This window comes from Stenotrophomonas sp. PD6, assembly GCF_049199305.1.
Lineage (GTDB): Bacteria > Pseudomonadota > Gammaproteobacteria > Xanthomonadales > Xanthomonadaceae > Stenotrophomonas.
The window spans coordinates 9,630-67,300 of record NZ_JBLZQD010000007.1; the positions used below are offsets into that span (position 1 = coordinate 9,630).

Consider the following 57,671-nt stretch of genomic DNA (forward strand, 5'->3'; position numbering starts at 1 on the left):
AGTGAAATCATCACTTCGTGCACGGGCACATCGCGGCCGGGGGGGGGGGGGGGGCCCCCCCCCCCCCCCCCCGGCGGGGGGGGGGGGGGGCGGCGCCCCCCCCCCCCCCCCCCCCCCCCCCCCCCCCCCCCCGCCCCGCCATCGACAGTTCCCTGGTGACGGACGTAAAGCTGGGCTCTGCCCAGCCGTAGAGCTGGGCTCTGCCCAGCTGTAGCGCCGGGCTCTGCCCGGCTGCTTCTAGGCTCCCGCCATCCACTTGAGGATCAAGCCGGTTACATACGCCAAGCCGGTACCGGTGGCGTATCCGACTGTTCCGAGCAACACGCCCACCGGCGCAAGGCTGGGATGAAACGCCGCTGCCACCACCGGCGCCGATGCCGCCGCGCCAATATTTCCCATCGAGCCGATGCCGAAGAAGAACAACGGCGCCTTGACCAGTTTGGCGACGATCCAGAGGACGAGGATGTGGGTGAGCATCCAGATCACGCCGAGCAGGAACAGCCACGGGCGGTCGAGCAGGGACAGCAGGTCCATCTGCATGCCGATACAGGCGATGAGGAAGTACAGGAACAGGGTGCCCAAGCGCGAAGCGCCGGCGGCCTCGAGCCTGCGTGCGCGGGTGAAGCTCAGGCCCAGGCCGAGTGCGGTGGACAACAGGACGACCCAGACGAAGGGGCTGTCGAGGCTGAACTGGCTGGCCCAGGCGATGTGGGTCTTGAACCAGGCGCTGAGGGGCGCGGCGATGGCATGGGCCAGGCCGACGCCGCCGAGGGCGACGCCGACGATGACCATGAGGTCGGTGAGGCTGGGAATGCGGGCGTTCTGGGCCTCGTAGGCACTGATGCGTTCCTTCATTTCATCGATGGCGCGGGTGTCGGCGCCGTTGCGGGTGTCGATCTGCTGGGCGCGGTTGGCCAGGAACAGCAGGACGGCCATCCACAGGCTGGCGCAGGCGACGTCGACGACGGCGAACTGGCCGAAGGTGGTGGCGTCGGTGCCGAATACTTCGCGCATGGCCACCATGTTGGCGCCGCCACCGATCCAGCTGCCGGCCAGTGCGGCCATGCCGGCCCAGGTGTCGCCGGCCACGGTTTCAGGGTGGATCCACGACATCAGCTGGAAGGCGACCACGGCGCCGAGCATGATGCCGAAGGTGCCCGCGCAGAACACGATGAGCAGTTTGGGGCCGAGCTTGAGTACGCCCTTGAGGTCGATCGACAAGGTGAGCAGCACCAGGGCGGCGGGCAACAGGACGTCTCGGGCGATGGGGTTGTAGAGGCGGGTGTTGTGGCCGTCGATGAGGCCGGCGGTGTTGTAGATGGCCGGGATGAAGTAGCACAGCAGCAGCGCGGGGACCCACGCGAATATCTTCTTGAGTAGCGGAGTAGGCCCGCTGGCGGCCCAGAAGATCAGGGCCAGGGTGGCCGCGATGAGGCCAAGGCCAACGATGTCGTTGGTGATGAGGGCAGTACTGGGTTCGGTCGGCATGCGCCATCCTCTGTCGATCGAAAGGGCAAAAAAAAGCGCCGCATAAGGCGGCGCTGGTCTTACCTTAACACTCTCGTCACGCGTGACGACCGCTACATCACCTGCCGCGTGTCGCGGGGAGTGGGCAGCGACGCACTCAGATCGAGGATCACGCGGGTACCGCGCAGTTCGCTCTGTTCGATGGTCAGTGCCCAGCCCAGGTGCTCGCACAGCCGTGCAATGAGTTCCAGGCCGATGCCGCTCTGTTCGTTGCGGTCGCCACGCGCCATGCGCGCGTAGACGGCCGCGATCTCTTCGGGGCTCATGCCTTCGCCGGGATCCTGCAGGGTTACGACCGCGCGGTCGGACACGCTGATGGTGATGGTGCCGCGCCCGCTGTTCTCGATCGCGTTGCGCAGCAGGTTGCCGATGGCGGCCTGGACCACGCCCAAGGGCGCGATGATGTCCACGTTGGCCAGGCCTTGCACGGCGATCTGCAGGTCCTTGTCGCCCATCAGGTGGCGGTGGTCCTCGATGATGTCGGGCACCAGCTGGTCGAGCGCGATGCGCTCTTTGAGCGCCGCCAGCCGCGCCGGCTCGCGGGCCAGCACCAGCAACAACTGAATCAGCTGCTCCACGCCCTGCGCGGTGCGGTGCACGCGCTGCATCTGCTGGCGGGCGCGGTCGGGCAGCGCCGGCTGGTCGAGGGCGAGTTCGGCCGCACCGGTGATCACCGCGATCGGCGTGCGCAGTTCATGGCTGGCCGTGCTGATGAAGACACGCTCGCGCTCGACGAACTGTTCGTTGCGGGCCAGGTAGTCGTTGAGCGCGGCGGCAATGACGTACAGCTCGGAACTGCCGCGCGGGTCGACCTCGACCCGCTGCCCCGGCATGCCAGGCTTGAGGCCGTCGATCCGCTGGGCCAGCGAACGCAGCGGCTGTACCAGCCGGCTGACGCCGAGCGAGGCCATCAGCACGGTGACCAGGATCATGACCACGCCGGCCAGCATCACCCAGCGCGTGGCGAATTCCTCCAGCTCATGGAAGTCGTTGATGTCCAATGCCAGGGCGAGCCGCCCCTGGTTCTCGGTATCGCGCACCATCACCGCGCTGGAACGCCCGTTCACCACCACGCCGTCGTGCAGGCCCGGATGCAGCGTACGCAGCGAGGCCGGCACATTGGGGCTGTCGTCGACGGTGAACAGCCGCAGCGTGTCCGAATCCTGCCAGCGGTAGTGCGGTTCGTGTTCGATATGGCCGACGATGCTGTCCAGTTCGGAGTTCAGCAGCGCGCGCCACGCGGAGTGTTCGGCGTGTTCGTGCACGTAGTTGCCCACGCTGAACACCGCCAGCGAAATCAGCGCCAGGTAAGCCAGCAGCCACCACCCGAGCCGACGATGCAGCGGCGATGCCTTACGCAGTTTCATGGCTGCCATCTACGGTGGTCGGCCCCAGCCGGTAGCCCACCCGTGGCAGGGTATGGATCAGTTTGCGCTGGAACGGGCCGTCCACGCTGCGGCGCAGCTCGTATACGTGCGAGCGCAGCAGGTCGCCATCGGGCGGTTCGTCGCCCCACAGCGCGAACTCCAGCTGCGGGCGGGTGACGGCGCCGGGGCTGGCACGCATCAGCACCTCCAGCAGCTTGCGGCACGCCGGGTACAGGTGCAGCACCTGGCCATCGCGCTGGGCTTCCAGGGTCGCCAGATCGAGCGTGAGGTCGGCCACCTGCAGCACCTTGCGCGGGTTGCGGCCGTGGGCACGCACCATCAACGCCTCCAGCCGCACTTCCAGCTCGGGCAGCGCGAAGGGCTTGGTCAGGTAGTCGTCCGCACCGGCACGGAAACCGGCGATCTTGTCCGGCAGTTCGTCGCGCGCGGTGAGCATGATGACCGGCACCTCGGACCCGTGTTCGGCCCGCAGCCGGCGCAGCACCTCCGGGCCTTCCATGCGCGGCAACATCCAGTCCAGGATCAGCGCGTCATAGCCGTGGGTCACGGCCAGGTGCAGGCCGGTCACGCCATCGGGCGCGACGTCGAGCACATGCCCGCGGGCTTCGAAGTACTCGAACAGGTTGGCGACCAGTTGGCGGTTGTCTTCAATGACGAGCAGCCGCATGCGCAGGATCCCGGGGACAGTTCCGGGAATGGTAACGGTTGCGGCGTCGGAATCCGGTCGCAATCAACCTCTTTCGACCTAATTCCAACGTTTGGTGATACAAACTTGGCGTTTTGGCCATGAGCCCTCACGTGCCCCGGACTCTGCTGCGCCCTTGGTGGCCCCTGCTGACCTGCCTCGCCGTTCTTCTGGCGCTCGCCGCCGGGATCGGGCTGCGCTCCCCTTCACCGCCTGACGAGCCCCGCTTCGTGCTGGCGGCGCGGACCATGGTGGATACCGGCCAATGGCTGCTGCCGCACCGTGGCAGCGAGCTGTATGCCGAAAAGCCCCCGGTGTTCATGTGGATGCAGGCGGCCACCCACCAACTGGTGGGCGACTGGAACCTGGCCTTCCTGCTGCCGTCGCTGCTTGCCGCGTTGGCCACGCTGTGGTTGAGCTGGGACCTCGCGCGGCGCCTGTGGAACCGGCGCATCGCCTGGTGGGCGGTATGGGCGCTGGCCAGTTGCCTGCAGTTCGGCCTGATGGCCAAGCGCGCGCAGATCGACATGGTGCTGGTGGCGCTGACCACCCTGTCGCTGTGGGGCCTGCTGCGCCACCTGCTGGAACGCCCGAATACGCGCGCGCTCTGGATCGCCGGCTTCGCGGCCGGCCTGGGCACGGTGACCAAGGGCGTCGGCTTCCTGCCGCTGCTGGTGCTGCTGCCGTGGGCGCTGTGGCGCTGGCAGACGCGCGCACACCCACGCCCTGCCCTGCCCCGCGCCCGCGCGCTGCTGTGGCTGCTGCCGGCCTTCCTGCTCGGCACCGCCGTGTGGCTGGGCCCGCTGGGCATCGCCCTGCTCAACGACCCCACGCCCGAACTGCAGGGCTACGCGCGCGAGCTGCTGTTCAAGCAGACCGGCACGCGCTACGCCAATGCCTGGCACCACGTGCAGCCGGCCTGGTACTACCTGCAGGTGATCGTCACGCTGTGGCTGCCCGGCAGCCTGCTGCTGCCCGCGCTGTTCCCCGCGTGGTGGCGCCGCCTGCGGCGCCTGGACGGCCGCTGGTGGCTGCTGCTGGGCTGGTCGCTGCTGGTGCTGGTGTTCTTCAGCGCCAGTCCCGGCAAGCGAGAGGTCTACATCTTCCCGATGCTGCCGGCGCTCTGCGTGGCCGCCGCCCCCCTGCTGCCCGGGCTGCTGCGCCGCCCCGGCCCGCGCTGGCTGCTGCTGGCCTACGTGGCCGTGCTGGCGGTCGCCGCACTGGCCATCGGCGGTCAGTTGCTGACCGGCAGCGCCTGGGCGCACACGCAGTTGGCCCGCCGCGAGATGCCCGACAGCCTGCTGCCGGTGCTGGGCTACTGGCTGCTGGGCTTCGGCGTGCTGCTGCTTGCCCTGGTGGCGTGGCTGCGGGTGCGCCGCGCCGGGCTGCTGGTGCTGCTGACGTCCTTCCTGCTCTGGAACCTGTACGGCCTGGGCCTCATGCCCGCGCTGGACCCGTACAGCTCGGCCTCCGCGCTGATGCAGCGGGTCGGCCAGCGCATTGGACCGGAGGCGGAACTGGGCATGCTGGCCTGGCGTGAGCAGAACCTGCTGCAGGCCGACCGCCCCGTGACCGATTTCGGCTTCAAGCGGCCGTGGGATGAACAGTGGCAGGACGCCGGGCCGTGGCTGGCGCAGTCGCCCGAGCACCGCTGGCTGCTGGTACTGGACCAGGCCGTAAGCCCCTGCATCGACCGCCAGCAGGGCATCGACATCGGCAGCAGCAACCGCAACACGTGGCTGCTGGTGCCGGGTACGGCGTGGCGCCGCGACTGCAGCGCCCACCTGCCCGCAGGGGCCAGCGAGGACGACCAGGACTGAACGAATGTCGTATGTGGCCCGTATTTAACCGGCCACGAACGCCACTCCGACCGGACTCCGACAACACCCTGACGACCATGGCGGCGGTTCCAATCACCGACCCGCCTGCCCATGTCCTCAACGCCTGCCGTTCCCCTGGTGCTGACCGCAGCACTGCCGTCTTCCGCGCCGCGCTTCCTGCGCGGCCATCTGTGGCTGCCGCTGCTGGCTGCACTGGCCGCCAGCGGCGTGCTGATGGGATGGGGCGGCGACCAGTGGCTGGCCGACCAGTTCTACCGGCTCGAAGGTCATCACTGGGCGCTGCAGAACGCCTGGCTCACCAGCCACCTGATCCACAAGGGCGGCAAGTGGGCCAGCACGTTCGGCGCGCTGCTGGCCATCGTGCTGTGCTTCCATGCCTGGCGCAGCGAGCGCGCGGCCGCCTGGCGCTGGCCGCTGCTGTACCTGGTGCTGGCGGTGGCGCTGGGCACCGGCCTGGTGTCGCTGCTCAAGTCGGTCACCCACATGGACTGCCCGTGGGACCTGACCCGCTACGGCGGCACGCGCGAATTCGTCGGCCTGCTCGCGGCGCGGCCGCACGGCATGCCCGCCGGCGTGTGCTTCCCGGCCGGGCATTCCAGCGCCGGGTTCGCGTGGGTCAGCCTGTACTTCTTCGCGCTGATGGTGCGCCCGGCCTGGCGTTGGAGCGGGCTGGCGGTCGGCCTGCTGGCCGGCGGCGTGTTCGGGCTTTCGCAGCAGCTGCGCGGCGCCCACTTCCTGTCGCATGACCTGTGGACCCTGGCGACCTGCTGGACGGTGTCGTTGCTGCTCTTCCTGGCCGTGCAGCGCGTCCGCGCCCACCGCCAACGCGGCGCTGCCCTGCTGCAGGGAGCCCGCGCATGAATGCCGTTGCCTCACGCGCGCCGCGCCTCGCCTCGCTGGCCGCACTGCGCCAGTGGCGCCCGAACTGGTCCACCGAGACCCTGATTGCCGTCACCAGCGTGTTCTTCGCGCTGGCCTGCAACGGGCTGTTCTGGCACAGCGCGATGGCCACCCACCCGGGCAGCCTGCGCTTCGCGCTGTCGCTGCTGCTGTTGCTGGTCGGCGCACACAGCCTGTTGATGGGCCTGCTGGTGTGGCGCTGGAATGCCAAGGTGATGATCGGCGTGCTGCTGCTGGGCACGGCGATGGCCGCCCACTACATGAGCAGCTACCACATCTACCTGGATGCGGACATGCTGCGCAACGTGCTGGCGACCGACCACAAGGAAAGCCGCGAACTGATCACCCCGGGCCTGATCGCACCACTGGTGCTGCTGGCCCTGCTGCCGATGGTGGTGCTGTGGCGCGTGCAGCTGGTGCGCCGCAGCTGGGGCAAGGCCCTGCTGTGGCGTGCGGGCTTCCTGCTGCTGTCGGCCGGCGTCGCGCTGGGCGGCTCGATGCTGTCGTTCCAGGAAATGTCGGCGTTGATGCGCAACCAGCGCGAAGTGCGTTACCTCGCCACCCCGGGTAACTACCTGCTTGGCCTGCCCAAGGCCCTGCGCGGCGACAACCCCATCCAGCGCGCGCCCAAGCTGCCGATCGGCCTGGATGCCAAGGCCACCCCGCGCGCCGCCGACAGCAAGCCACGCCTGCTGGTGATCGTGATGGGCGAAACCGCGCGCGCGCAGAACTGGGGCTTGAACGGCTACGCGCGGCAGACCACGCCGCAGCTGGCGCAGACCAACGCGATCAACTTCCCCGACATGCATTCCTGCGGCACCAGCACCGAAGTGTCGCTGCCCTGCCTGTTCTCGCCCTATGGCCGCCACGACTACGACGAAAAGAAGATCCGCGCGCACCAGTCGCTGCTGCACGTGCTGGACCACGCCGGCATCGGCACGCTGTGGCGCGACAACCAGTCCGGCTGCAAGGGCGTCTGCGAAGGGCTGCCGATGCAGGCGCTGGACGATGCGAAGCATCCCGAGCTGTGCGCCAACGGCCGCTGCATGGACGAGATCCTGATCGATGACCTCGCCGCACAGGTGCGCGCGCGCCCCGGCGACCGCGTGGTGGTGCTGCACCAGCTCGGCAACCATGGGCCCAGCTATTTCCAGCGCTACCCCGACCGCTTCCGCCACTTCACCCCGACCTGCGACACGCCGGACCTGGGCAACTGCAGCCGCGAACAGATCACCAACGCCTACGACAACGCGCTGCTGTACACCGACCAGCTGCTGGCCCGCACCATCGGCACGCTGCAGGGCATGCAGGACTACGACACCGCCATGATCTACCTCTCCGACCACGGCGAATCGCTGGGCGAGAAGGGCCTGTACCTGCACGGCGTTCCCTACGCGATCGCACCGGCGGAACAGACCCGGGTGCCGATGACCATGTGGTTCTCGCCGGGCTTCGCCGCCAGCCGCGGCCTGGACCTGGCCTGCGTGCGCCGCCGCGCCACGCAGTACACCGACCATGACAACCTGTTCCCGTCGGTATTGGGGCTGATGCAGGTGAAGACGGCGTTGTACGAGCGCGACCGCGACCTGTTCGCCGGCTGCGGTACGCGAGGAGGAACAGGCGCGCAGGGCTGACGCCCTTGTGCACACGCCTCTAACGCGTCGAGCCGCACCCTTTTCCTGCGGGGGTTACATCCGAGGATGCAACCATGAATCTGTTGAAGAACGGGAGTTTCGAATCCGGCGATCTACATCCGTGGCGACTGGTGGAGGGAGGCGATGTCAGCGAGCTTGTCTTCGTGCGCTACAAGGAAGGGTATGCCGTGCGACTCAAGCCCGCGATGCATATCTCGCAGGAGATCGAGGTCGTGGATGGGTTCCGGGACGCCATGGACTTCACGCTGAGGCTGACGGCAAAGGCGGCAATCGAGCCGCTCCGGGAGAGTGACAGTGTGACCGCCGCTCCCCCCGGACGCACGCTGCACGTCACAGGGAACGGCGATCCAGATGAGTGGATCGCTGCACATGGGGCAGACCTGCAGACGACCGATCCCCGGCACACGTTGACCCTTTTCAACACCATGACAACCCTGCAGGGGGCAACGGAAACGTACAGAAGCGTCGTCACGTCTGCCGCTGAGGGTGGAATGATGCGGTTCGAAAGTTCCTTCACACGTGCCTTCCCGGGCCCCTTGCTCTACGCATATTTCACCTTTGGAAGCCCCAGGAATCCCCCGGAGCAGTTCGACCGACGGGACCTGTGGGTGACCGGATTCGAACTGATCGCGACCGGCTGATACGCCCTCTGTTGCACAGCCACGCGCTTCGCTCCCAAGCGAGGGGCGTGGCTGCATTTGCCCCTCCCCCTTGCGGTGTCGCGAGCGCCCCTCTAGCCTTCGCCGGGTCTGTCACCACCCAAGGATGTCCCCGTGAACCACCGCCCGCTCCTGCTGGCCCTGGCTGTCGGTGCTGCCGCACTGACGCTGGCGGCCTGCCAGAAGGAACCGTCCCCGGCCGCTGCACCGGCCGCAGGCACCGCCGCACCGACCGAAACCGCGGACCAGTTCATCGCCCGCGTCAATGCCGAGTACAAGGCCCTGTACCCGGAAATGACCTCGGCCCAGTGGCTGTCCTCGACCTACATCAATGACGATTCCGAGCGGGTGGCGGCCAAGGCCAACGAACGCTGGCTGACCATCCTCAATGGCTGGATCGCCCAGGCCGGCAAGTACGACGGCCAGCCGATGACCGAAGACACCAAGCGCCAGATCCACCTGCTCAAGCTGATGACGGCCATGCCGGCACCGCGCGACCCGGCCAAGCTCAGCGAGCTGACCCGCATCGCCAGCCGCATGGAGGGCGCCTACGGCTCGGGCAAGTACTGCACCGACGACGCCAACCCGGCCAGCTGCCGCCAGCTGGGCGACCTGGAACAGGTGCTCGCGCGCAGCCGCGACTACGACAAGCAGCTCGACGCCTGGCAGGGCTGGCACGGCACCACCAAGCCGATGCGCGCCGATTACCAGCGCTTCGTGGGCCTGGTCAACGAAGGCGCCAAGGAAATGGGCTTCGCCGACGCCGGCCAGATGTGGCGCAGCGGCTACGACATGCCGGCCGAGCAGATCGGCCCGGAAACCGACCGCCTGTGGGAACAGGTCAAGCCGATGTACGAGCAGCTGCACTGCTACGCCCGTACCAAGCTGGATGCCACCTATGGCAAGGACAAGGCCGAGACCGAAGGCGGCCTGATCGCCGCGCACCTGCTGGGCAACATGTGGCAGCAGGACTGGTCCAACCTGTGGGACCAGCTGGAACCCTACCCCGGCGCCGGCAGCCTGGACATCACCGCCGCGCTGGAAAAGCAGTACCAGACCAACCTGAGCGGCGCGCTGGCCAAGGCCGGCGGCAACAACGCCAACGTGGAAGCGCAGTTCAAGGCGCAGCGTGAGGCCGAGCTGCGTACCGCCAAGCAGATGACCGAACGTGCGCAGGACTTCTACGTCTCGCTGGGCATGCCGGCGCTGCCGAAGTCGTACTGGGACAAGACCCAGTTCATCAAGCCGCTCGACCGCGACGTGGTCTGCCACGCCAGCGCGTGGGACATGAACATGGAAGGCGATGTGCGCACCAAGATGTGCATCAAGCCGACCGAAGAGAACTTCACCACCATCTACCACGAGCTCGGCCACATCTATTACGACCTGGCCTACAACCCGCTGCCGCCGTTGTTCCAGGGTGGTGCCAACGATGGTTTCCACGAGGCGATCGGCGACACCATCGTGCTGGCGATGACCCCGCAGTACCTCAACTCGATCGGCCTGGTGGACAAGCCGCAGGAGAGCCGCGAGGCCACCATCAACGCGCAGATGCGCATGGCGCTGAGCGGCGTGTCGTTCCTGCCGTTCGGGCTGATGATCGACCGCTGGCGCTGGGGCGTGTTCGATGGCTCGATCACCCCGGACCAGTACAACAAGGCGTGGTGGGACCTGAAGGCGAAGTACCAGGGCGTGGCACCGGCCTCGGCGCGCGGCGAGGAGTTCTTCGATCCGGGCGCGAAGTACCACGTGCCGGGCAACACCCCGTACACGCGTTACTTCCTGGCGCGCATCCTGCAGTTCCAGTTCTACAAGGGCCTGTGCGATGCGGCCGGCTACAAGGGCCCGCTGCACCAGTGCAGCTTCTACGGCAACAAGGAAGCCGGCCAGAAGTTCTGGGCGATGCTGAGCAAGGGTGCCAGCCAGCCGTGGCAGGCCACGCTGAAGGAAATCACCGGCGGCGACAAGCTCGATGCCGGCCCGATGATCGAGTACTTCACCCCGGTCAACGAATGGCTCAAGCAGCAGAACCAGGGCCAGATGTGCGGCTGGCAGGCGCCGGCGGCAACGGCGGCGGCGCCGAAGGCGCCGTAAACGAAAAAACCGGCCTTCGGGCCGGTTTTTTTTTGGGATTGCGCAGCCACGCATGGCGTGGCTCTACGATGCGCGCGTCGTGCCCGTTACGATTTCGGCTTCAGGGACGCCGCCAGCTCCGCCTTGAACTGCTCGAAATCCTTGCCCTCGGCCTTCGCTTCGGCGTGCGCGGCGTCTTTCAGCGCGTCCGAATACACCAGGCGCACCGGCGTGCCCTGCCGTTCCTGCAACTCGGCGGCCTGCATGATCAGCGCCAGCACGCGCGCGGCGCTGGTGGTCTGGCCTGCGATGCGGCCGTCCATTCCCAGCACCCATTCGCCATCGCGGCGGACCACGCCGGCCAGCAGCGTGCGCTGCTGATCGCGCAGTTCGGCATGCGGCTCCACCGGCGAGGCATGGGCTTTTTCGCGGTTGGCCGCCTCGGCTTCGCGGCGCTTGCGCAGGTCACGGCGCAGTTTGGAGGTGGTCGACATCAGGGGGACTTCCGGACTGCATCAAAGGTCAAAGGATAACGCACCGGGCCCGGCCAGCCATGGCCGGCCCCCGGGTGCACAGGGTTCAGGCCGCGGTTGCCAGCGCCTCGCGGCGGCGCTCGCAGCGCCGCTCCCAGAACCAGAAACTGGCGCCGATGGCGAAGAAACCGGCGTAGCCCAGCGCCAGGTGCAGCGGCTGGGCGCTGAGCAGGGGCGACACCACGCCGGCCACGACGGTGTTGATCATCAACTGGATGAACATCTGCATGGACGACGCCAGCCCGCGCTGGTGCGGATACATGTCCAGCACCGCCAGCGCCAGGATCGGGAAGATCAGCGCCATGCCCACGCCGCCGATGAAGATCGGCAGCACCGCCCACGGCAGCGCGATCTGCCCCACCGCCAGCACGTAGCCAAGATTGACCAGCGCCGATGCCGCACACAACGCGAAGCCGATGCCCACCTGCCGCTGCGCCGTGATCCGCCCGGCCATGCGCCCGGACAGGAACGAGCCCATGGTCATGCCGCCGATGGTGGGAATGAACAGCCAGGCGAAACCGCCCTCGCCCAGCCGCAGGTGCTGCATCACGAACACCGGCGCCGAGGCGATGTACAGGAAAATGCCGGAAAAATTGAATGCACCCGCCGCCGCCAGCCGCAGCAGGCGCGGGTTGGTGCCCATCTGCACGTAGCTGCGCAGCAGCGCGCCGGCCGACAGCGGCGTCCGCGCCTCCACCGGATGGGTCTCGGGCAGCCACTTGCCGGTGGCCAGCAAAAGCACCACCGCGAACACGACCAGGAACCAGAAGATCAGCGGCCAATCGCCGCCGCCGAGCAGGATCCAGCCGCCGATGATCGGCGCGATGGCCGGGGCGATGCCGAAGATCATCGAGACCTGGCTCATCAGCCGCTGCGCATCTGCACCGTGGTACAGGTCGCGGATCACCGCGCGGCCCACGATCACGCCCACGCCGGCGGTCACGCCCTGCAGCGCGCGGAACACCAGCAACGTGGTCAGATCGCGCGACAGCGCGCAGCCGATGGAGGCGGCGATGAACAGCACCAGCCCGCCGAGGATCACCCGGCGGCGCCCGAATGCATCCGACAGCGGGCCATGCGCCAGGCTCATCAAGCCATAGAACAACAGGTAGACGCTGACGGTCTGCTGCACCGCCACCTGGTCCACCTGCATGCGTTCGCCCAGCAGCAGGAAGGCCGGGAAAATGGTGTCGATCGAGAACGGACCGAACATGGCCAGCCCGGCAAGCAGCAGGGCCAGGCGGCGGGTCGAGGGTGAGGCGGGCGTCATCGGGTCTTCCGTCAACAGCCATGCGCGAACGCATGGAAGGCGCCGGCCCGGAACGGGTGGCGCCTGATGAATACGAGGATCCGGCCATGATAGGCCGTCCGCCTGCCTGGCACCATGCCCGAAGGCCCGTGAGCGACCGGTGCTGCCCGCCTGTTCATGTGGCGGACGGCCGCTGGCGGGCGGGCCGCTGGGCTATAATCGCCGGGCTACATGGTGGGAGAAGCGGAGAGTTGTTTTGACCCCCGCTGCCGAAGGCGCAACGCCCGTAATCGCTCAGGCCCGATACCACCCGCATCAAAACTCTGGAGAGACCGGCCACTGCCGGCGCCGAAGGGGCACGAAGCACGCAGATGCGCGCTTTTAAACTCTCAGGCAAAAGGACAGAGGGGCACCCAGGAAGGCCGCAAGGTCTTCTGACCGTGCGTGCCCACTCTCCGAGATGCCAGCCATGTCCCAGAACACCCCTTCCCTGCGCGAGCTTGAACACAGCCACGCGTTCGTCGAACGCCACATCGGCCCCAACGACGCCGAAATCGCGCAGATGCTCGACGTGGTGGGCCACACCTCGCTCGACGCACTGACCGACGCGATCGTGCCGGCCGGGATCAAGTCGCCCGCACCGCTGGCGCTGCCCGAGTCGCTGACCGAAGTGGAAGCGCTGGCAAAGATCCGCGCGATCGCCGACAAGAACCAGGTGTTCCGCACCTTCATCGGCCAGGGCTACTACGGCACCCTGACCCCGAACGTCATCCTGCGCAACGTGCTGGAAAACCCGGCGTGGTACACCGCGTACACGCCCTACCAGGCCGAGATCTCGCAGGGCCGCATGGAAGCGCTGATCAACTTCCAGACCCTGTGCGCCGACCTCACCGGCATGGAGATCGCCAACGCCTCGCTGCTGGACGAAGCCACCGCCGCCGCTGAAGCGATGACCCTGGCCAAGCGTTCGGCCAAGAGCAAGTCCGACACCTTCTTCGTGCACGACGCGGTGCACCCGCAGACGCTGGAACTGCTGCGCACCCGCGCCGAGCCGATGGGCATCGTGCTGCGCGTGGGCACCCCGGCCGAGGCGATGGAAGCCGAGGCCTACGGCGTGCTGCTGCAGTACCCGGACACCTTCGGCCATGTGGGCGACTACAAGGCGCTGGCCGACTCGGTGCATGCGCGCGGCGGCCTGGTGGCCGTGGCCACCGACCTGCTGGCGCTGACCCTGATCGCCGCCCCCGGCGAATGGGGCGCGGACATCGTGGTCGGCAACTCGCAGCGCTTCGGCGTGCCGTTCGGTTTCGGCGGCCCGCACGCCGCGTTCATGGCCTGCCGTGACGCCTACAAGCGTTCCATGCCGGGCCGCCTGATCGGCGTGTCGGTCGACGCACAGGGCAATGCCGCCTACCGCCTGACCCTGCAGACCCGCGAGCAGCATATCCGCCGCGAGAAGGCGACCTCCAACATCTGCACCGCGCAGGTGCTGCTGGCGGTGATGGCCTCGATGTACGCGGTGTACCACGGCCCGGACGGCCTGACCCGCATCGCGCGCCGCACCCATCGCCTGGCCGCCATCCTGGCCGCCGCGCTGCGTGGCGCCGGCGTCAACGTTGGCGAGCACTTCTTCGACACGCTGCACGTCAAGGACATCGACGCCAAGGCGATCCACGCCAAGGCCGCCGCCGCCCGCATCAACCTGCGCGCGATCGACAGCGAAGCGGTGGGCATCAGCCTGGACGAAACCGCCACCCGCGCCGACATCGTCGCGCTGGGCCAGCTGTTCGGCGTGAGCGTTGACGTGGAGGCGCTCGACGCGGCCACCGCCGACGCCCTGCCGGCCGGCCTGGTGCGCACCAGCGCGTTCCTGACCCACCCGGTGTTCAACACCCACCACAGCGAACACGAGCTGCTGCGTTACCTGCGCTCGCTGGCCGACAAGGACCTGGCGATGGATCGCACCATGATCCCGCTGGGCAGCTGCACCATGAAGCTCAACGCCACCGCCGAGATGATCCCGGTGACCTGGCCGGAGTTCGCCAACATCCACCCGCTGGCCCCGGCCGACCAGGCCACCGGCTACAAGGAACTGATCGACGGGCTGGAAGCGATGCTGGTCGAGTGCACCGGCTATGACGCGGTGAGCCTGCAGCCGAATTCCGGCGCGCAGGGCGAGTACGCCGGCCTGCTGGCGATCCGCGCCTACCACCGTTCGCGCGGCGAAGGCCATCGCGACGTCTGCCTGATTCCGGATTCGGCGCACGGCACCAACCCGGCCTCGGCACAGATGTGCGGCATGAAGGTGGTGGTGACCAAGACCGACGCCAACGGCAACGTCGACGTCGAAGACATCCGCGTCAACGCCGAGAAGTACGGCGACCGCCTGGCCGCGCTGATGATCACCTACCCCTCCACGCATGGCGTGTTCGAGGAAGAAGTGGTCGAGATCTGCGAGATCATCCACAAGCACGGCGGCCAGGTGTACACCGACGGTGCCAACATGAACGCCCTGGTCGGCGTGGCCAAGCCCGGCAAGTGGGGCTCGGACGTGTCGCACCTGAACCTGCACAAGACCTTCTGCATTCCGCACGGCGGCGGCGGCCCGGGCGTGGGCCCGTGTGCGGTCAAGTCGCACCTGGCTCCGTTCCTCCCGAAGGTGCTGGGCGGCGAAGGTGACGTGGGCATGGTCAGCGCTGCCAGCTTCGGCAGCGCCTCCATCCTGCCGATCAGCTGGATGTACATCACGCTGATGGGCACCGCCGGCCTGCGCAAGGCCACCCAGGTGGCCCTGCTCAACGCCAACTACATCGCCAAGCGCCTGGCCCCGCACTTCAAGACGCTCTACACCGGCCGCAACGGGCTGGTGGCGCACGAGTGCATCCTGGACGTGCGCCCGCTGGAGAAGACCTCCGGCATCGGCGCGGAAGACGTGGCCAAGCGCCTGATCGACTTCGGCTTCCATGCCCCGACCCTGAGCTTCCCGGTCGCCGGCACGCTGATGGTGGAGCCGACCGAGAGCGAATCCCTGCACGAGCTGGACCGCTTCATCAACGCAATGATCCAGATCCGCGAGGAAATCGCCGCGATCGAAGACGGCCGCCTGGACCGCGAGGACAACCCGCTCAAGCACGCCCCGCACACCGCCACGGCGGTGTCGGCCAGCGAATGGGCGCATGCCTACCCGCGCGAACTGGCGGCCTTCCCGCTGGCCAGCCTGCGCCAGCAGAAGTACTGGCCGCCGGTGGCACGCGTGGACAACGTTTACGGCGACAAGAACGTGATGTGCGCCTGCATCCCGGTGGATGCATACAAGGAAGACGAGGGCGTGGAGGTCTGATCCTCCTGCCCTGCTGAAACAGAAACGGCCCGCGCAAGCGGGCCGTTTTTGTTGGTGCGGCGTGTTGCCGTGACTATTCGGCGACGCGGTTGCGGCGCACGCGGCGGGTGATTTCGCTGGTGATCGCGATGATGGCGGTCAGGGCGGCCATCGACAGGAACTGGATGCGCGTTTCCGCCTCGGACAGCAGCAGGCCGAAGATCAGCGCCAGCACGCCCAGGCCCAGCACCGTCAGGTACGGGTAGCCGGCCATGCGGAACGGCAGGCGGGTGCGGTCGCGGTTGGCGCGGTGGCGCAGGATCAACTGCGACAGCAGCGAGATCGTCCAGACCAGGAGGCAGGTCGAGCCGACGATGTTGAGCAGCACCGGCAGCACCTTGTTGGGGAACATCAGCTCCATGATCGTGGCGGCGAAACCGAACAGCACGCTGGCCAGCACCGCAATGATCGGCACGTGGCGCGGGTCGGTCCAGCCCAGCACCGCCGGCGCTTCGCGGCGGCGCGCCAGCGAATACATCATGCGCGAGGCGCCATACAGGTTGGCGTTGAGCGCCGACAGCAGCGCGATCACCGCGATCAGGGTGATCGCCGTCGCCGCACCCGGAATGTTGGCCACCTGCAGCACCGCCGCGAACGGCGAGCTCAGCGAGGCGCTGGTCCACGGCACCACCGCGATGATCACGCTCAGCGAGCCGATGTAGAACACCAGGATGCGCCACGCCACCGTGCGGATGGCGCGGGCGATGCTGCGCTCCGGGTCTTCGGTCTCGGCCGCCGCAACCGCGACGATCTCGGTGCCACCGAAGGCGAAAATCACCACCAGCAGCGCCGCGCCGATCCCGGCCAGGCCCTTGGGCGCGAAGCCGCCGTGCGCGGTGAAGTTGCTCAGCCCCGGCGAGGCCACGTTCGGCAGCCAACCCAGCAGCAGCGCCGCACCGATCAGGATGAAGCCGATGATGGCGGCGACCTTGAGGATGGCGAACCAGAACTCGAATTCGCCGAAATTCTTCACCCCGAGCAGGTTGATCGCGGTGAAGAACAGCATGAAGGCCAGCGCCGCCATCGGCACCGGGATGACCGGCCATACCGTGGCCAGCAGGCCGGCCGCACCGACCGCTTCGGCGGCGATCACGATCACCAGCTGCACCCACCACAGCCACCCGACCGTGGCGCCGGCGGTGGCGCCCATGGCGTCGGCGGCGTACACCGAAAACGCACCACTGCTTGGCTTGGCGGCGGCCATCTCGCCGAGCGCATTCATGACGATGATCACCAGCGCGCCGGCGACCAGATAGGACAGCAGCACGGCGGGGCCGGCGGCCTGCACGCCCACGCCGGAGCCGAGGAACAGGCCGGCGCCAATGGCGCTGCCAAGGCCCATCATGATCAGCTGGCGGGGTTTGAGCGCGTGCCCGAGGCGGGTATTTGCGGGGGCCGCAGCGGCGGCCGGAGTCTGGGATGCGGGCATCGGAATCGATTGGCGGGCAACAGGTGCGACACCATACCTTGTCCGGCCGGCGGACGGGATAGGGGTTCCCCTGCCCCGCCGCAATCAGGCCTCTGCGCGCTCGCCGATCTGCGCCCGGTAGGCCCGGGGCGACATCCCGACCTCGGCCTTGAACTTGCGGGTGAACGCACTCTGGTCGGTGAAGCCACAGGCCTGGCCGATGCTGGCGATGGTGTCGCTGCCGTGCAGCAGATGCACCGCCATCTGGATGCGCAGGCGGGTCAGCACCTGCTGCGGGGTCATCTGGAATACCTTGCGGAAGGTGCGCTCCAGCTTGGAGAGCGAGAACCCGGTGATATCCAGCAACGTCTGCATGCGCACGTTCTCGGCGTAATGCGCGTTCAGGTGGGCCAGCGCCAGCCGCAGCTGTTCGTACTGGGTGCCCAGGCTGTCCTTCTGCCCCAGGTCGCGGGAGATGCCGATCAGGCCCCGGATCTGCCCGTCCACCAGCAGCGGGCGTTTGCAGGTCAGGCACCAGCCCGGCTCGCGGTTGGCGAACAGGTGCAGTTCCATCAGGTTCTCGATGACCTTTCCGGCCAGCACCTGCGCGTCCTGCGTGGCGTAGTCGGCGCCCAACCCGGTGGGGTAGATCTCCGCCGCGGTGCGCCCGATGACCTCTTTGCGCGACTTCAGGCCCAGCCGGCGCAGCATGGTCTGGTTGATATGCGTGTAGCGCCCGTCGCGGTCCTTCATGAAGAACAGCACGTCGGGAATCGCATCGAACAGGGCTTCGATGTCGGCGGGTTCAACGCGCATGCGGGCGTGGGCGGATGGGGAACACGACAACAAGGATACCTGTCCGGCACGCCCAGCACCCCACACGGCCACCCTGCATGTGAAGCGCAGGTGCAAGCGCGGCCGCGTTCTCCGACCGTCGATTAACGCCCCGACCGCCAGTGTGAGGCGTTGAGTCCCCCCTGCCAGCCCGGAGTCGCCTGATGGCCACCAGCAAGCCCCGCACCAAATCCGCCCCGCCCGCCGACCTCCGTGGCGAGGGCGACGAGCTGCACCAGCGCGCTGGCGGCGGCCATCCCGCGCTCACCACCAACCAGGGCATTCCGGTGGCGGACAACCAGAACTCGCTGCGCGACACCCCGCGCGGGCCGACGTTGCTGGAAGACTTCATCCTGCGCGAGAAGATCACCCACTTCGACCACGAGCGCATTCCCGAGCGGATCGTGCACGCGCGCGGCAGTGCGGCCCATGGCTATTTCGAACTGACCCGTTCCCTGCACGAGTACACCCGCGCGCGCGTACTCACCGAGGTGGGCGTGCGCACGCCGGTGTTCACCCGCTTCTCCACCGTGGCCGGCGGCGCAGGCTCGGTGGACACGCCGCGCGACGTGCGCGGCTTCGCGGTGAAGTTCTATACCCGCGAAGGCAACTGGGACCTGGTGGGCAACAACATCCCGGTGTTCTTCATCCAGGACGCCATCAAGTTCCCCGACCTCATCCACGCAGTGAAGATGGAGCCGGACCGTGCCTTCCCGCAGGCCGCCAGCGCGCATGACACCTTCTGGGACTTCGTGTCGCTGATGCCCGAATCGATGCACATGATCATGTGGGCCATGAGCGACCGCACCATTCCGCGCTCGCTGCGGATGATCGAAGGCTTCGGCATCCACAGCTTCCGGCTGCTCAACGATGCCGGTGAGTCCACCTTCGTCAAGTTCCATTGGCGGCCGAAGCTGGGCCTGCAGTCCACCGTGTGGGATGAGGCGGTGAAACTGCAGGGCGCGGACAACGACTTCCATCGTCGCGACCTGTTCGAGTCGATCACCGCCGGCGACTTCCCCGAGTGGGAGCTGGCCGTGCAGCTGTTCACCGAGGAAGAGGCCGATGCTTTCCCGTTCGACCACCTGGACCCGACCAAGATCGTGCCCGAATCGCTGGTGCCGCTGACCGTGATCGGGCGAATGGTGCTGGACCGCTGGCCGGACAACTTCTTCGCCGAAACCGAGCAGGTCGCCTACTGTCCGGCCAACGTGCCGCCGGGCATCGACTTCAGCAACGACCCGCTGCTGCAGGGCCGGCTGTTTTCTTACCTGGATACCCAGCTCAGCCGCCTGGGCGGGCCCAACTTCCACCAGATCCCGGTCAATGCGCCGAAATGTCCCTTCGCCAACCACCAGCGCGACGGGCACATGCAGATGGCCATTCCCAAGGGCCGCGTGGCCTACGACCCCAGCTCGCTGCAGGGCGACAGCCCGCGCGAAACCGGCGATGGCTTCGCCAGCCATGCCACCCAGGCCGACGATGGCCGCAAGGGCCGCGTGCGCGCGGCGAGCTTCGCCGACCACTACAGCCAGGCGCGCATGTTCTTCCGCAGCCTGGAGGCGCCGGAGCAGGCGCATGTGGCCTCGGCGCTGGTGTTCGAGTTGTCCAAGGTCGAGACCGCCGCCGTGCGCGAGCGCACCGTAAGCCATCTGCGCAACATCGACGAGTCGCTGGCCAAGCGCGTGGCCGATGGCCTGGCACTGCCTGCCCTGCCCGACCCCGCCCCCACCGCCACGCCAGCCAAGGACATGCCGAAGGCAGCCGAAGTGCGCGTGATCGGCCGTACCAAGGACCTGCTGAAGGGCCGGTGCGTGGGCATCCTGTTCGACGAAGGGTCCGACGCGGGCGTGATCGCCAACCTGCGCAAGGCCGCCGAGAAGGCGGGTGCCACGGTGAAGCTGGTGGCACCGAAGATCGGCGGCGGCAAACTCAGCGACGGCAAGCTGCAGGCGGCCGACGGCCAGCTGGCCGGCACCCCGTCGGTGGTGTTCGATGCGGTGGCTATCGTGCTCAGCGGGGATGCCGCCAAGCGCCTGTCCAAGGAATCGGCGGCGATCGATTTCGCGGCCGATGCGTGGGCACACCTGAAGGCCATCGCCGCCGATGAGGGCGCGCAACTGCTGCTCAAGACCGCACGCGTGGGCAAGGACAACGGCGTGGTCGAAGCCGAAGATGCGAAGGCCTTCGTCTCGGCGGCGGCGACTCGCCAGTGGGCCCGTGAACCCAAGGTGCGCACGCTCGCATAAAGGAGAACCCACCATGCCCCGCGGCGACAAATCTACCTACACCGACAAACAGAAGCGCCAGGCCGCGCACATCGAACAAAGCGAAAAGGCCGAAGGCCGCAGTGACGCCGCGGCCGAGCGCATCGCCTGGGCCACGGTCAACAAACAGGACGGCGGCGGCAAGAAACACCCGGCAAAGAAGGCGGTCGGACGGTAGGATCGGTTCCCGAACGATCGCCGATAGCGTCTCACCGCCCGGTAACGCATGACGCACGATCGGAGCACGCGTGCACTTCCCCGGTAGGGGTGTCGGGGAAAACCGGCACCCCTCATCGAGCAGGCCTCGCCCTAGGCCGCGTCGAAGGCCTCACCCGCGCGTCGCCTGATCCCCAATGACTGCAACACCATCCTCCGCGAGAAAAACCGCGACGCAGCCCCGTCAGCCGGTACCGCCAGCGTCAAAACCAGCTTCCCCGGCTCGATCGATACGACCACCCGGCTTCCCACCTCGATGCCCACCATGTTCATCCACATGCCGCGGAGCATCAGGCAAGGAACAGCGAGCCCATTCCCGTTTGCCGGAGAACGCGAATTGTGCAGCGGGCGAATCTTCAGGCTGATGGGCCTGGTCCAATAACAGCGCTGCGCGGACGAAACCTCACCACTCGGCGCCAACCCGGAAACATGCATATGCCACCTCTAACAGAAGATCTCCCTGGCCAAGATGGCGAGGGGTAGGGTCATCCTCTAGCGAGAGATTTCAGTCTCCAGGCAACACCATGCGCGAACACGCAGACAATGAGAAATCGCTTGTTTCTGCCGATATACGGGATTTAGTTGATACGCCCTACTGCTTGACGCATCTGACATGTTAGAAGGCATGCGCCTTATCGCCCCCAAGCAGCCGTCCACCGACATCGCCAGCAACCCCTGCGCACAACTTGCTCATTCGCGACGCGCCGTGCTAGGCTTTTTTCATACCAGCGACCAGGAGTAGCTCCGGTCTAACGTCTGGTCCCTAAGGCGTTTTATCTATTTACGCATGCCCGGTCGCTGGCTTCCGCCCGACCGGGCATTTCGTATGCGCCATTTGCTGGGCACCTTGAGCTACGCTCTTGGCAACCGCAGATCACATCCGAGGCAAGTGAGCCATGACCCCGCAGCCGCTGAGACAGCTGTTCGACGCCATGTATCACGGGAAGTACAGATTCGATGACTTCCTGGCTCTGGATGCTCGCCAGCACTACAGTCCGGTTCGGTGGAACAGCCGAACGATCTACAAGCCGTCGAAGACGCTCAAGGACTTCCACCTTTTCCTCAACGGGTTCCTCCTCGAGCACCTGACTGTCGATCAGTCCGTGTCTTTTGCATACCGCAAGGGCGCGACGCTGTTGCAGGCAGTAGAGCCGCACTCTCGAAGTCGAGCATTCTTCCAGGCAGATCTTGTCAGGTTCTTTGATAGCATCACATCGCCTTTGATCCAGGCAGTACTTCTGCGCGACAAGACGCCTGTCCAGGACCTTCCTGATCACCTGGAACACGTCCTTTCCCTTCTCACCATCAACGCGCAACTCCCTATCGGGTATTCAACGTCGCCGACCATCAGCAATGCCTGCATGTTGGGATTTGACAAGCGCTTGGCGGCCATCAGCCAGTCACGCGGGTGGGCCTTTACCCGTTACGCAGATGACCTGATCATTTCCGCAGACCACCGCGATGCGATTGCAGATGCAGGCGACGTCATTGAGCAGTGCCTGCTGTCCGAGCTCGGGGCTGGATTCCGCCTGAATCCAAGCAAGAGCAAGATGACCACCATCGGAAGAAAAATAAAGCTGCTGGGCATGGTGATCCTTCCCACCGGAGCTATCGCCATAGACAAGGACGTCAGGAATCGCATCGAATCCTGGATTCACTTCTACATTCAGGACCGCGCACGGCTCGCCAAGATCTTCCAGGAAGAGCGCAACGAGGGGATGGAGGAGGGATTGGCGCGGCTCAGCGGGCTCATCAGCTACGCGCATTCGGCAGATTCAGCTTATGTCGCAAAACTGAGGTCGAAGTTTGGGACCACCGTTGTTGACAGCTTCCTGCACAGGTCTGCCCAATGAGCCTGCTCAGCGTACGGCTGGAGCATGTCCAACACGTGGCAAGCCTGCGCCTGGATCTGGACCTTACATCGCATGGCTTGATGTGCCTGGTCGGCCGCAATGGGGCCGGAAAGACAACCTTGGTCAGGGCCCTCAGAAATCTCGCCAATGCCGATACGTTCATCAAGACCGCTACTCCCTATGCGTTCTCAACCCACAGTCGCATTTCCTACGGACTTGATGGCGTCGAAATAGCCTTTACCTACGACAACAGGATCCGGTCAATCAATTGCCGGGATTCCATCCCCCTCGACCTACGCGCACTCATCGCCGCGGAACTCCCCATGCCGCATGGCACTCGATTCAACTACTTCAAGAGCGCCAGCGAAGCAGATCTGGATATACGAAAATCCATTGCACTCGGCGACTACCAGCATCCGGCCGAGCTGGTTGCGTTCCTCAACTCGGTGTATGACTGCAGCCGGTACTCCGCATTGGCAGAAGTCATCGTCAAGGGAAAGAGCTACTACGCGTTGGTGAGAGAGGACGGAACCTACATTCGCGAGGACTACCTGAGCTCGGGCGAGTACTTCCTCATCAACCTTTATCGAACGATCAAGGGCCCTGCAAAGCTTCTTGTGATTGACGAGATAGACCTTTCATTGGATGCCGCAGCCCAGGCCAATCTGCCGTCATGGCTGCGAGGATTCTGCGACATCTACGGCTGCAAACTTTTGTTTACTACGCACTCTTTGGCACTCATGCGCCAACTCGATGTAGATGAGCTGTTCTACATGGATGCCGTGGACGGGGAGGTTTCTGTCAGGCCAACCTCGTACAGCTTCGCCATGGCAAAACTTTTCGGCTTCGAAGGTCGAGACAGGTACATCCTGACAGAGGACAAGATGCTCGTCGCATTCATCCAGCATCTTGTCGGCAGGTACTGTCCAGATACGCTGCTTCAGTACAAGACGATCTTCATTGGCGGGGCGACACAGGTTGCCGCACTTATGAAGGGAAATGAGACCGAGCACTTCCTGGCGCCACCTGACAGGGTGATCGCAATCCTGGACGCCGACCAGCGAAACGTTGACTACGTCGCACACCCTCGAATTCACACGATTCCGCTTGAGAGTGTTGAAGAGGCGATCCTTACTGCGAGCAGAGAGGACCCTGACTTTCCGTTCCGAGCACCAAGAGCCGACTTTACGAAAGGAAAGGATTTCAACCATTACCTGAAGCAAAAGGGCATAGCCACCCAAGAGCAGATATTTGACTATCTCATTGACAAGAACGAAGTCGCATTCAATGGCATTGCGGGCATCCTTGGTGAATTCCTGCCCGCCCCTCATGCCGGTCCAATCTGAGCCAAGCTAACAGGCCAGCCGCGACCTCTCTGGCACACCCCTTGCATCTCCCAGAGTTGAAATCAGCGCCGCCGAAATAAGGTGACGCAGCTCTCAAAACCGCTAGAATCGCGCCAGCCGAGGCTGCCGTAATTGGCCTTCAGGCGGGGAACGCGTGCCCAGCACGCCATTGCAGCACCGTAGTGCCGTAATACTGGTCGGGTCTGCCGGCCGAACGTCAAGCTTTTGTCACCAGGAAGTCCGCGGCCGCACGCATGCCAGCGCATGCACGTCCGTGGACGTTGTTCACGGTCCGATCCAGGGGGAACACATGTCCGCACTACGCCTCTTCCGCCCGCTCCTGCGGGTGGTGCTTACGTTGTCGCTGCTTGCAGGCATTGCAGCGCCGTTGTCGGCGCTCGCCGCCGTGGTCAGCTTCAGCCAGTCCGGGCTGCCAGCGACGCCGATCCTGCAGGATGGCCAGGCCGGTTCGGCCGATATTCCCGGCATCACCTTGCAGTTGATGAACGTGGCCAGCGACAGCGGCGGTGCGGTTGGCACCTTGGCACTGCACGATGACGCGACGTTCTTTGCCACCGGTGACCCATCGCTGAAGGCGGTGACTCACGAAGATGGCAATGGCTACTACGGCATGGCGATAAAGTCGTCCAATGCCCGCGTGTTCGCCCTGAAATCCCTGCTGTATTACAACTGGGGCGAAACCAGCGACGCGAACATCCGCATCCGGGGCTATCGCGCAGGCAGCGCCGTGTCCGGCGCGAGCTACACGTTCGTGTGGCCAGCCAACTCCTTGGTTCCGATGCAGATTTCATTGCCTGCCGCATTCGATCAGGTAGACGATGTGCGCGTGGTGATCAGCGGCGGCGGTGCCAATGGCGCAACATCCTGGCACGCGATCAACAACCTGGACGTGACGTTCACCAACAGCCCGCCCACCGCCATCAATCTGAGCAACACCAGCGTGATGCACAGCGGCGGCGCGAATGCAGCGGTCGGCACGCTCTCCAGCACCGACGCGGACCCGGCCAGCACCTTCACCTATTCCCTTGCTGCGGGCACGGGCTCCACCAACAACGCCTCCTTCAACATCGCCGGCAATGTGCTGCGCGCCAACAACGCCGCATCGCTGCCGGCCGGCAACTACAGCGTGCGCGTGCGCACTACCGATGATGACGGCGGCACCTTCGAGCAGAGCTTCGTGCTCAACGTGGTGGACAACGTCGCCGCCACGGTGGTCAGCATTGCTCCGGCCAACAGTCCGGCCGCTGCGGCGACCGACGTGGATTTCACGGTGACGTTCAGCGAAGCCGTCACCAACGTGACCGTCGACGACTTCCTGCTGATCACTACGAGCGGCAATGCAACGGGCGTCCTGTCCTCCGTCAGCGGCTCCGGCACCACATACACCGTAAACGTGGCCAGCATCACCGGCTCGGGCACGCTCAGGGTGGACCTCAAGTCGTTCAATGACATCGTGGACGCGGGCAGCAATTCCACCCCGGGTTTCACCGCGGGCACGACGCACACCGTGTTGATTCCCGTTGCACCGGGTGCGCCGACCATCACCGGTGTCGCGCCCAGTGCCGGCCAGGTGGAGGTGACCTTCTCGGCGCCGGCCAGTGACGGCGGCTCGCCGATCACCGGCTACACGCTCACCGCGTCGCCGGGCGGTGCCACCTTGAACGGCGCCGGCAGCCCGATGACCTTCACGGGGCTGACCAACGGCACCACGTACACGTTCACGGCGACCGCAACCAACACAGTCGGCACCAGCCCGCCCTCCGCATCATCTGCGCCGGCGACGCCGCGCGCGTCCCAGTCCATCACGTTCGATAATCCGGGCGCGCAGGATTTCGACACCCCGCCCATCCTGTCGGCCACGGCCAGCTCGGGCCTGGCGGTCACCTTCAGCAGCAACGCGACGGCGGTGTGCACCATCACCAGCGGCGGCGCCCTGACCTTCGTGCGCGCAGGCTCCTGCGTGATCGTGGCGAACCAGGCGGGCAACGCCTCGGTCGAACCGGCCGGGTCGGTCAGCCAGACGTTTACGGTGAACGCCGTGGCGCCAGGCGCGCCGACGATCGGCAGCGCCACCGCTGGCGATACCCACGCCGTGGTGGGCTTCACTGCGCCCGCAAGCAACGGCGGCGCGACGATCACCACCTACACCGCTACCGCCAGTCCGGGCGGCCAGACTGCCAGCGGCAACAGCAGCTCGCTGCAGGTAAACGGGCTGACCAATGGCGTGCAGTACACGTTCACGGTGACCGCGACCAACAGCGCCGGTACCGGCGATGCATCGTCGGCCAGCAATGCGGTCACCCCCGCCAGCCCGCAGACGATTACCTTCAACAACCCGGGCACGCAGACCTTCGGCACCAGCCCGACGCTGTCGGCCAGCAGCAGCTCTGGGCTTGCCCCCACGTTCTCGACGGACACACCGGCGGTGTGCCGCGTCAGCAGCGTGGGGGTACTCACCTTCACCAGCGCGGGCAGCTGCATCATCCAGGCCGACCAGGCCGGCGACAGCCGTTTCCTGCCCGCCGCACAGGTCGGCCAGCAGTTCACCGTCGATGCGGTGGCTGCGGGCGCGCCGACCCGGGTCACCGCTACCCCCTCGGGCACGGGTGAGATCCGCGTGGAGTTCAGTGTGCCGGCCAGCAACGGCGGCTCGGCGATCACCCAGTACCAGGTCACCTCGTCCCCGGGCAACATTGTCGCCAGCGGCAACGGCAGTCCGGTGGCGGTCACCGGGCTGACCACGGGTCAGTCGTACACCTTTACCGTGGTGGCCATCAACGCGGCCGGCAGCAGCGCGCCTTCGGCCCCCTCCAACGCGGCCGTCGCCGCCGATGCGCTGGAGACGCGCCCGTCCAGCACCACGCTGGCCTACGGCACGGCGACCGTGATCCCTCTGGACTACAGCGGCCTGCCGACCCAGGTCATTGTGGTCACTGCGCCGAGCCACGGCACGCTCACGTTCAATGGCCTGCAGGCCCGCTATGCGCCCCTGGCGGGCTATGGCGGCCCGGACCAGTTCGTCTACCAGGTCACCGATGGCAACCTGACGTCCGCGCCCGCCACGGTGAGCCTGACCGTGTCACCGCCGAACCTGTCGCTGGATGCGGGCACCCCGCCGCCGGCCACTGCCGGTGCGGCCTATACGCAGCCGTTGTCCGTCAGCGGCGGCGCCGCCCCTTACACCTACGCGGTGGTGGGCACGCTGCCGGCCGGCATGGCACTGAGCACCAGCGGCGAACTGAGTGGCGCGCCGACCACGGCCGGCACCTACACCTTCACCATCAGCATCACCGACAGCAGCACCGGCGACGGCCCATACACCGTGCTGCGCCCGTACACGCTGCAGGTGGCCGCGCCGCAGATCGCATTCGCGCTGGCGGCCCTGCCGCAGACGATCAACGCCGCGCAGTACAACCAGCCGCTGCAGGTGACCGGTGGCGCGGCGCCCTATGCGTTCCGCCTGGCGTCGGGTGCGCTGCCGGCGGGCGTGACGCTGGACACGACCGGCACCCTGAGCGGCACGCCGACGGCGACGGGCACGTACGGTTTTGTCGTCGAAGTAAAGGACGCCAACGGCTACACCGCCACCGCCACCTATGAACTGGTGGTCGCCGCCGGCGAGCAGCAGATCACCGGCTTTGCCGCCAACCCGGCCGCGCCGGTATACAGCGTGGGCGGCCAGTTCGCGGTCAGCGCAAGCGGCGGCGCGTCGGGCAACCCGGTGGTGTTCAGCACCACCACGCCCACCGTGTGCAGCGTGCAGGGCGGCACCGTGAGCATGCTCGCCTCCGGGCGTTGCACGCTCAGCGCCACCCAGCAGGGCAACGCGCAGTACCTGGCTGCGACCGCGCAGAGCTACGACGTGGATATCAGCGCGGCCGTGCCGACGCTGGAATGGGTGCAGGCGCTGAACAAGATGCTGGGTGAGGCCTCCTTCGAGCTGGTCGATCCGCGCAGCCCGAGCCAAGGCGCCTTCAGCTACAGCAGCAGCAACACCGCCGTGGCCAGCGTGCAGGGCCGCACCGTGACGCTGGTGGGCGAAGGCAGCACGGTCATCACCGTGACCCAGGCCGCGGCCGGCAGCTTCACCACCGCCAGCGCGCAGCTGCAGCTGAGCGTCACCGCACGCCCCGACCCGACCCGCGACCCGGGCGTGGTGGCCGGCCTGCAGGCACAGGTGGACGCCAGCGTGCGTTTCCCCAGTGCCCAGCAGGGCAACATCCGCGACCGCCTGCGCCAGGTGCGCAGTGGTGGCAACGCCTCCAGCAACCAGCTGGCGTTGAACTACGCCGGTGACGAGCGCCGCCAGGGCATGACGGTACCGCTCTCGGCCACCGGCACGCCTGCTCTGCCGGCCGGCTGGGGCATGTGGGCCGCCGGTACCGCCAGCTTCGGCAAGGGAGACCGCCGCAGCAGCTATGACTTCGATTCCGACGGCCTCACGGTCGGTGTGGACCATGCACTGGGCGAACAGCTGCTGCTCGGCGTGGCCGGCAGCGTGGCACGCAACGACAGCGACATGGACGCCGGCGATTCCCGCGTGCAGGCGCGCCAGCGTTCGTTGGCCGCCTACGGCCTGTGGCGCGCCGGCGAGCATGTGTTCGTGGACGGTGTGATCGCCACCGGCGCGCTGGACTTCACCACGCGCCGCTGGAGCCAGGACGTTGCCGCCTTCGGGCGTGGCAGCCGCGATGGCGACCAGTGGTTCGGCTCGGTGTCGTTCGGGTACGAACACCGCGGTGAGGGCATCGTGCTGACCGGCTACGGCCGCATTGAAGCCAGCCGCACCACGCTGGACGCGTACCAGGAAACCGGACTGGACAGCTACGACCTGGTGTACCGCCGCCAGCAGGTGGAAAACAGCGCCGTTGCGCTGGGCCTGGAAGGCAGCTTCCTGCCGGCCGATGCCAACAGCCGCGTGCGCCCGTTCTGGAACCTGGAATACCGCGAGGCGATCGACGACAAGGGCCAGGCCTACCTGAACTACGTGACCGCACCGCGCGCCGATGACTACCGCCTGGACATGCGCAGCTACAACGATCACGCGCTGTCGATCGGCGCAGGCATGGACGTGCGCCTGCAACGCGGCTGGTTGCTGTCGGTGCTGTTCGGCCATGAGCAGACCCGTGGTTCCAGCAGCGCCAGCAGCGTCGGGCTGCGCCTGACCTACGGCGGCGCAGGAAAGTCCGCTGCCGGCATGGGCGGCGCGACGGCTGACCGTGCGGAAAGCCCGCGCTGCACCGGCAACCGCCGCACCTGCGTCCAGCAGGGAGCGGCAGCGGCGGCCCGATAGGCCGCTGCCAAGGGGCGGTGCCGGAATCCCCGGCGCCGCCACGCGGGTATCGTCTTGACGGCCTGTGCGGTGAATCGGCGATACTCGGCCATCACCGCAGGATGCGGTCAGGGGAGCCATATCGAATGAAATCCGTACGCGCGCTGGCCTTGCTGGCCATGTTGATGCCATTGACCGCCCTGGCCCAGCCGGGTGCTCGTGATGCGCAGGGCAACCTCCTGCCGGACACGTTGTCCACGCAGACCGTGGGCGATTTTTCCGCGTCGATCCTGATTACCGCCGATCCGAACTGGCAGCAGAAGTGGGAAACGCCGCCGGATGTGGCGCCGCAGTTTGAACCTGCCACCGAGGTCAAGGAGGGGGGCGACCTGTACATCCTCTCCTTCGTCGTCAATCCCAAGCTCGACGACAAAGGCATGACCAATGTGCGCTGCGACGTGCGGCTTACCCGGCCGGACGGCAGCCTGAGCGGCGACGAGCACGACCTGCCCTGCTTCGTCACGCCACTGGAAATGGATCCGCGGCTGGTGTACCTGACCTCGATCGGCGTGAAGTTCACGGCCGAAGCCGGCGATCCCAAGGGAACCTGGAAGGTCGCCATCACGGTGCGGGACAACAACCGCAACGTCACCCTGCCCTTGCAGTCATCCTTCGAAATGCGCTGACCGGAGCGTCCATGTCTGCTCGTTGCCTGCTGCTCGCGACCCTGTTGCTGGCCTGCTCCACCGCGCACGCGGATGACACCGCCCCGGCTCCACCGCCGCCATTGAGCGCGGCCGACACCGCCGCCGCGCTATCGCGCGCCGAGCGGCTGGGCCAGGCGATCTTCCTGCACGACCTGGCCGCCGAACGCGCAACCGATGCCATCGCCGCGCAGCATCGTGCGTTCCGCAAAGACAAGCGGGTGCGCGGCTGGATCACCGAAGAACATGACGGGCGCTTCCGGGTGAGCTACATCGATGCGACGCCGGCAGTGTTGTACCGCGCCGAGATGACGCCCGACGGCACGCTCATCGGAAAGGTGGAGGTGCTGGCCGAACCGGCGCCACTGAGCGCCTACGAAGCAGGTGCCGCCGCCGCCCGAGCGCTGGCGATGACCACGCAGGTCATGCAATGCGCCAAGAACTACAACAGCGTGGTGCTGCCCGAAGGCGACGACCGCTGGGCCGTGTACCTGCTGCCGGGCACCACCCTGCCCAACGTGGTGCCACTGGGCGGCAGCCATCGCGTGGACATCGCCGACGGAAAGATCACCGCCAGCCGTGGTTTCACCCGCAGTTGTATCCAGCTGGACCGCGCGCCGCCTGCACAACGCACCGAACTGGTGGGCATGATGGTCACGCATCTGCTGGATCCCACGCCCACCGAGGTGCATGTGTACTGGAGCCTGTGGGCACGCACGCCGATGTTCGTGGGCACCGGCGAAGACGCGATCTGGAAGATCGAGAACGGCCGCATTCGCCGCGTCGAGGATGAGGATGATGTCGCCGGTGCGCTTTCCGGACTTTGAGCGACACCGCATGAAGCGCGTAGTGTCGCAGGTGCTGTGCGTTTTCACCTGCGGCGACACCGGCCAGCTGCTGCAGGCATTTCCTGGGCCGCAGCTGTCGCGCTACCGACCACGGATTCGGGTACTACCTAGCGTTGCCGAGGGCCTGGTTTTCGCTACGCGACCGGCCAACCCGCCTTGAGCGGTAGCGTGCCGATTTAGCCAGATTCAGTTCCTCCATGGAGCCGTGGAAGCTAATCTTGAGCGCCGCTTGCCCATGGCTTGCCGGGCAATACTCTGGAAAACGTTCCGTCACAAGGACGATCATGAAAAAGCAATTGACACTCCCGCTTCTGCTCCTCGCTGGACTCGTTGCCCCCCACGCCGCTGTGGCCGAGGACGGCTACAGCGGTACCAATATGAAGTTTCTATACACCGCCGAAGTGATCGGCAAGACCGATCCTTTGGTGCGGGAGCAGTTGGCCCTGCTGCGCAAGTCGGGAATCAACGTCATTCCCGTGTCGGGCACAGATTCTGACCTTGCCGCGGTCCGCCAAGATCCGCTGCTGTCGCAGTTCAAGGTGGTGCTGATGTACAACGGCCCCATCTATGACGCTTGGAGTGGCGGCGAAGCCGCCGCGTGCACCCCAGGGAGCGAACGCCTGCCCAGCACGCTTGAATCGAAGCTCGACGAGCTCGCGAGTGTCGCGCTCCAGAACGCGGACATTGTGGTTGGCTACTACACCTTCGACGAGCCTGCGCTACCCAAGCTCTCAGTGAATCGAGGAATATGCAAGCGGTATCAGGAGCTGGTCTACCAGCGAATCCGCCAAGCCGATCCGGATAAGGTGGCGCGACCGGTCATCATCGCGAACACGATGTGGAACCTGGACGATGCGCAAATCCAGTACGGCATGAGCCCGGGTGCGCAGGATGTCGTGTTCGTGGATCAGTATGCCTACGATCTGCAGAGCCAGATCAATTACTACCGGAAGTGGCAGCAGCATGGACTGCTGCACACCGGCATGGTGCCGGTGCTCCCCGCCTTTGCTGACACCTGCCGCGACCCTGCCCTTCGCTCCAGCTTCAGGCCCACCATGGAGTCCGCGCTCCAGAGCGTCTATGGTTCCGATCGGCCTCAGAACATGGGAAGCGCCTACTTCGCCTACTGGCCAGGAAACCGGCCGGACTTCGCATTTGATGGACACAACTGCCCCGACATTCTTAATTCGGTCGTAGATGACCTGACTCACCAGCCGGACCTACAGGTCATGCGCGTAGAGACGGTACCCGCCCAATTCCTGCCGGGCCAATCCGTGCGCTTCCGCGCGGTGATCAAGAACACCGGCAATGCGACTTCGCCGATGGGCTATCACAGCGTTCTCGTTCATGAGAATGGACGCTGTTTTACTGGCGGCTGCCAGTGGGCGATCGTTTCAACGAGCTTGTCGCCAGGACAAGAAGCCACGATTGATCTGGGTCAGGGACCGAGCTGGGTGCCTACTGCCGGCCTTCACACCATTACGGCATTCGTGGACGATGCGGACCGGATCAAGGAATCCAATGAAGGAAACAACGAGCGAACGCGCGAAATTCTGGTCGGCAACAAGCCCGACCTGAAGCCTTACGTGATTGAAAGCGTACCGCAGAGCTTCAAGCCTGGAGATAGCGTCGGCTTCCGCGTTGCAGTGACCAATCGGGGGTCAATGACCGCGCCAGTGGGTTGGCTTGGCGCGGTGTATACGATCAATGGCACCTGCCCACAAACGGGCTGCCCTTGGAGCGGACTGACCACTGCGTTGGCGCCAGGAGAGTCGATCTGGCTTCCGGCAGCAGGTCCAACATGGCCTGCCGTAGCCGGGCCTCAGAGCATCAACGCGATCGTGGATGACTCCAATCAGGTTGCCGAGTCAGATGAAGGCAACAACCAGCTGCTGCGGGTGATCGACGTTTCGGACAAGCCAGACCTGCATATCGTCGAGGCATATACACAGCCTGCGCGGCCCCGTGCAGGCGACGCGACGTCGTTCGTGGCTACCGTTGAGAACAGAAGTTCCGTAACAGCCGGTGCTTCATGGGTGGGCTTGCTGGCAACCGAGGGCGGCCAATGCTTCAGTCAGGGATGCGTATGGGGAGGGCTACAGAACATGAACTTGGCTCCAGGCACGCGCGCCGTGCTCACCACCTACAGTAATGCTTGGCGCGCCACTCCAGGATTGCATGTTCTGGAGCTTACGGTGGACGACCAGAACACACTTGCTGAGTCGCGCGAAGACAACAACACGCATGAGCTGAAGATCCAAGTCGACTGATGTTCCACGACAACAGCCCGCGAACGCGGGCTGTTGTCGTCCATCATTGCGGGCAGCGTTGGCGACAGTGAGAGAACCATAGCCGACCGGCCAGGCGGTTCGACGCTGAGTGATTTACCTGGAGCGAACAGGTTGTGCAGCGTTGAGTTCATGTTCGCCTCCGATCACCCAGATCTTCGGCTGCGCCAGCACACGCATCAAGAAGGAACTTTCATCGTGAATGCGCGCATTGAATTCATCGCGTGTATAGAGCGTGGGGTTGATGGGCCGTCCCAGCACTTGCTGCGGTGCGTCCAGACGCTGCATCACATCGGCGTAGCCCAACGTGTCGGACACGATCATCAGGTCGATGTCGCTGCTCGCGGTGTCGGTGCGCTTGGCCACTGAGCCGTAGACGAAGGCGAATGCGATCTGCTCGGCAACAGGCTGCAGCGCGTCTTGAAGTGGGCCGGCCAGTCCGATGGTTTTACGGAAGATGGACACGAGTTCGTCGTGGACCGGTGCATCGGGGTTGGCTTGATAGCGCCGCTGGTTGGCCGATGGGCGGACCGTGAGCAGCCCCGCACCGATGAGCTTGGCGAGCTCGCGCTGGATGGCGCCGGAACCGCCACCGCTGGCCGCAATCAGCTCTGATACGGCGAAGTCGCGGGTGGGTTGCCCAAACAACAGGCCCAATACCCGTTGCTGGGTTTGGGTGAAGAGCGCGTCGGCCAGGCGGCTGCCTGACGGAGCGGTAGTGCTGGCGGTGGCGGCAGATGACATACCCATATTGGGCATGATAATGCCCAATATGGGTAGGTTCAATAGATGGGCCGAAACGCAGAAGCCCCGCTTTCGCGGGGCTTCTGGTTTGCCGGGCAGAGCCCGGCGCTACCGTTGGTTTAGGCGAACGGGTCCTGCAGGACCATGGTGTGATCGCGGTCCGGGCCGGTGGAGACGATGCTGACCGGGCAGCCGGCCAGCTCTTCCAGGGCGCGCAGGTAAGCACGGGCGGCGGCCGGCAGCTTGTCCCATTCAGTGATGCCGTGGGTGTTTTCGTTCCAGCCCGGGAACTCCAGGTACACCGGGGTGCACTCTTCCCAGCCCTGCGCGTCCAGCGGCGCGTATTCGGTGCGCTTGCCACGGTATTCGTAGGCGATGCAGACCTTCAGCTTTTCCATGCCGTCCAGCACGTCCAGCTTGGTGATGCACAGGCCGCTGATGCCGTTGATGGCCACGGCGCGCTTGAGCGCGACGATGTCCATCCAGCCGCAGCGACGCGGACGGCCGGTCGACGCGCCGTACTCGGCGCCACGGTCGCGGATGCCCTGGCCGATCTCGTCGTCCAGTTCGGTCGGGAACGGGCCGCCGCCAACGCGGGTGGCGTAGGCCTTGGCGATGCCCAGCACGTAGTCGATCGCGTCCGCGCCCACGCCCGCACCGGCCAGCGCGCCGCCGACGGTGGTGTTGGAGCTGGTCACGTACGGGTAGGTGCCGTGGTCGATGTCCAGCAGCGCGCCCTGCGCGCCTTCGAACAGCACGCGCTTACCCTGCTTGCGCAGGTCGTGCAGGATGCCGGCCACGTCGGACTTCATCGGCTCGACGTATTCGCCGAAGGCCAGCGCTTCGTCGTAGGTCTTCTGGAAGTCGATCGCGTCGGTGTTGAGGTACTTGGTCAGCACGAAGTTGTGGTAATCCAGCGCGGTGCGCAGGAGTTCTTCCAACTGCTTCGGGTAGTGCAGGTCGGCGATGCGGATGCCGCGACGCGCCACCTTGTCTTCATACGCCGGGCCGATGCCACGGCCGGTGGTGCCGATCGCCTTGCCGCCGGCAGCGCGTTCGCGCGCCTGGTCCAGGGCGATGTGGTACGGCATGATCAGCGGCGCGGCCGGGGAGATTTTCAGGCGCGAACGCACTTCCACGCCGGAGGTTTCCAGCTCGGCGATTTCCTTCTGCAGGGCCGCCGGGGAGATCACCACGCCGTTGCCGATCAGGCACAGCGCGTCTTCACGCAGGATGCCGGACGGAATGAGGTGCAGCACGGTCTTCTTGCCATTGATGACAAGCGTGTGGCCGGCATTGTGGCCGCCCTGGAAACGCACTACGGCACCGATTTCCTCGGTAAGCAGATCGACGATCTTGCCCTTGCCTTCATCGCCCCACTGGGCACCAAGCACTACGACAGACTGACCCATGACGGGCTCCTCGAATTGTTGCGGCCATCGGGGCCGCGGACGGGTAAACCGTAGCAGGACCGGCCTTCGCGGGGGTGACGGCTCCAATCGGGGAGCGGTCGGCGAAGGCAGGCCCAGACACGGAAAAAGCCGAACGGGGAGGCCCGTCCGGCTTTTGTGCATTATCCGGGTTTCCGGGGTCGCCCGCCACCCCGTAGGGTGGCGGATTCAACCGCCGGTCAGCGGTCGTTCTTGAGGTACTGCAGGAACGGGTCGTTCTTGTCCAGCACGATCACGCCGTTGCCGTCGGTCATGGAGCTGCGGTAGGCCTCCAAGCTGCGGTAGAACGAGTAGAACGACGGGTCGGCCGAACCGGCCTCACCGTAGATCCGGGCGGCTTCGGCGTCGCCGGCACCACGCAGGCGCTGGGCGTCGCGCTCGGCCTCGGCCACGATCACGGTGCTCTCGCGATCGGCCTGGGCACGGATGGTGAGCGACTGCTCCTCACCCTCGGCGCGCAGCTTGGCGGCTTCCTGCTTGCGCTGGGCGCGCATGCGCTCGTACACGTCGTTGATCACCTGGCTGTCGGTCGGCAGGTCGATCTGCTTGATGCGCAGGTCGATGATCTGCATGCCCAGGCCCTTGACCGCCTCGTTGATGCCGGTCAGCTGGCCGGCAATCAGCTCGCTGCGGTCGCCGGAGACCAGCTGCTGCAGGGAACGCGAGTTGATCTGGTTGCGCAGCGAGTCGGTGATGATCGGTGCCAGGCGCGCATCGGCCACGCTGGAATCGCCGCCGGTGGCGCGGTAGTACGCGCGCACGTCGGAGATGTAGCCAATGGCGAAGAAGTCGACGCTGACGTCCTTCTGCTCGGCGGTGAAGTAACGGGCCGGCGCGGTGGACAGCACCTGGAAGCGACGGTCGAACACGCGTACCGACTCCACCAGCGGCACCTTGAAGTGCAGGCCCGGCTTGATGTCGGCACGGACCACCTTGCCCAGGTTCAGCACCATGGCGGTCTGGTCCTCACGGACCACGTACACCGACCCCAGCAGGGCCAGCAGGGCGGCAACGGCCAGGCCGATCCACAGGGAACTCTTCATCGGATGGCTCCTTCACGACCGGTCGGTCGCGTGGTCGGGCGCTCGGGGTTGCGCACGCCGTCCACCGGCGTACTGGCCGGCAGCGACGGCATCATCACTTCCGGAGTCACCAGCGGGGTGGCACTGCCGGTCGCCGGGGCGGCGCGGTTGTCGGGCATCGGCACGTAGATCAGCTGACGACCATCGCCGCCGATGACCTTGCGGTTCTCCTTCAGCACGCTCTCCACGGTTTCCAGCCACAGGCGCTTGCGGGTCACTTCCGGTGCGTTCTTGTACTGGGCCTGCAGCAGGCTGAAACGCTCGGCGTCACCCTGGGCGCGGGCCACGGCCGCCTGCTTGAAGCCTTCGGCGGTGGTGCGGGCACGCGAGGCCTGGCCACGCGCTTCGGGCACGACCTTGGCCGCGTAGGCCTGGGCTTCGTTGATCAGGCGCTCCTTGACCTGCTGGGCACCGTTGACCTCGTCGAAGGCCGGCTTGACCTCTTCGGGCGGACGGGCATCGGGCAGGGTCAGGCCGGTCACGACCAGGCCGGTGCGATAGGCCTTGAGCGCAGCCTGCAGGCGTTCCTGCGCGACCACGGCCAGCGGGCCGCGGTTGTTGAGCACGGCGTTGAGGTCGGCACGGCCGACCTGTTCACGCACGGCGCTCTGCGCGGACTGCTCCAGCACCTGGTTGGCATCGACCGAGCCGAACAGGTACAGACGCGGGTCGTCGATGCGGTACTGCACGTTGAGCGACACACGCACGATGTTCTCGTCGCGGGTCAGCACCGGCACTTCGCTGTTGAAGGTCTTGATCTGGGTCGCGTTGACCTTGGTCACCGACTCGATCGGCCAGGGCAGCTTGAAATTCGGGCCCGGCTGCAGGATCCGCGAGAACTGGCCGAAGCGCAGCACTACGCCGCGTTGCTGTTCGCCGATCAGCTGGAAGCTGGAGAACAGCAGCAGCAGAACGACTGCCACCGCCACCCAACGCAGGATGCCGCCATCGAACAGGTCCTTCAGCGGTCCGGGCAATCCGCCCCAACCGCCGCCGCCGCTACCACCGCGAGGACCAAACGGCCCCCGTCGATTATCGTCGGGGCCTTGTCCGCCCTTGTTGCCGCCGGGTGTGTTCCAGGCCATGCACGCTCCATCAGTAAAGGTTGCCTGCGGGCCAGTCCCGCACCGTCAACCGTTGAATTCCGCCCGATTCTACTAGATGGGGCGGATCGGCAGGATTGGAAGGGGCAACAGGTCACAGGGCGCGATTCATACCCGCGCGGTAAGGTGGACGCCCCCATCCCAAAGGCAGCCCCATGGCCCTTCCCGACCGGTTTACCGCGTTCCGCATCCACCAGGACGACCAGGGCCACCGCAGCGGCCTGGAGCAGATCGGGCTGGACCAGCTCAACCCGGGCCAGGTGCTGATCCGTGCGGAATGGTCATCGGTGAACTACAAGGACGCCCTTGCCGGCACCGGCAAGGGGCGGATCCTGCGCCGCTTCCCGCTGGTGGGCGGGATTGACGTGGCCGGCACGGTGGTGGCCTCGACCGACCCGGCCTGGCGCGAAGGCGACGCGGTGCTGGCCACCGGGTGCGGGCTGAGCGAGACACGCGATGGCGGTTACAGCCAGTTCGTGCGGCTGGAATCGAGCGCGGTGATCGCGCGGCCGGCCGGGCTGGGTGCCCGCGAGGCGATGATCGTGGGCACGGCGGGCTTCACCGCCGCCCTGGCGCTGCTGCGCATGGTGGACAACCGCCTGACCCCGGAACACGGCCCGCTGGCCGTCACCGGTGCGACCGGCGGGGTGGGCTCACTCGCCGTGGATATCTTCAGCCGCGCCGGGTTCGAGGTGCATGCGATCAGCGGCAAGGCCGAGCAGGCCACCTACCTGCGCGAACTGGGCGCCCACGAGGTGTTGCCGCGCGACGCGCTGGCCACCGCCCGCCCGATGGAATCGGCGCGCTTCGGCGGCGGGCTGGACAACGCCGGCGGTCCGATGCTGGCCAGCCTGCTGGCCCAGACGGTGCCCTACGGCAGCGTGGTCAGTGCCGGCCTGGCCGCCAGCCCGGCGCTGGACATGACGGTGATGCCCTTCATCATCCGTGGCGTGTCACTGCTGGGCGTGTCGTCGTCGTCCGCGCCGCGCGCCCTGCGCGAGCAGGTCTGGGAGAAGCTGGGCGGTGACTGGATGCCGCGCCACCTGGACGCCATCTGCACCCGCGAGATCGGCCTTGACGGGCTGCCCACGGTGTTCGAGGGCATGCTCGCGGGAGATTCGCTGGGCCGCACGGTGGTCCGAATCGACTGAGCGTTGCAGCTGGGCGACGGACGGCGCGGGGGATGCTTCACGCTGACACGGGCGCGGCACTACACTGCGGGCATCACTTGGGGAACAACATGGCACGCATTCTGATCGTCGACGATTCACCGTCGCAGCAGCTGGGCATCAAGCGCATCGTCGAGAAGCTGGGACATGAGACGTTGACCGCCGAAAACGGCGCCGCCGGCGTCGAAGTGGCCAAGGCCGAGCTGCCCGATCTGGTGCTGATGGATGTGGTGATGCCCGAGCTCAACGGCTTCCAGGCAACCCGCACGCTGGCCCGCGAGGCCACCACGAAGCACATTCCGGTGATCCTGGTGACCACCAAGGACCAGGACACCGACCGCATGTGGGGCATGCGACAGGGCGCCAAGGCCTACATCACCAAGCCGTTCTCGGAAGACGAACTGTCCGAGGTGCTGGAGCGGGTGTTCAGCAGCAAGGAACTGCCGGGCGCGTAGTAGTGCCGGGCTCTGCCCGGCAAAACACGGGCTCTGCCCGGCAAAACATGCCTTCCGCCGGGCAGAGCCCGGCGCTACGTCAAATTTTTTCGCCGAACGCCTTGGCCAACGCCTTGTAAGCCTTCTTCTGCGCCTCGTCGGTCGGCACCGGCGCAATGATCTCGATCTCCACGATCTGGTCGCCGTCCGGGTTGCCCGGCAGGCCGCGACCGCGCAGGCGCAGCTTGCGCCCCGCATCGGAGCCGGCCGGCACCTTCAGTTCCACCGCGCCGCCCAGGGTCGGCACGCTGATCGATGTTCCCAGCGCGGCCTGCCACGGGGTGACATCCAGCGTGTACAGAATGTTGCGGCCATCCACCTCGAACTGGGGGTGGGCCGCATATTCCACTTCCAGCAGCAGGTTGCCGCCGTTGGTGCCCTGCCCGGTCAGGCGGATCACCTGGCCGGGGCGGATGCCCTTGGGCACGCGCACGTCCAGCTGCTTGCCATTGACGGTGATGCGCAGGCTGTCGCCCGCATAGGCCGCTTCCAGCGGTACCGACAGCTTGGCGCGGGTGTCGCGGATCGGCTGGGGGCCGGCACCGGCACCGCCGAAACCACTGGCGCGCCCTGCCCCGGCGCCGCCGCGCTGCCGCGCGAACAGGCTTTCGAAGAAATCGCTGAAGCCGCCACCGCCGGCGCCGCCGCCGAACACCTCCTCGAAATCGAAGCCCTGCGCCCCGCCGTAGTTCGGCGGCGCATGGAACTCTTCGCCCGGCCGGTAGCCCTGGGCCTTGAGCTGGTCGTAAGCGGCCCGCTTCTGCGGGTCACGCAGGGCCTCGTAGGCCTCATTGACCGCCTTGAACTTCTCCTCCGCGCCGGCCTCCTTGCTGACGTCGGGGTGGTACTTGCGCGCCAGCCGGCGGTAGGCGGTCTTGATTTCAGCATCGCCCGCGCTGGGTTCCACGCCCAGCGTGGCGTAGTAGTCCTTGAATTCCATCCGTACACCTCGAATAAGTTCGGCCCCCCGCGCCGGCGGAGGCCATCCCCGCAATTCTAGCGGCTGGGAGCTCTTTCGCCGTGATCGGGCGGTTGATCCTGCGCAACGCGGCGGCCACTTCGCTGCGCTACGGTGGCCCCAGTACGGACCAACGGTCCGTCCCCATCCTGCGGTTAGATGGGAATCCCCGCCGGGATTTCAACGTTTTGACGCCGCCGTTCCACCCCGCTCACTACCCTGCCGGTGAACCAGGAGCTCCCATGACCATCCAGATTGGCGACCGCATTCCCGAAGTCACGCTCAAGCGCATCCGCGAAGGCATGGAGACCCTGGACACCCATGCCCTGTTCGACGGCCGCAAGGCGGTGCTGTTCGCCGTGCCCGGCGCCTTCACCCCCACCTGCTCGGCGCGCCACCTGCCCGGCTATGTGGAGCACTTCGCCGACTTCCGCCGCCGCGGTATCGACGTGTTCTGCATGGCCGTGAACGACCCCTTCGTGATGAAAGCCTGGGGCGAGAGCCAGCAGGTGCCGGACGGGTTGCAGCTGCTGTCGGACGGCAACGGCGACTTCGCCCGCGCCCTTGGCCTGGAAATGGACGCCAGCAGCTCGGGCATGGGCATGCGTTCGCGTCGCTTCGCGCTGTACGTCGACGACGGCGTGGTGCGTGCCACCTTCATCGAAGAGCCCGGCAAGTTCGAGGTCTCTTCGGCGCAGTACGTGCTGGAGCACCTGCCCAGCTGATCCCACCGCAACAAAGGAACCCGGCCAGCCATGTCAAAGCCAGCCAAGCAACCCAAGCAAGCCAAGCAAGCCAAGCCCACGGCACCCTCCGCGGCACCCACCGCGCCGACAGCCCCCGGCATCAGCGACACCGCCACCCTGCGTGCACGCGCGCGCAAGAACATCGATGACGGCGCGATCACCGACACCTACACCGCCGACCGCAAGGCGGTGATCAAGCTGCTCAACGACGCGCTGGCCACCGAGTACGTGTGCGTGTTGCGTTACTACCGCCACTACTTCATGGCCAAGGGCATGCTGGCCGACGCAGTCAAGGGCGAGTTCCTCGAACATGCCCAGCAGGAACAGGCGCACGCCGGCAAGCTGGCCGAGCGCATCGTGCAGCTGGGCGGCGAACCCGACCTCAACCCCGCCACGCTGACCCAGCGTTCGCATGCCGAGTACAAGGAAGGCAAGGACCTGCGCGACATGGTCCGCGAGAACCTCATTGCCGAGCGCATCGCGATCGACAGTTACCGCGAGATGATCAACTTCGTCGGCGACAAGGACACCACCACCAAGCGCATCCTGGAAGAGATCCTGGCACAGGAAGAAGAGCACGCCGACGAGTTCGCCGATTTGCTGGAGGGCTGGATAGGCGAGTAGTCGCCGCCGGCAATGCACCTGCCATGGCGGGGTGGTAAGGTCGGCCACGTCCCCCTTGCAAGGAATGCATCGTGACCATTACCCGCTGGCCTGCCCCGCTCCTGCTTGCCCTGCTCGTTTCTGCCGGCACCTTCGCGCAGCCCGCCCCCGCGGCGGGCGAGCGTTCGCCGCCGTCCCCGCACTGCCTGGATGCACGCGGGGTACGCCAGCTCGAGCAGGCCAGCCCCGCGGCCATCGCTGTGCTCGGTGCCAATGGCCAGGCGTACCGCCTGGAGTTCACCGATGCCTGCCCCGGCGTCAACGAGGCCGAACAGGTGCGGCTGGACGCACCCGATGGCTGGGCCTGTGGCAGTCCCGGTGAGCGCCTGGTGGTCGACGGACGCACCTGCGCGGTGGCGGCGGTCGGGCTGATGGACAACCGCAGCTTCGCCGAAACCGCCCGCGAGAGCAGCCGCCAGTACGCGGCCACCCTGCCGACGGTCAACGTCACTGGAAAGTCGGGGCGCAGCAACCGGAGCCAGGCCTTCCAGGGCTCACCCCAGTTCTGCTTCGCCACGCGGAACGTGCGCGGCTGGAACGAAGACCCCAAGGGGGTGGTGGTGGAAACCAACCCGAAGAAGAACGGCGGTCATCGCTACTACCACCTTGAGCTGGGCAGCAGCTGCAGCATCCTGGACGGCGCCACCGCCGTGGACTTCCAGTCCGGTTTCCAGAACGGGCTGATCTGCGGCAACCCGGGCGACCGCATCGTCATGGCCGACAACGGTCTGGTCAACGACGGCGAGGGCGGCGATCAGCGCAGCCACACACCCCGCTTCGCCCGCCCCGGCTGTTCGGTACTGGCCGTCTACCCCCGGGAATGACGGCTACCGAAGGATCCGGAACCGCACCTGGGTCCACGCACCGTCGGCGGCCAGCGCGGTGAGCGTGTGCTCACCCACTTCGTCGAAGTCGCGGCGGAAGGTGCGTGCACCCTCGGTGCGTGCGATCCAGCGGTCATCCAGCAGCCAGTCCACCGACTGCTCGCTGCCCAATGCACGCAGCTGAAGCCGCACGCCGTGCTCCGCGTTGGGCGCACGCGCCAGCGTGGCGCGGTCGTTGAGCCCTTCGATATGCAGGCTGCCGGCGCTGCTGCGGCCATCGTCGCGGCAATCGGGCGACAACGCCGGCAGCTGCGCGGCCTGCCGCTGCGCCTGCGGCAGCCAGGGCGATACCAGCGCGGGCCAACGTGCGATTTCGCGGGATTGCGCCTCGTGCGGTTGCGTGCACTCCGGCGACAGCCGCAGGCCGCTGCGCGCATCCACCTCGAAACGCTGGCGTCCCGCCTGCCACAGGCGTGCATCGCGTTCGGCGAAGGTCGGCGGCACCACGTCGTCCAGCACGAAGGCCTGCAGGCGGCGCTGGCACAGGGCCGCCGGAATGTCGTCGGCACGCTCGCCGGTGGGCCAGCACACCTCGGCCTGCGACACGCTGGCCGGCATCGGCGCGGCGCTGGCATCGCCACTCTGCCGGGGCAGGCTGTCCACCACTTCGAACATCAGCGGCAGCGCGGTCACGGCCCCGTATTGGCCCGGCAGCGGCGTACCATCCGGGCGGCCCACCCACACCCCTACGGTGTAGTGGCGGGTGGTCCCGATCGCCCACGCGTCGCGGTAGCCATAGCTGGTGCCGGTCTTCCAGGCCACGCGCGGCCGCCCGGTGACGTCGAACGTGCCTGCGCCGTAGCCCGGCCGCGGATTGGATTCGAGCACCTCGCGGGTGATCCATGCGGCACCCGGTGACATCAGCCGCCGTTCGATCACCGGGTCCTGCGCGGTGTAGCGCACGCGCCCGGCGATGCCATTGCGGTTGAACGCCGCGAAGGCGCCCACCAGATCCTCGAGCCGGGCGCCCGTGCCGCCCAGGATCAGCGACAGGTTGGGCGCGCTGCCCTGCGGGAAACGCAGGTTGATGCCGGCGTGCGACAGCCGCGCGGCGAAGCGTGCCGAGCCGACCCGGTCCAGCAGATCCACCGCCGGCACATTGAGCGACAGCCGCAACGCGGTGGCCGCGCTGACCGGGCCATTGAAGGCGGCATCGAAGTTGCCGGGGCGGTAACCCGAGAAGCTCTGCGGCGCGTCGACCATCAGGCTTTCGGAATGGATCAGCCCGTCATCGACGGCCATGCCGTACAGGAACGGCTTGAGGGTCGAACCCGGCGAGCGCCAGGCCTGCACCATGTCCACATGGCCGAGCCGCTGCTTGTCGCCGAACGCCACGGAACCCACATAGGCGCGCGCCTCCAGGGTGCGGTTGTCCACCACCAGCAATGCCGCCGAGGTGCGTTCGGGCAACTGCGAGAAGTACGACGACACCCGTTCCTCGAGCGTGCGCTGCAGGCCGATGTCCAGCGTGCTCTCGATGCGTGCGGCGCGTGGCTGCGCCGAATGCAGCCGCTGCGCCAGCAGTGCGGCGTGCAGCGGCGGCTGCAGCGCGCGGGTGACCACCGCTTCGATGCGCGCGTCGTCCACTTCGTCGCGCGACCACACGCCGAGCGCCACCATGCGCTCGAGCACCTTGTCGCGCGCCGCCTGCGCGGCCTCCGGATGCCGGTCCGGGCGCAGCCGGCTGGGCGACTGCGGCAGCACCGCCAGCAGCGCCGCCTCGGCATGCGAGAGCTGCGCCGCCGGCTTGCCCAGGTACGCCCAGCTCGCCGCTTCCACGCCCTCGATGGTGCCGCCGTACGGCGCGCGTTCCAGGTACAGCGCCAGGATCTGCGGCTTGCTCAGGTGCAGCTCCAGCTGCACGGCACGCAGCAGCTGCTTGGCCTTGCCCCAGGGCGTACGCGTATGCGGGTCGAGGATGCGCGCGACCTGCATGGTGAGGGTGGAGCCGCCGGAGACGATGCGCCGCTCCAGCACCCATTGCTTGCCCGCACGCAGCATCGCCCACGGGTTGACGCCCGGGTGCCGCCAGAACCAGCGGTCTTCGTAGTTGAGCAGCGCCTGCAGGTACAGCGGCGAGACGCTGCCGGCGCTGGCCGGGTAGCGCCACACCCCGTCGGCGTCGGCGAAGGCACGCAGCGGCGTGCCATCGCGTGCCACCACCAGCGTGCTGGTATCGCGCTGCTTCGGCAACGGCGGCGGAAATGCCAGGTCCAGCACCACCAGCAACGCCAGCAGCGCGGCCGTGCCCCAGCGCAGCGCGGGCCACAGCCACGGGCGCCACCGGGTCCAGCGCAGTCGGGAACGGAGGGAGATCATTGTTTCAACGGCCGCAACGCGGACCCCGGCGTCAGCCGGGGCCCGCATGTCATCACGGCTGGACCACCGTCAGGGTGGTCGGGTTGCTGCGCCCCACCCCGCGCAGGTCCGGACGGTACATGTCCTCCACCAGCGGCGGCGGCACGGTGTAGATACCCGGCGTGACGGCACGCACCAGATAGAACACCTTGGCCGTGCTGCCACGCGAGAGCTTGAGCGCGGCCACGTAGCGGTCGTCGCGGAACTCCTCATGGCGCACCGTGGCCGCTTCGCCACGGTCGTTCACGGCCAGGCCGTCCACCACCACGTCGGCCCACTGCTTGGCATCGCCCAGGTTGAAGTTCTCGATCTCCAGCCCGGCCGGCAGCAGGTCGGTCAGCAGCGCATCGGGCATGTCCACGTTCGGGGTGACACTGACACGCACGATCAGGGCTTCGCCTTCCTTCAGCGCGCGCGGCGTCCACGGCTTGCCGTCGGTGGTGTACCAGGTGCGTTCCACGCCCAGCGTGCGGCTGTCCGGTTCGGGCGCGGTACGCGGGATGCCGGCCACTTCCAGGCTGGCGAACATCGGCGGCTCGCCCTTCGGGCTGAAGCGCACGCCCTTGGCCAGGGCCGCGTAATCGAAGCTGCGGCCGAACATGCGGCGGGCGGCGATGGCTTCCACCTCGCCCCCGACCGCCAGCTCACCGGACACCTGCTTGGTCTGGTTGGCGGCCAGCGCCTTGCCCAGGCGGGCAATGGCCACCTGTTCCTGGGTGCTCAGCCACATCCAGCCGCTGTTGCGGCGTGCGTCGAGCGCGCGGCCCAGCTCCACGGCGCGTGCGTCGTAGGCCGGCTTGGCCAGCTTGCGCTCGTGCAGCAGCGCGATCATCAATGCGTCGTCGCGCACGGCGCTGCCGTAGTCGCCGAAGTACTGCGGGCGCTCGCTGCTGGGCTTGGCGAAGCCGGCCGCGATGGCCGCGTCACCACGCTTGTGGTCGCCCTGCAGCGACAACGCGATGCCCAGGTGCACCATCGACAGGCCGGTGAGCGACTTGCTGCGTTCGTTGTCGTACAGCGCGCGCAGCGTGCCCAGCGGGGCGCGGTTGACCCGTGCCAGCACGTAGCCCGAGTAGGCCTGGTTGGCGAACTTGAGGTTCTCGCGGCGGTCTTCGCCGTAGAACTGGTTGCCACCGGACAGCAGGTCCTCGCTGAGGCGGTTGAGCGCCTTCTGCAGCACGTTGTCGGGTACGGCGAAGCCGGCGTCCTTGGCATCGAGCAGGAACTCGGCGATGTACGGGGTCAGCCACGGGTTCACGTAGCCGTCGTCGCCCCACATCGAGAAGTTGCCGTTGGCCACCTGCATGGAGGCCAGTCGACCGAACGCGCCTTCCATGCGCTCGCGGCGGGTCTTGGCATCCAACCCGTCGGCGCCGAGCATGGCCGAGGTGGCCTCGTCGAGCATCAGCGCGGCGTAGCCCTTGCTGGTGGTCTGTTCGGCGCAGCCATACGGATACTTCAGCGCACCATCGAGGGCGCTGGCGAACGGAATCGGCGGCAGCGCGCTGACCAGCATGCGGGCGGTGACCGAGTCGTTCATCAGGCCATCGGCCAGGCCGGCGCCCATCTCCACGTCGGCCAACGGGTCCAGCGTGCGGGTCTGTGCGCGCAGCACCTGCGGCCAGGCGGCACGCACCGGCAGGTCATAGCGGCGGTCGACCTTGAAGCCGTTGCCGTCCACCCGCACCCGCACCTTGGCCACGGTGTAGCCCTCGCGCGCCACCAACGGGAAGCTCAGCGTGCTCTTGGCATCGGCATTGAGCTTGAGCGTGCGGCTGGGTTCGCCCAGCGTGAGCGGCCCGATGCCGTCGACCTGCACCTTGAACTCGCCCGGCTTGCCGGTGAAGTTCTGCACGTCCAGGGTGACGGTACTGCGGTCGCCCGGGGCCAGCACACGCGGCATGCTGGCCTCGGCCAGGATCGGCGCGCGCACCACGGTTTCCATGTCGCGCTTGCCGTACTGGTCATCGGAATACACCAGTGCCGAGATGCGCAGGGTGCCGTTGAAGTCCGGCACCTTCAGCGCGATCCGCGCGATGCCCTTGGCATCGAGCTTCACCGGGCCGGAGAACAGGTCCACGGTCTGCACCCGCGCGGTCGGCCGCTTGGCCTGCGGCAGCGCGGCCAGCGCCATGTCGCCACCGAACTTGAGCTTGCCGCTGCTGCCGTCGAAGCTCTCGATGACGCGGCTGTAGATGTCATAGGCATCCACGTCCAGGCGACGCTGGGCGAAGAAGTGGCCGGCCGCATCCGGCACCGGGAAGCGGGTGATGTTGAGGATGCCCACGTCCACCGCAGACACGGTGACGTGCGCCAGCTTGCCCGCCAGTTGCGGCGCGCTGACCGTGACCGGCAGGGTCTGCTCTGGCCGCATCTGCTTGGGCGCGGACAGGCCCACGGCAACCTGGCGTGCCTTGCGGTCCATCGGCACGTGCACCACGCCGACCGCACGGGCCGGGGTGATCTTGCTCGGCGCGCTGCCACCGCGGAACACCAGCGCGGTGATGTAGACGTCGTGGCGCTCCCATTCTGCGGTGACCGGGATGTCGAACGTGCTGCCGGGCTTGGCGTCGATCTCCTGCACGTAGAGCATCTTGTCGCTCTCCACCATCAGCACGCCCTTGCCGGCATGCGGCGGGGTGACGGTGACGCGCACCTTGTCGCCGGCCCGGTAGCCGGTCTTGTCCAGGCCCAGCTTGACCTTGTCCGGGCGCGCATCCAGGCCGCGGTTCTCGTCGTTCCAGCTCCAGCCGGCGTTGAACGGGTAGCGGCTGGTCAGGCCGGTGGCCGGGTCGAACACGTCCAGCCGGTACTCGCCCCACTCGACCGGGAAGTCGATGCCGACGGCGGCCGTGCCGGCGTCGATGGTGCGGGTGTCCTTGTTCTCGAAGCGGCGGCTGAAATCGTAGTCCCAGCGGTTGTCGTTGAAGGTCCAGTGGTAGTCGCGCAGCTCGCGCACCAGGGTGACCTTCAGGCCCTTGCCCGGCTGCGGCTTGCCAGCGGCATCCACGCGCAGGATCTCGAAGCGCGCGTTGCTGTTGGCGTCGGCACCGTCTTCCGGGTTGAACAGCGGACGCACGCCCACCAGCACCGGCGCCGGCCACATCACCCGCTTGAGGGTTCGGCTGACGGTACGGCCACCGGTCTCGTAGACGCTGCCGGACAACACCACGGCGATGGGCGCGGTGGCCTTGACCTCGGCCGGCAGCTCCACGTCCTGGCGCAGCTTGCCGTCGGCAGGGAACTCGGTGTCGATCACATCACGCGCTTCGCGCGGCAGTTCCACGGTCGGGTCGCCGAAGAAGTAACCCGGCAGCGAATCCACCGGCGACTGCTCGGCGGCGACGGCCAGGCGCGCGGTGAAGCGGTTGCCATCGGCAGGCGCGCCGTACAGGTAGGCCGCATCGGCCTGCAGCTTCAGCGGCTCACCGGGCTTGAGGGTCTTCTGGGCACTGTCCAGGTCCAGCTTCATGCGCTCGGGCAGGAACTCCTCGATGCGCAGGGTCATGCCCTGGATGGCTTCCTTGCTGGCCGGGTTGGTGCGGAACTCCACCTGCCAGCGCCCGGTCGGCGCTTCCACCGGGATGGTCTGCTCGAAGCTGAGGTAGCCCTGCTCGCCCGGCTGCAGGCGGGTCTCGCGGAAGGTCTTGCCGTCGGGCTGCTTCAGGCGCAGGAACACCGGCTGCGGCTTCACCGGCTTGCCGTCGTTGTCGCGCAGCAGGGCGGAAATGCGCACGGTCTCGCCGGGGCGGTACAGGTCGCGGCCGGACCAGGCGAATACGTCGAACCAGGCATTGTCGCGGCCGGCCACGGCGAATTCGCTCAGGTCCAGCGCGGGCTGGTTGAACGGCAGCATCGAGGTGTCCGCGCCGCTGCTGGCGATCAGCACGTGGCCCGCGTCCAGGGTGTAGTTGAGCAGCGCGTTGCCGTTGCCGTCGGTGGCGCCCTTCAGCACCACCTCACCCTTGGCGTCGAGAATGCGCAGGTCGATCTTCTTCAGCGCCGCGCCGCTCTGCAGTGAAGCGGTATGCACGAACAGCTTGTCCTTGTAGGCGCGCGTGTGCAGGCCGATGTCGCTGACGGTGAAGAAGGCGGTGTCGAACTCGCTCTCGAACGAGCCGCTGCGCTTCATCACCGCGAAGTACAGGCCAGGCTCCTGCAGTTCCTTGATGTCCTGGGTGGGCAGGTAGGTCAGCACGCGTTCGTTCTGCTTGCCGCCCAGCACGAAGCGGTTGACGTAGACCGGCTCGGCCAGCTGCGACATCGGCGACTTGTCGCCGTACTCGCTGTCCAGCTCCCAGCTGCCGCGGCGACCGCCGCGCTGGTACTGGCTGAAGAAGTTGGGCAGTTCCTTCTCGCGCACGCGCAGGAATTCGACGTCCACTTCCTTCACGTTGACCGACACCACCGGCAGGCCACGGCTTTCGCGCGCCGGCAGCACGCTGCCCTGCGAGGCGAAGCCGGCCACCGGCTTGAGCTCGCCGCTGAACACCTTCTGGCGCAGCTCCTTGCCCAGCCGGCTGCCGTCGGCGGCCAGCAGGTCCGGCGAGACGATCAGGCTGTATTCCTTGGCGGCCTCCACGAACGGATAGCGCAGGGTCTTGCCGTCATCGGACAGCGACCAGCTGCTGTCTTCGGTGCCGACCGTTTCGCCGAAGCGCACCAGCTTGTCGAAGTCCTGGGTGCCGACCAGCGGGCGCGAGAACTCCAGCGCCAGCGACAGGCCGTCGTTCTTCTGGTCGGGGTAGGCCCGCACCAGGGTGAACTCGGTGACCGCCTCGGCCTTGGCCGCGATCGGCGCACCGGACGCGGTGGGCAGCTGGCCGCTGTCGTTGCGCTTGCAGCCGCCGATCCCCAGCGCCAGGCCGGCAACCAGTGCCGCGCCCACGATTCCCTTCCAACCCCACTGCCGAACCCGACCGTGCGCTGCCATGATGCCGCTCCTCGAACAAGGCAGGCAGTATACGGCCGGCCGGTTGGGCCGCATCTGTCAGGAAATTCCGAAAATCGGGATGGATGCGTCAGATTGCGTCTAGACCTGCAGCAACTGCATCCCATGGGTCGCCCCGGTGCGGGTATCGATATGCACCCATCGACCATGTACGTCATGCAGGAGCAGCAGCCCCGGCTGTTCGCGGGCACTGACCAGCGCCTGCCCGGACCACGCAACCCGAACCAGCGCGGCGCCGTCGGCATAGCGCACCAGGACGCTGTGGCTGCGGTCGCGGCCGCAAAGGTGCACCAGCAGGCCGCCATCGAGCGCCTGGAAGCGGATGTCGACCGGCAGATCGCCCTCCCCGGCACGGGCCAGCAGCGTGCACATCCGCAGCCCTGCGTGCTGGTAGGCCACCTGCACGTCGCCAGCATCGTCGACCCAGACGCGGGGCTGCACCAGGCCGACGCCCGAACCGGCCAGCAGCGGAAGGTGTTCCTCGGGCACCGCCGTCTGGTGGGCGCCGCGGCGGCGACCAGGCAACCGGTACCGCCAGACCTCCAGTTCGCCCTTCCCGGCCATCAGGTAGACCTCGCTGTCGCTGAAGAAGCCGGCTGCAACGACCTCTCCGGGCAGATCCACATGCCAGAGTACGTCGTTGACATGCCGGCCGGCATCGACCACCCGTATGCGGTTGTCCATCAGTACGGTCCACCCTGTACTGTCGAACGACGGCGCGAACGTGGCGGAGGCGATGCTCCCCAAGGCGGTGACTTGGCGCAGGGCGAGGTCCAGGCGTTCGACCCGCGACACCTGCTCGCGCGACGTCACCGCCAAGGCCATTTCACCACTATCACCGATGACCAGGCGGAAGGCAGGCACAGCGAAACGTTGCTGCACCTGCCCACGCGCATCGACCACCACCGCCCCGGCCTCACCCAGCGCGACCAGATAGCGCCCGCCGGGCAGGCCAGCCAGGTCGTGCAGCCGGTGCAGGCCGGCGGACGGTGCGGTGAGCTCCAGCCGGGCGTTGCCCAGCGCTGTGTCGACCGGGGCATCGGGAGGTGCCTGCCATGCCGGCACGTCGGCGCGCAGCACGGCGTTGGCCGACAGTTTCAGCAGGCGCTCGAACCGATCCTGCGGCCAATGGCTGCGCCCCAGCGAACGATCCGCCGCGATCACCGGCACCAGGTGCGAGGCCAGGGCGCGCAGCGCCGCCGTGTTCGCGCCGATGTCCAGCACCGCATCGGCCATGCCCAGGCGCAGCTGGGCGTCGCCGTCGAACGCCAGCACCGCTTCGATGCGCGCCGCGTGGTCATCCAACGTCTCCGGCAGCAGCATGGCACGCTGTACCAGCGCCCGCACCGATAACGCGGTGCCGGCACGCTCGGCAGCCAACAGCCATTCCAGGGCCTGTCCACGTGCATCGGTCAGCGGCCAGATCGTTTCCGCCGCACCCAGCAGGTCGCCGTGCTGCGCGCGCAGGTGCGCCCACTGACGGCGCAGCGTTGCTGCCAGTTCCACATCGGCCGACTGCAGCACGGCGATGGCGTCGGCGAACGCGTTGTCGCGTCGGGCGACCAGCACCGCCCGTTGCGTGTCGCCGGCCCGCATCAGCAGACGGATCACCATGCCGGGCGGCATGTCCCACGCCAACGCCAGCTCGGCGGCCTGCGCCTCACGCCCGTGGACGACCAGATAGTCCAGCGCTTCCTGCCGCGCGTGCAGCAACTCAGCCAGCACGAACACGGCCTCGTCGATGCGGCCCGCGCGATCCAGCCGCTCAAAGGCGGCGCGGTACATCTGACGCAGATGCTGCATCAGCGTGTCTTCCAGGCCGATGCTGGTGCCCGCAGTGCGAGCGCCGCTCAGGGTCAGGGATTCGCGCCTGCCAGGGCTGCCGAAGGCGGGCCCCAGCGAGCCGCCCTCGCCCCCCAGAGGCAATGCGTGGCGCAGCGCCTCGCCGAGGTCGCCTCGCTCGAACATCCCCATCATCCGTCGCAGATGGGCACCTTGGCGGTGGCCGAGCAAACGGCTGGCGCGCGTGACCATCGCCAACCGCCCCAACGCCATGCGCCATGCGGCGGGCTGCACCGGTGCGCGGCGACAGGCGATGGCGCTGCCGCCCCTCGCGCGCCCGCCGCCAGCGGTGCCGAGCGCATCGCCCACCCGCACGAGGAGCGACATTCCCATTCCGGGTGCAACTTCGCGCCACCAGGCCGCCGCGCGCTTCAACGAGGAGCCCTGCGTGGCGGGCCGTTCTCCGTGCAACGTGCGCAGGAACTGCTCGCTGGCGTCGCTGCGCGGCGGGATGGCCTTGCCAAGCAGTTCGCGCACGTCCTGGCCCTGCAGCTTCGGCAGCACGGTCGGGGGTTCTGGAACCCGCAGGTCGTACGGAGTCCGCAGCGTATACGTCGAAACATCGAGGTGCAGGGACAGATCCAACGGTTCGCCTTCGGCGAGCTGTCGCGGCAGCGCCTGCGCACCTTCCACCAGGATCACCTCGGCGGCCGGCACCTGCGCGCGCTCCTTCGCGGTAAGCGGGCCAGCCTGCAGCACGCCCTGGACACGACAAAGCGGCAGGCCCGGCGCCTGATCGCAATCCATCCAGCGCGGTTCCGGCAGGCACAGCAGGTCGCCGTCGGCGAAGCGCCAGGCCTGACTGCCCGCACGCCACGCCTGCAGCAGGCGCGCCTCGCGCTGCGCGGCCCCCATCCACTGCGACGACAGCCAGAGCGCCGCCACCGGCTGACGGCCCTGCCACAGCGGCAGTCGTACGTTTCCGCGTGGGGCGACGCTATCGTCGGGTTCAATCGACACTGCCATCTCCTCCACCACGCACCCGTGCCAGGGTGGTAACGCTGTCGTGGTCCGCACCCAGCGCAAGCACCTGCAGTTCACCGGCCAAGCTCACCGTGGCGATGCGGCCGCCACACGGGGAAACCGACACCGACATGATGTCATCCCCCGCGGTGTGGACCAGCATCTGCCCGGCTCCACCCACCGCGATGAGTGCGCGCCGGTCTGCGCGCAGCACCAGCATCTGCCACGTGGTATCAGCACCTGTCGGATTGATCAGTCCCACCCGCTTCCAGTCGGCAGGAACAGTCACGACATCCAGCTTCACGCAGGCGGCGTCGTGGAAGGTGAGCACACAGCGGCCGTCGGCAGCGCGGTGTTCCACGCAGCAGGTGTGAAAGCCCGCCGCGCGCCCTTTGCCTCCGAACCAGACCGCGCGTGGGCGCTGATCAGTCAACGGCAGCGTCGCCCGCGGGAACGCCGCACCGTCGTAAGTCAGGTGATGAATTCCCACAAAATTGCGTTCCGCGCATGCATAGACGAGCGATCTGGGTGAGGTCTGGTGCAGCGCAAAGATGTTGCCCGCAATCCGCCTGGGGTTCACCTCAGGGCTCGACGCGCCGGGTTCCTGCGCGCCCCATACGAGCAACTGCTGGGCATGGTCGACCACGGCGAGCGCGTAGCCTTTCCCACCGGGATGCTGCAGCATCGCGGCGGGTAGCCACTGTGGCACGCCGGGCCGCACAGTGAACATTTCCTGCGCGGGGCGCGATTGCGCCCGGCGGCGCAGCAACTTCCAGAAATACAGTTGGTGGGCATTGCAGGCGACGCCGCCAAATTCCTTGTCCTGGGTCACGGCGCAGACCAGCTGGAAGTGTGCCGGCCACTCGTGGTAGCGCCCCCCGTGCTGCTTGCGCTGCCCCGGTTCGGGTATGCGCAACTGGTAAGCGCAGTTGCGCCCCGCCAGCGGCAACGCAACGGTTCGGCCGCTGAGGTTGAAGAGCGGCGGCTGCCGCATCGAGAACCGTCCATTGGCCGTGCCCGTCATGACGCGCTCGGGGGCACGCAGGAACGCGCCGCCAAGCAGGCGTGCCGCAGGTGCTGCGGCCGGTCGCGGCAGCGCCAGGGAGCGGACCGCACCGCGTGCACCCACCATCACCTGGAGCTGCGCACCCCAGCCAGCGTGGATTCGGGCCAGGTGGGTGAATCCACACAGGCCGGCAGGTTCCTGCGCGGCGCCCACCCGCCAGCGTTCGCCCACCGGCAACGACTCTGCCTGCAACGCGTCGTGCCATGCCTGCCACTGCGCTGCACCTGCCACGGCGTGCGTACGTGCCTGCAGCATCTGCAGCAGGTCCGCATTCGACGCCACGTCGTGCAGTTCGCCAGGCAGATGCGCCAGGCCCCATTGCAGGCGGGCCTGCTGGGACTGTGCACGCCGCCAGAGCAGAATCCACAAGGCGACATGGACCAGCCGCGGATCTCCCCACTGCGCGGGTCCGGCATCGAACACCATCACAATCCGCGGCGCGGCGCGGGGGCGCAGCGGCGTCGGCGCCAGGAACAGATGCTCGCCATTGGCGGCGCGGCGGAGGAACTCGTCCGGCGCAATGTCGGCCAGGCTCCATTCGCTCAGCAGCAGCCGCTCGTAGCGGCCGCGCGACGACAGTTCGCCTACGCCCTCCGGAACGGAAGCCCGCTCATGCACGCGGGCACTGCCCCTGCCCAGCAGGGGATCCATGCGCAGCAGCCATTCGCCGAGCATGGCGACGATGTCCGCATCGAAGCAATCCAGCCACTGCCGCCACGGTTGCAGCGGCGCCGGCAAGGAAGGCGCCGTGTGCGAGGGCGCGCTCATGCCGTTGCCCAGCGTGCACGGAGTCGCTGCAGCCAGGCCTCATCGGCGGGCAGCGGCGTAGCCAGCGAGAGCAGCAGTGCCGGTTGGTCCAGCAGCAGCATGGGCTGGGCGCCGTGCTGGCGCACCAGCGCGCGGGCGAGCAGGTCCAACGCAACATCCGGTTGGCGGTTGGTCGGCAGCCACAACGCGGCGGCCTCCGGGCAAGGAGACACGTAATGCACCCCATCCACCCAAGGCAACTGCGCGGCTGCGCCGGTCACCATCAGCAGCCCGTCGCTGGCCACTGCCTGGCACCCCGGCCGCGGGAAGGCCTGCATCGCCCGCAGCAATGCCTCAGCCACGTCGCCGAGGCCGATCACCCCGCGCGGTTCCAATGGCTCGGGCGTTTCACGCCAGCGCCAGTTCATGCCGGTTCGCTGACCCGCACCACCAGGCGTGCGCGCTCCACCGCCAGTTCCGGCGACAACGCAGGCACGGTGAAATTCGCATCGATCTCCCGCAGCAGGGCTTCGGCGATGGTGCGTGCCGCCACGCCGTCGGTATCGTCCAGGCAACTGCGCGCCGCCTGCACCAGGCGTTCCACCCGCGACACGGGCTGCAGCACCACCTGCTCCACGGCACTGCGCAGGGTCGGGTTTGTCGCCATCCGCAGGGAGTCGCGCAGTACTTCCTGCGCGCTCAGTTGGGCCTCGCGGCTGGGCAGCACGTACAGCAGCGGCCACAGGTCCGCGTCCGTGGCGGTCTGGCGGCCAGCCAACACGGTGGCCGCGGCAACCAGCCGCTGGGTTTTGACGATGCGGCGGTCCGACAGCAGCACGCCGGCCCCGCGCAGCTTGCGCAGCGCATCGGCCAGTGCGACGCGGGCCTCATCCATGCGCACATGCACCACCTGTGCGCGCAGCAGATCCAGATCGGACATCTCGGCGGTCGACCCCGCCCCCAGCGATTCCTGGGACCAGCCCCCTGCCAGCAGTTCCTCAAGCCGGTTGTCGGGCACCGGCTCGACGAACAGGCGCAGCAGGAAACGGTCGGCGAACGCGGCCAGCGACTCGTCCTCCGGCAGGGCATTGGCCGCCCCCACGCAGACCCGCAAGGGGCACTGGATATCGGTGTGGCCACGGCGGAAGCGGCGTTCGTTGAGCACGCCCAGCAGACTGTTGAGAATGGCGGTGGAGCCGAGGAACACTTCGTCGAGGAAGGCGATGTCGGCTTCGGGAAGCATGCCCGTCACGTCCGCTTCCACCCTGCCGTCGCGCAGCTTGCGCAGGTCGACCGGCCCGAACAACTCCGACGGCTCGGTGAACCGTCCAAGCAGGTACTCGAAGTAGCGCCCACCCAGTGCGTTGGCAACCCGGCGGACCACCGCGCTCTTGGCGGTACCCGGCGGCCCCACCACCAGCAGGTGCTCGTCGGCCACGCTGGCCAGCACCATCAACTCGGCCAGTTGTTCGCGGTCGACAAGGCCACGCGTGGCGGAATGGACGACGTCGCGAAGACGGGTTGCTGCGGAGGCGTAAGAAGTCATGGCAATCCGGCCAAAGGTACGCGCGAGGGGCATCCGCCCGCACGCAAGGTAGAGGAAGCACGCACTCTAGCCGAGAGATCGTCGCAACTACAGCCCCCTTACTGGGCGACGTACAAGGACACGTAGTCGTGTACCGGCATCGCCTCCAGCACCACCGGGTCCAGCGAGGCGTCCAGGATGCGCCGCTGCTGCACGGTCGGGAACGTTGCGGCCAGGTGCGCGCGGAACTTGTCTTCCAGCCGCGGGATGCTCTCTTCGCGGCGCCGGGCATGGCCGAGCGGGTACTCCACCGTTGCCTCCAGGAGCTCGCCATCGGCGAAGTACAGTTCCAGCGCGTTGGCGATGCTGCGCTTGTCCGGGTCCAGGTAGTCGGCGGTGAAGCGAGGTTCCTCCACGCAGTGGATCTTCGCGCGCAGCGCGTCGATGCGCGGATCGGCGGCCACGTCATCCTCGTAATCTGCGGCTACCAGCCGCCCGAACAGCAACGCGATGGCGACCATGTACTGCACGCAATGGTCACGGTCGGCCGGGTTCTGCAGCGGGCCGGACTTGTCGATGATGCGCAGGCAGGCCTGCTGGGTGCGCAGGGTGATGTGGTCGATGTCGTCAAGACGCCGGCCCTGGGTGCGCAGCTTTGCATGCAGCTGCATGGCCGCCTCCACCGCCGTCTGGCCATGGAACTCGGCCGGGTAGCTGATCTTGAACAGCACGTTTTCCATGACATAGCTGCCATAGGCGCGCTGGAAGCGGAACGGCTGCCCGCCGAAGGAGGCGTCGTAGAACCCCCAGGTCGGGGCGGTCAGCGCGCTGGGGTAGCCCATCTCGCCGGCCGCCGCCATCAACGACAGGCGTACCGCGCGGCTGGTGGCATCGCCCGCCGCCCAGCTCTTGCGCGAGCCGGTGTTGGGTGCATGCCGGTAGGTGCGCAGCGCCTGCCCGTCCACCCAGGCCAGCGACACGGCATTGAGCATGCGCTCGCGGTCCAGGCCCAGCAGGTGCGCGACCACGGCGGTGGAGGCCACCTTGACCAGCACCACATGGTCCAGCCCGACCCGGTTGAAGGCGTTCTCCAGCGCCAGGCAGCCCTGGATCTCGTGCGCCTTGATCATCGCCACCAGCACGTCGCGCATGGTCAACGGCGGCCGGCGCAGGGCGACGGCATTGCGGCTGAGCCAGTCGGCCGTGGCCAGGATGCCGCCCAGGTTGTCGGACGGGTGGCCCCATTCGGCCGCCAGCCAGGTGTCGTTGAAGTCCAGCCAGCGCACCATGGCACCGATGTTGAAGGCGGCCTGCACCGGGTCCAGCTCGAACCGGGTACCGGGTACGCGCGCGCCGTTGATGACGCGGCTGCCGGGCACCAGCGGGCCCAGCAGCTTGCTGCACGCCGGGAAGGCCAGCGCGGCCAGGCCGCAGCCGAGCGTGTCGATCAGGCAGTGGCGGGCCGTGGTGAAGGCCAGGGGCGAGACGACCTTGTAGTCGCGGACGTAGTCGACCATGTCGGTCATGACCGCGTCCCACGCGACGCGGTCGTTGGACGGCGGGGTGCCTGCAGTCATCATCGCGCTCCTGGTGGCTTTGCGTGCAGCGGGGCAGAGCCCCGTGCGGCCGGGCAGAGCCCGGCTCTACGCGTTCAACATGGGACGCGGACGGCGCCCTCCATCAGGACCCGTGCGCTGCGGCTCATGATGGCCTTTGTGACCGTCCACTGGCCGTCAACGAGACGGGCCTCGGCGCCCACCCGCAGGGTGCCGGACGGGTGCCCGAAGGTGACCGCGCCGCGCTCGCCGCCGCCGGCGGCCTGGTTTACCAGCGTGCCGGGGATGGCAGCGGCGGTGCCAATGGCCACCGCGGCAGTGCCCATCATGGCGTGGTGCAGCTTGCCCATCGACAGTGCGCGGGCATGCAGGTCGATATCACCGGCACCGATCTGCTTGCCACTGGAGGACACGTAGTCCTGC

38 protein-coding genes, 1 pseudogene and 1 riboswitch (1 of these 40 only partly in view) are annotated in these 57,671 nt (G+C 67.2%); of the genes and pseudogenes, 19 read left to right on the forward strand and 20 right to left on the reverse strand.

Annotated elements, in window-relative coordinates; all coding sequences use genetic code 11:
• Window positions 1-237: 237 nt before the first annotated feature.
• The 3 genes from ACOZHM_RS11625 to ACOZHM_RS11635 all read right to left on the reverse strand — a co-directional run bounded on the left by ACOZHM_RS11625 (window position 238) and on the right by ACOZHM_RS11635 (window position 3,582).
• Window positions 238-1,488, reverse strand: coding sequence for a DUF819 domain-containing protein (locus ACOZHM_RS11625; RefSeq protein WP_421569412.1), 1,251 nt, complete (start codon window positions 1,486-1,488; stop codon window positions 238-240).
• Between the two features lie 92 nt (window positions 1,489-1,580).
• Window positions 1,581-2,894 (reverse strand): sensor histidine kinase, encoded by a 1,314-nt coding sequence (locus ACOZHM_RS11630; protein WP_421569413.1) that lies wholly within the window; start codon window positions 2,892-2,894, stop codon window positions 1,581-1,583.
• Window positions 2,881-3,582 carry a response regulator transcription factor gene (locus tag ACOZHM_RS11635; RefSeq protein WP_421569414.1) on the reverse strand — a complete coding sequence of 234 codons (702 nt, stop codon included), beginning with the start codon at window positions 3,580-3,582 and terminating at the stop codon, window positions 2,881-2,883. The genes ACOZHM_RS11630 and ACOZHM_RS11635 overlap by 14 nt, the downstream gene beginning before the upstream one ends.
• A gap of 113 nt (window positions 3,583-3,695) precedes the next feature.
• On the opposite strand from ACOZHM_RS11635, the gene ACOZHM_RS11640 reads away from it, so the two are divergent.
• From ACOZHM_RS11640 to ACOZHM_RS11660, 5 genes are all read left to right on the forward strand, one after another.
• Entirely contained in the window at window positions 3,696-5,420 is a 1,725-nt protein-coding gene (locus ACOZHM_RS11640) for an ArnT family glycosyltransferase (RefSeq protein WP_421569415.1), read from the forward strand.
• Between the two features lie 111 nt (window positions 5,421-5,531).
• Window positions 5,532-6,302, forward strand: coding sequence for a phosphatase PAP2 family protein (locus ACOZHM_RS11645; RefSeq protein WP_421569416.1), 771 nt, complete (start codon window positions 5,532-5,534; stop codon window positions 6,300-6,302).
• Window positions 6,299-7,975, forward strand: coding sequence for a phosphoethanolamine transferase (locus tag ACOZHM_RS11650; protein WP_421569417.1), 1,677 nt, complete (start codon window positions 6,299-6,301; stop codon window positions 7,973-7,975). Before ACOZHM_RS11645 ends, ACOZHM_RS11650 begins: the two co-directional genes overlap by 4 nt.
• A 74-nt stretch (window positions 7,976-8,049) precedes the next feature.
• Window positions 8,050-8,637 (forward strand): hypothetical protein, encoded by a 588-nt coding sequence (locus tag ACOZHM_RS11655; RefSeq protein WP_421569418.1) that lies wholly within the window; start codon window positions 8,050-8,052, stop codon window positions 8,635-8,637.
• Between the two features lie 132 nt (window positions 8,638-8,769).
• Complete coding sequence (locus ACOZHM_RS11660) at window positions 8,770-10,749, forward strand: M2 family metallopeptidase (protein WP_421569419.1); 1,980 nt, start codon at window positions 8,770-8,772, stop codon at window positions 10,747-10,749.
• Window positions 10,750-10,835: 86 nt separating this feature from the next.
• On the opposite strand, the gene ACOZHM_RS11665 is transcribed toward ACOZHM_RS11660, so the two are convergent.
• Together ACOZHM_RS11665 and ACOZHM_RS11670 are read right to left on the reverse strand one after the other, a co-directional pair.
• Window positions 10,836-11,222: a hypothetical protein gene (locus ACOZHM_RS11665; RefSeq protein ID WP_421569420.1), complete on the reverse strand. Its 387-nt coding sequence runs from the start codon at window positions 11,220-11,222 to the stop codon at window positions 10,836-10,838.
• Between the two features lie 85 nt (window positions 11,223-11,307).
• Window positions 11,308-12,531 (reverse strand): multidrug effflux MFS transporter, encoded by a 1,224-nt coding sequence (locus ACOZHM_RS11670; RefSeq protein WP_421569421.1) that lies wholly within the window; start codon window positions 12,529-12,531, stop codon window positions 11,308-11,310.
• A gap of 292 nt (window positions 12,532-12,823) precedes the next feature.
• Window positions 12,824-12,925: riboswitch (glycine riboswitch) on the forward strand.
• A gap of 45 nt (window positions 12,926-12,970) precedes the next feature.
• Here ACOZHM_RS11670 and gcvP point away from each other — a divergent pair.
• Complete coding sequence (gene gcvP, locus ACOZHM_RS11675; RefSeq protein ID WP_421569422.1) at window positions 12,971-15,850, forward strand: aminomethyl-transferring glycine dehydrogenase; 2,880 nt, start codon at window positions 12,971-12,973, stop codon at window positions 15,848-15,850.
• A 73-nt stretch (window positions 15,851-15,923) separates the two neighbouring features.
• On the opposite strand, the gene ACOZHM_RS11680 is transcribed toward gcvP, so the two are convergent.
• The gene (locus ACOZHM_RS11680; protein ID WP_421569423.1) at window positions 15,924-17,318 is read right to left on the reverse strand and encodes an amino acid permease; all 1,395 of its coding nucleotides are present in this window, start codon (window positions 17,316-17,318) and stop codon (window positions 15,924-15,926) included.
• Window positions 17,319-17,402: 84 nt separating this feature from the next.
• Window positions 17,403-18,113, reverse strand: coding sequence for a PAS domain-containing protein (locus ACOZHM_RS11685; protein ID WP_421569424.1), 711 nt, complete (start codon window positions 18,111-18,113; stop codon window positions 17,403-17,405).
• A 182-nt stretch (window positions 18,114-18,295) separates the two neighbouring features.
• Between ACOZHM_RS11685 and ACOZHM_RS11690 the strand changes: the two genes are divergently transcribed.
• From ACOZHM_RS11690 to ACOZHM_RS11725, 8 genes and pseudogenes are all read left to right on the forward strand, one after another.
• The gene (locus ACOZHM_RS11690) at window positions 18,296-20,380 is read left to right on the forward strand and encodes a catalase (RefSeq protein WP_421569425.1); all 2,085 of its coding nucleotides are present in this window, start codon (window positions 18,296-18,298) and stop codon (window positions 20,378-20,380) included.
• A gap of 13 nt (window positions 20,381-20,393) precedes the next feature.
• Window positions 20,394-20,546 (forward strand): annotated as a pseudogene (locus ACOZHM_RS11695) (HupB); the annotation flags it as partial.
• A gap of 964 nt (window positions 20,547-21,510) precedes the next feature.
• The gene (locus tag ACOZHM_RS11700; protein ID WP_421569426.1) at window positions 21,511-22,467 is read left to right on the forward strand and encodes a reverse transcriptase family protein; all 957 of its coding nucleotides are present in this window, start codon (window positions 21,511-21,513) and stop codon (window positions 22,465-22,467) included.
• Window positions 22,464-23,813 (forward strand): AAA family ATPase, encoded by a 1,350-nt coding sequence (locus ACOZHM_RS11705; protein WP_421569427.1) that lies wholly within the window; start codon window positions 22,464-22,466, stop codon window positions 23,811-23,813. The genes ACOZHM_RS11700 and ACOZHM_RS11705 overlap by 4 nt, the downstream gene beginning before the upstream one ends.
• Before the next feature lie 310 nt (window positions 23,814-24,123).
• Window positions 24,124-29,127: an autotransporter domain-containing protein gene (locus tag ACOZHM_RS11710; protein WP_421569428.1), complete on the forward strand. Its 5,004-nt coding sequence runs from the start codon at window positions 24,124-24,126 to the stop codon at window positions 29,125-29,127.
• Between the two features lie 125 nt (window positions 29,128-29,252).
• The gene (locus ACOZHM_RS11715) at window positions 29,253-29,792 is read left to right on the forward strand and encodes a hypothetical protein (RefSeq protein WP_421569429.1); all 540 of its coding nucleotides are present in this window, start codon (window positions 29,253-29,255) and stop codon (window positions 29,790-29,792) included.
• An 11-nt stretch (window positions 29,793-29,803) separates the two neighbouring features.
• Complete coding sequence (locus tag ACOZHM_RS11720; protein WP_421569430.1) at window positions 29,804-30,637, forward strand: hypothetical protein; 834 nt, start codon at window positions 29,804-29,806, stop codon at window positions 30,635-30,637.
• A 305-nt stretch (window positions 30,638-30,942) separates the two neighbouring features.
• Entirely contained in the window at window positions 30,943-32,928 is a 1,986-nt protein-coding gene (locus ACOZHM_RS11725) for a CARDB domain-containing protein (protein WP_421569431.1), read from the forward strand.
• A gap of 114 nt (window positions 32,929-33,042) precedes the next feature.
• On the opposite strand, the gene ACOZHM_RS11730 is transcribed toward ACOZHM_RS11725, so the two are convergent.
• The 4 genes from ACOZHM_RS11730 to hflK all read right to left on the reverse strand — a co-directional run bounded on the left by ACOZHM_RS11730 (window position 33,043) and on the right by hflK (window position 37,308).
• Complete coding sequence (locus ACOZHM_RS11730) at window positions 33,043-33,690, reverse strand: transcriptional regulator (RefSeq protein WP_421569432.1); 648 nt, start codon at window positions 33,688-33,690, stop codon at window positions 33,043-33,045.
• A 119-nt stretch (window positions 33,691-33,809) separates the two neighbouring features.
• Window positions 33,810-35,102: an adenylosuccinate synthase gene (locus ACOZHM_RS11735; RefSeq protein WP_421569433.1), complete on the reverse strand. Its 1,293-nt coding sequence runs from the start codon at window positions 35,100-35,102 to the stop codon at window positions 33,810-33,812.
• Between the two features lie 218 nt (window positions 35,103-35,320).
• Window positions 35,321-36,184, reverse strand: a complete 864-nt coding sequence (gene hflC, locus ACOZHM_RS11740; protein ID WP_421569434.1) for a protease modulator HflC — start codon at window positions 36,182-36,184, stop codon at window positions 35,321-35,323.
• Window positions 36,181-37,308 (reverse strand): FtsH protease activity modulator HflK, encoded by a 1,128-nt coding sequence (gene hflK / locus ACOZHM_RS11745; protein ID WP_421569435.1) that lies wholly within the window; start codon window positions 37,306-37,308, stop codon window positions 36,181-36,183. Before hflK ends, hflC begins: the two co-directional genes overlap by 4 nt.
• Before the next feature lie 173 nt (window positions 37,309-37,481).
• Here hflK and ACOZHM_RS11750 point away from each other — a divergent pair, with 173 nt between their 5' ends.
• Complete coding sequence (locus ACOZHM_RS11750) at window positions 37,482-38,477, forward strand: YhdH/YhfP family quinone oxidoreductase (protein ID WP_421569436.1); 996 nt, start codon at window positions 37,482-37,484, stop codon at window positions 38,475-38,477.
• 89 nt (window positions 38,478-38,566) lie between these two features.
• A complete protein-coding gene (pilH, locus tag ACOZHM_RS11755; protein ID WP_421569437.1) occupies window positions 38,567-38,950 on the forward strand; it encodes a twitching motility response regulator PilH in 384 nt (127 codons plus the stop codon).
• 79 nt (window positions 38,951-39,029) lie between these two features.
• On the opposite strand, the gene ACOZHM_RS11760 is transcribed toward pilH, so the two are convergent.
• Window positions 39,030-39,929, reverse strand: coding sequence for a DnaJ C-terminal domain-containing protein (locus ACOZHM_RS11760; RefSeq protein WP_421569438.1), 900 nt, complete (start codon window positions 39,927-39,929; stop codon window positions 39,030-39,032).
• 260 nt (window positions 39,930-40,189) lie between these two features.
• Here ACOZHM_RS11760 and ACOZHM_RS11765 point away from each other — a divergent pair, with 260 nt between their 5' ends.
• From ACOZHM_RS11765 to ACOZHM_RS11775, 3 genes are all read left to right on the forward strand, one after another.
• Window positions 40,190-40,672, forward strand: coding sequence for a peroxiredoxin (locus ACOZHM_RS11765; RefSeq protein ID WP_421569439.1), 483 nt, complete (start codon window positions 40,190-40,192; stop codon window positions 40,670-40,672).
• A 30-nt stretch (window positions 40,673-40,702) separates the two neighbouring features.
• Entirely contained in the window at window positions 40,703-41,317 is a 615-nt protein-coding gene (locus ACOZHM_RS11770) for a ferritin-like domain-containing protein (protein ID WP_421569440.1), read from the forward strand.
• 71 nt (window positions 41,318-41,388) lie between these two features.
• Window positions 41,389-42,180, forward strand: coding sequence for a hypothetical protein (locus ACOZHM_RS11775; RefSeq protein WP_421569441.1), 792 nt, complete (start codon window positions 41,389-41,391; stop codon window positions 42,178-42,180).
• 3 nt (window positions 42,181-42,183) lie between these two features.
• Here the strand turns inward: ACOZHM_RS11775 and pbpC are convergent, their stop codons facing one another.
• The 8 genes from pbpC to prpF form a co-directional block, all read right to left on the reverse strand.
• Window positions 42,184-44,559 carry a penicillin-binding protein 1C gene (pbpC, locus tag ACOZHM_RS11780; RefSeq protein WP_421569442.1) on the reverse strand — a complete coding sequence of 792 codons (2,376 nt, stop codon included), beginning with the start codon at window positions 44,557-44,559 and terminating at the stop codon, window positions 42,184-42,186.
• A 52-nt stretch (window positions 44,560-44,611) separates the two neighbouring features.
• The gene (locus tag ACOZHM_RS11785) at window positions 44,612-49,531 is read right to left on the reverse strand and encodes an alpha-2-macroglobulin family protein (RefSeq protein ID WP_421569443.1); all 4,920 of its coding nucleotides are present in this window, start codon (window positions 49,529-49,531) and stop codon (window positions 44,612-44,614) included.
• A gap of 99 nt (window positions 49,532-49,630) precedes the next feature.
• Window positions 49,631-52,351: a bpX6 domain-containing protein gene (locus ACOZHM_RS11790; protein WP_421569444.1), complete on the reverse strand. Its 2,721-nt coding sequence runs from the start codon at window positions 52,349-52,351 to the stop codon at window positions 49,631-49,633.
• Window positions 52,341-54,188 (reverse strand): hypothetical protein, encoded by a 1,848-nt coding sequence (locus ACOZHM_RS11795; protein ID WP_421569445.1) that lies wholly within the window; start codon window positions 54,186-54,188, stop codon window positions 52,341-52,343. Before ACOZHM_RS11795 ends, ACOZHM_RS11790 begins: the two co-directional genes overlap by 11 nt.
• Window positions 54,185-54,595 carry a hypothetical protein gene (locus ACOZHM_RS11800; protein ID WP_421569446.1) on the reverse strand — a complete coding sequence of 137 codons (411 nt, stop codon included), beginning with the start codon at window positions 54,593-54,595 and terminating at the stop codon, window positions 54,185-54,187. Before ACOZHM_RS11800 ends, ACOZHM_RS11795 begins: the two co-directional genes overlap by 4 nt.
• A complete protein-coding gene (locus tag ACOZHM_RS11805; protein ID WP_421569447.1) occupies window positions 54,592-55,713 on the reverse strand; it encodes an AAA family ATPase in 1,122 nt (373 codons plus the stop codon). The genes ACOZHM_RS11800 and ACOZHM_RS11805 overlap by 4 nt, the downstream gene beginning before the upstream one ends.
• 98 nt (window positions 55,714-55,811) lie before the next feature.
• Window positions 55,812-57,269: a bifunctional 2-methylcitrate dehydratase/aconitate hydratase gene (locus ACOZHM_RS11810; RefSeq protein WP_421569448.1), complete on the reverse strand. Its 1,458-nt coding sequence runs from the start codon at window positions 57,267-57,269 to the stop codon at window positions 55,812-55,814.
• 74 nt (window positions 57,270-57,343) lie between these two features.
• A protein-coding gene (gene prpF / locus ACOZHM_RS11815; RefSeq protein WP_421569449.1) for a 2-methylaconitate cis-trans isomerase PrpF crosses the window boundary here: on the reverse strand, window positions 57,344-57,671 show its final stretch. Its footprint extends 854 nt past the window's final position; the window shows 328 of its 1,182 coding nt (coding positions 855-1,182); the start codon falls outside the window, past its right edge — the gene reads right to left on this strand; the stop codon is at window positions 57,344-57,346.

Excerpts from the sequence above, each read along its gene's own strand:
- ACOZHM_RS11625 (WP_421569412.1), bottom strand. The coding sequence starts at position 1,488 with ATGCCGACCGAACCCAGTACTGCCCTCATCACCAACGACATCGTTGGC.
- ACOZHM_RS11630 (WP_421569413.1), bottom strand. The coding sequence starts at position 2,894 with ATGAAACTGCGTAAGGCATCGCCGCTGCATCGTCGGCTCGGGTGGTGG.
- ACOZHM_RS11635 (WP_421569414.1), bottom strand. The coding sequence starts at position 3,582 with ATGCGGCTGCTCGTCATTGAAGACAACCGCCAACTGGTCGCCAACCTG.
- ACOZHM_RS11645 (WP_421569416.1), top strand. The coding sequence starts at position 5,532 with ATGTCCTCAACGCCTGCCGTTCCCCTGGTGCTGACCGCAGCACTGCCG.
- ACOZHM_RS11650 (WP_421569417.1), top strand. The coding sequence starts at position 6,299 with ATGAATGCCGTTGCCTCACGCGCGCCGCGCCTCGCCTCGCTGGCCGCA.
- ACOZHM_RS11655 (WP_421569418.1), top strand. The coding sequence starts at position 8,050 with ATGAATCTGTTGAAGAACGGGAGTTTCGAATCCGGCGATCTACATCCG.
- ACOZHM_RS11665 (WP_421569420.1), bottom strand. The coding sequence starts at position 11,222 with ATGTCGACCACCTCCAAACTGCGCCGTGACCTGCGCAAGCGCCGCGAA.
- ACOZHM_RS11670 (WP_421569421.1), bottom strand. The coding sequence starts at position 12,531 with ATGACGCCCGCCTCACCCTCGACCCGCCGCCTGGCCCTGCTGCTTGCC.
- gcvP (WP_421569422.1), top strand. The coding sequence starts at position 12,971 with ATGCCAGCCATGTCCCAGAACACCCCTTCCCTGCGCGAGCTTGAACAC.
- ACOZHM_RS11680 (WP_421569423.1), bottom strand. The coding sequence starts at position 17,318 with ATGCCCGCATCCCAGACTCCGGCCGCCGCTGCGGCCCCCGCAAATACC.
- ACOZHM_RS11685 (WP_421569424.1), bottom strand. The coding sequence starts at position 18,113 with ATGCGCGTTGAACCCGCCGACATCGAAGCCCTGTTCGATGCGATTCCC.
- ACOZHM_RS11690 (WP_421569425.1), top strand. The coding sequence starts at position 18,296 with ATGGCCACCAGCAAGCCCCGCACCAAATCCGCCCCGCCCGCCGACCTC.
- ACOZHM_RS11700 (WP_421569426.1), top strand. The coding sequence starts at position 21,511 with ATGACCCCGCAGCCGCTGAGACAGCTGTTCGACGCCATGTATCACGGG.
- ACOZHM_RS11705 (WP_421569427.1), top strand. The coding sequence starts at position 22,464 with ATGAGCCTGCTCAGCGTACGGCTGGAGCATGTCCAACACGTGGCAAGC.
- ACOZHM_RS11710 (WP_421569428.1), top strand. The coding sequence starts at position 24,124 with ATGTCCGCACTACGCCTCTTCCGCCCGCTCCTGCGGGTGGTGCTTACG.
- ACOZHM_RS11715 (WP_421569429.1), top strand. The coding sequence starts at position 29,253 with ATGAAATCCGTACGCGCGCTGGCCTTGCTGGCCATGTTGATGCCATTG.
- ACOZHM_RS11720 (WP_421569430.1), top strand. The coding sequence starts at position 29,804 with ATGTCTGCTCGTTGCCTGCTGCTCGCGACCCTGTTGCTGGCCTGCTCC.
- ACOZHM_RS11725 (WP_421569431.1), top strand. The coding sequence starts at position 30,943 with ATGAAAAAGCAATTGACACTCCCGCTTCTGCTCCTCGCTGGACTCGTT.
- ACOZHM_RS11730 (WP_421569432.1), bottom strand. The coding sequence starts at position 33,690 with ATGTCATCTGCCGCCACCGCCAGCACTACCGCTCCGTCAGGCAGCCGC.
- ACOZHM_RS11735 (WP_421569433.1), bottom strand. The coding sequence starts at position 35,102 with ATGGGTCAGTCTGTCGTAGTGCTTGGTGCCCAGTGGGGCGATGAAGGC.
- hflC (WP_421569434.1), bottom strand. The coding sequence starts at position 36,184 with ATGAAGAGTTCCCTGTGGATCGGCCTGGCCGTTGCCGCCCTGCTGGCC.
- hflK (WP_421569435.1), bottom strand. The coding sequence starts at position 37,308 with ATGGCCTGGAACACACCCGGCGGCAACAAGGGCGGACAAGGCCCCGAC.
- ACOZHM_RS11750 (WP_421569436.1), top strand. The coding sequence starts at position 37,482 with ATGGCCCTTCCCGACCGGTTTACCGCGTTCCGCATCCACCAGGACGAC.
- pilH (WP_421569437.1), top strand. The coding sequence starts at position 38,567 with ATGGCACGCATTCTGATCGTCGACGATTCACCGTCGCAGCAGCTGGGC.
- ACOZHM_RS11760 (WP_421569438.1), bottom strand. The coding sequence starts at position 39,929 with ATGGAATTCAAGGACTACTACGCCACGCTGGGCGTGGAACCCAGCGCG.
- ACOZHM_RS11765 (WP_421569439.1), top strand. The coding sequence starts at position 40,190 with ATGACCATCCAGATTGGCGACCGCATTCCCGAAGTCACGCTCAAGCGC.
- ACOZHM_RS11770 (WP_421569440.1), top strand. The coding sequence starts at position 40,703 with ATGTCAAAGCCAGCCAAGCAACCCAAGCAAGCCAAGCAAGCCAAGCCC.
- pbpC (WP_421569442.1), bottom strand. The coding sequence starts at position 44,559 with ATGATCTCCCTCCGTTCCCGACTGCGCTGGACCCGGTGGCGCCCGTGG.
- ACOZHM_RS11785 (WP_421569443.1), bottom strand. The coding sequence starts at position 49,531 with ATGGCAGCGCACGGTCGGGTTCGGCAGTGGGGTTGGAAGGGAATCGTG.
- ACOZHM_RS11795 (WP_421569445.1), bottom strand. The coding sequence starts at position 54,188 with ATGAGCGCGCCCTCGCACACGGCGCCTTCCTTGCCGGCGCCGCTGCAA.
- ACOZHM_RS11800 (WP_421569446.1), bottom strand. The coding sequence starts at position 54,595 with ATGAACTGGCGCTGGCGTGAAACGCCCGAGCCATTGGAACCGCGCGGG.
- ACOZHM_RS11805 (WP_421569447.1), bottom strand. The coding sequence starts at position 55,713 with ATGACTTCTTACGCCTCCGCAGCAACCCGTCTTCGCGACGTCGTCCAT.
- ACOZHM_RS11810 (WP_421569448.1), bottom strand. The coding sequence starts at position 57,269 with ATGACTGCAGGCACCCCGCCGTCCAACGACCGCGTCGCGTGGGACGCG.